At 72.0% G+C, this 57671-nt stretch carries 52 protein-coding genes (1 of these 52 running past the window's edge); 34 read left to right on the top strand and 18 right to left on the bottom strand.

Annotated elements, in window-relative coordinates; genetic code table 11:
- The 4 genes from Mam01_RS30385 to Mam01_RS30395 form a co-directional block, all read left to right on the top strand.
- The coding region (locus Mam01_RS30385) for an RHS repeat domain-containing protein (RefSeq protein ID WP_204288637.1) at nucleotides 1–3550 on the top strand (3550 nt) is incomplete at its 5' end.
- A gap of 136 nt (nucleotides 3551–3686) precedes the next feature.
- The gene (locus Mam01_RS37455) at nucleotides 3687–3821 is read left to right on the top strand and encodes a hypothetical protein (RefSeq protein ID WP_275409109.1); all 135 of its coding nucleotides are present in this window, start codon (nucleotides 3687–3689) and stop codon (nucleotides 3819–3821) included.
- Between the two features lie 96 nt (nucleotides 3822–3917).
- Nucleotides 3918–4436 (top strand): hypothetical protein, encoded by a 519-nt coding sequence (locus Mam01_RS30390; protein ID WP_204288638.1) that lies wholly within the window; start codon nucleotides 3918–3920, stop codon nucleotides 4434–4436.
- A gap of 81 nt (nucleotides 4437–4517) precedes the next feature.
- On the top strand, nucleotides 4518–5072 hold the full coding sequence (locus Mam01_RS30395) for a hypothetical protein (protein ID WP_204288639.1): 555 nt from the start codon (nucleotides 4518–4520) through the stop codon (nucleotides 5070–5072).
- Nucleotides 5073–5086: 14 nt separating this feature from the next.
- Here Mam01_RS30395 and Mam01_RS30400 read toward each other — a convergent pair whose 3' ends face one another.
- Genes Mam01_RS30400 through Mam01_RS30415 form a run of 4 tightly spaced genes read right to left on the bottom strand, consistent with a single transcriptional unit; the run spans nucleotide 5087 to nucleotide 9287 of the window.
- Nucleotides 5087–5782: a gamma-glutamyl-gamma-aminobutyrate hydrolase family protein gene (locus Mam01_RS30400; protein ID WP_204288640.1), complete on the bottom strand. Its 696-nt coding sequence runs from the start codon at nucleotides 5780–5782 to the stop codon at nucleotides 5087–5089.
- Between the two features lie 37 nt (nucleotides 5783–5819).
- The gene (locus tag Mam01_RS30405) at nucleotides 5820–6584 is read right to left on the bottom strand and encodes a 3-oxoacyl-ACP reductase (protein ID WP_204288641.1); all 765 of its coding nucleotides are present in this window, start codon (nucleotides 6582–6584) and stop codon (nucleotides 5820–5822) included.
- A 4-nt stretch (nucleotides 6585–6588) separates the two neighbouring features.
- Entirely contained in the window at nucleotides 6589–7974 is a 1386-nt protein-coding gene (locus Mam01_RS30410) for an aldehyde dehydrogenase family protein (RefSeq protein ID WP_425563132.1), read from the bottom strand.
- Nucleotides 7941–9287 (bottom strand): glutamine synthetase family protein, encoded by a 1347-nt coding sequence (locus tag Mam01_RS30415; protein WP_204288643.1) that lies wholly within the window; start codon nucleotides 9285–9287, stop codon nucleotides 7941–7943. Before Mam01_RS30415 ends, Mam01_RS30410 begins: the two co-directional genes overlap by 34 nt.
- Nucleotides 9288–9514: 227 nt before the next feature.
- Here Mam01_RS30415 and Mam01_RS30420 point away from each other — a divergent pair, with 227 nt between their 5' ends.
- The 6 genes from Mam01_RS30420 to Mam01_RS30445 all read left to right on the top strand — a co-directional run bounded on the left by Mam01_RS30420 (nucleotide 9515) and on the right by Mam01_RS30445 (nucleotide 15817).
- Entirely contained in the window at nucleotides 9515–10258 is a 744-nt protein-coding gene (locus Mam01_RS30420; protein WP_239101742.1) for a FadR/GntR family transcriptional regulator, read from the top strand.
- Between the two features lie 60 nt (nucleotides 10259–10318).
- On the top strand, nucleotides 10319–11200 hold the full coding sequence (locus tag Mam01_RS30425) for an efflux RND transporter permease subunit (RefSeq protein ID WP_239101743.1): 882 nt from the start codon (nucleotides 10319–10321) through the stop codon (nucleotides 11198–11200).
- Nucleotides 11201–11313: 113 nt separating this feature from the next.
- Nucleotides 11314–11475, top strand: a complete 162-nt coding sequence (locus Mam01_RS30430; RefSeq protein ID WP_204288644.1) for a hypothetical protein — start codon at nucleotides 11314–11316, stop codon at nucleotides 11473–11475.
- A 143-nt stretch (nucleotides 11476–11618) separates the two neighbouring features.
- On the top strand, nucleotides 11619–13415 hold the full coding sequence (locus Mam01_RS30435; RefSeq protein WP_239101744.1) for an ABC transporter ATP-binding protein: 1797 nt from the start codon (nucleotides 11619–11621) through the stop codon (nucleotides 13413–13415).
- A 307-nt stretch (nucleotides 13416–13722) separates the two neighbouring features.
- On the top strand, nucleotides 13723–14409 hold the full coding sequence (locus Mam01_RS30440) for an SDR family oxidoreductase (protein WP_204288645.1): 687 nt from the start codon (nucleotides 13723–13725) through the stop codon (nucleotides 14407–14409).
- Between the two features lie 64 nt (nucleotides 14410–14473).
- The gene (locus Mam01_RS30445; protein WP_204288646.1) at nucleotides 14474–15817 is read left to right on the top strand and encodes a formimidoylglutamate deiminase; all 1344 of its coding nucleotides are present in this window, start codon (nucleotides 14474–14476) and stop codon (nucleotides 15815–15817) included.
- 23 nt (nucleotides 15818–15840) lie between these two features.
- Here the strand turns inward: Mam01_RS30445 and Mam01_RS30450 are convergent, their stop codons facing one another.
- The 8 genes from Mam01_RS30450 to lanL form a co-directional block, all read right to left on the bottom strand.
- Nucleotides 15841–16878 (bottom strand): radical SAM protein, encoded by a 1038-nt coding sequence (locus Mam01_RS30450; RefSeq protein WP_204288647.1) that lies wholly within the window; start codon nucleotides 16876–16878, stop codon nucleotides 15841–15843.
- Nucleotides 16879–16948: 70 nt separating this feature from the next.
- Nucleotides 16949–18763, bottom strand: a complete 1815-nt coding sequence (locus Mam01_RS30455) for an ATP-binding cassette domain-containing protein (RefSeq protein WP_204288648.1) — start codon at nucleotides 18761–18763, stop codon at nucleotides 16949–16951.
- Complete coding sequence (locus Mam01_RS30460) at nucleotides 18751–20514, bottom strand: ABC transporter transmembrane domain-containing protein (protein ID WP_239101745.1); 1764 nt, start codon at nucleotides 20512–20514, stop codon at nucleotides 18751–18753. The genes Mam01_RS30455 and Mam01_RS30460 overlap by 13 nt, the downstream gene beginning before the upstream one ends.
- Nucleotides 20515–20758: 244 nt before the next feature.
- Nucleotides 20759–20887 carry an ALQxL family class IV lanthipeptide gene (locus Mam01_RS30465; RefSeq protein ID WP_204288649.1) on the bottom strand — a complete coding sequence of 43 codons (129 nt, stop codon included), beginning with the start codon at nucleotides 20885–20887 and terminating at the stop codon, nucleotides 20759–20761.
- Between the two features lie 62 nt (nucleotides 20888–20949).
- Entirely contained in the window at nucleotides 20950–21072 is a 123-nt protein-coding gene (locus tag Mam01_RS30470; protein WP_204288650.1) for an ALQxL family class IV lanthipeptide, read from the bottom strand.
- A 15-nt stretch (nucleotides 21073–21087) separates the two neighbouring features.
- The gene (locus Mam01_RS30475; RefSeq protein ID WP_191910429.1) at nucleotides 21088–21216 is read right to left on the bottom strand and encodes an ALQxL family class IV lanthipeptide; all 129 of its coding nucleotides are present in this window, start codon (nucleotides 21214–21216) and stop codon (nucleotides 21088–21090) included.
- 137 nt (nucleotides 21217–21353) lie between these two features.
- Nucleotides 21354–23150 carry a S9 family peptidase gene (locus tag Mam01_RS30480; RefSeq protein WP_204288651.1) on the bottom strand — a complete coding sequence of 599 codons (1797 nt, stop codon included), beginning with the start codon at nucleotides 23148–23150 and terminating at the stop codon, nucleotides 21354–21356.
- Complete coding sequence (gene lanL / locus Mam01_RS30485; protein WP_204288652.1) at nucleotides 23147–25930, bottom strand: class IV lanthionine synthetase LanL; 2784 nt, start codon at nucleotides 25928–25930, stop codon at nucleotides 23147–23149. The genes Mam01_RS30480 and lanL overlap by 4 nt, the downstream gene beginning before the upstream one ends.
- Before the next feature lie 238 nt (nucleotides 25931–26168).
- Between lanL and hutI the strand changes: the two genes are divergently transcribed.
- From hutI to ffh, 14 genes are all read left to right on the top strand, one after another.
- Nucleotides 26169–27332 (top strand): imidazolonepropionase, encoded by a 1164-nt coding sequence (hutI, locus tag Mam01_RS30490; RefSeq protein WP_204288653.1) that lies wholly within the window; start codon nucleotides 26169–26171, stop codon nucleotides 27330–27332.
- Between the two features lie 225 nt (nucleotides 27333–27557).
- Entirely contained in the window at nucleotides 27558–28490 is a 933-nt protein-coding gene (locus Mam01_RS30495; protein ID WP_150939312.1) for a sigma-70 family RNA polymerase sigma factor, read from the top strand.
- Between the two features lie 288 nt (nucleotides 28491–28778).
- Complete coding sequence (locus Mam01_RS30500) at nucleotides 28779–30068, top strand: ammonium transporter (protein WP_204288654.1); 1290 nt, start codon at nucleotides 28779–28781, stop codon at nucleotides 30066–30068.
- Nucleotides 30065–30403: a P-II family nitrogen regulator gene (locus tag Mam01_RS30505; protein WP_111699519.1), complete on the top strand. Its 339-nt coding sequence runs from the start codon at nucleotides 30065–30067 to the stop codon at nucleotides 30401–30403. Before Mam01_RS30500 ends, Mam01_RS30505 begins: the two co-directional genes overlap by 4 nt.
- A 4-nt stretch (nucleotides 30404–30407) precedes the next feature.
- The gene (locus Mam01_RS30510; protein WP_239101746.1) at nucleotides 30408–32714 is read left to right on the top strand and encodes a [protein-PII] uridylyltransferase; all 2307 of its coding nucleotides are present in this window, start codon (nucleotides 30408–30410) and stop codon (nucleotides 32712–32714) included.
- A gap of 272 nt (nucleotides 32715–32986) precedes the next feature.
- Nucleotides 32987–36421, top strand: coding sequence for a sensor histidine kinase (locus Mam01_RS30515; RefSeq protein WP_204288655.1), 3435 nt, complete (start codon nucleotides 32987–32989; stop codon nucleotides 36419–36421).
- Nucleotides 36418–36837 (top strand): roadblock/LC7 domain-containing protein, encoded by a 420-nt coding sequence (locus Mam01_RS30520; protein ID WP_150939306.1) that lies wholly within the window; start codon nucleotides 36418–36420, stop codon nucleotides 36835–36837. The genes Mam01_RS30515 and Mam01_RS30520 overlap by 4 nt, the downstream gene beginning before the upstream one ends.
- Before the next feature lie 15 nt (nucleotides 36838–36852).
- Nucleotides 36853–37212: a DUF742 domain-containing protein gene (locus Mam01_RS30525; protein ID WP_150939304.1), complete on the top strand. Its 360-nt coding sequence runs from the start codon at nucleotides 36853–36855 to the stop codon at nucleotides 37210–37212.
- A gap of 28 nt (nucleotides 37213–37240) precedes the next feature.
- Nucleotides 37241–37777, top strand: a complete 537-nt coding sequence (locus Mam01_RS30530; protein ID WP_204288656.1) for a GTP-binding protein — start codon at nucleotides 37241–37243, stop codon at nucleotides 37775–37777.
- Between the two features lie 378 nt (nucleotides 37778–38155).
- Nucleotides 38156–41485, top strand: coding sequence for a sensor histidine kinase (locus Mam01_RS30535; RefSeq protein WP_204288657.1), 3330 nt, complete (start codon nucleotides 38156–38158; stop codon nucleotides 41483–41485).
- A complete protein-coding gene (locus Mam01_RS30540) occupies nucleotides 41485–41907 on the top strand; it encodes a roadblock/LC7 domain-containing protein (protein ID WP_138462164.1) in 423 nt (140 codons plus the stop codon). The genes Mam01_RS30535 and Mam01_RS30540 overlap by 1 nt, the downstream gene beginning before the upstream one ends.
- A gap of 178 nt (nucleotides 41908–42085) precedes the next feature.
- Nucleotides 42086–42484 carry a DUF742 domain-containing protein gene (locus Mam01_RS30545; protein ID WP_204288710.1) on the top strand — a complete coding sequence of 133 codons (399 nt, stop codon included), beginning with the start codon at nucleotides 42086–42088 and terminating at the stop codon, nucleotides 42482–42484.
- A gap of 7 nt (nucleotides 42485–42491) precedes the next feature.
- On the top strand, nucleotides 42492–43043 hold the full coding sequence (locus Mam01_RS30550) for a GTP-binding protein (protein WP_204288709.1): 552 nt from the start codon (nucleotides 42492–42494) through the stop codon (nucleotides 43041–43043).
- 125 nt (nucleotides 43044–43168) lie between these two features.
- The gene (gene ffh, locus Mam01_RS30555; RefSeq protein ID WP_150940416.1) at nucleotides 43169–44725 is read left to right on the top strand and encodes a signal recognition particle protein; all 1557 of its coding nucleotides are present in this window, start codon (nucleotides 43169–43171) and stop codon (nucleotides 44723–44725) included.
- A 16-nt stretch (nucleotides 44726–44741) separates the two neighbouring features.
- On the opposite strand, the gene Mam01_RS30560 is transcribed toward ffh, so the two are convergent.
- A complete protein-coding gene (locus tag Mam01_RS30560; RefSeq protein ID WP_204288659.1) occupies nucleotides 44742–45422 on the bottom strand; it encodes a DUF4232 domain-containing protein in 681 nt (226 codons plus the stop codon).
- A 328-nt stretch (nucleotides 45423–45750) separates the two neighbouring features.
- On the opposite strand from Mam01_RS30560, the gene rpsP reads away from it, so the two are divergent.
- The 10 genes from rpsP (at nucleotide 45751) to Mam01_RS30610 (ending at nucleotide 52669) form a co-directional block, all read left to right on the top strand.
- Nucleotides 45751–46206, top strand: coding sequence for a 30S ribosomal protein S16 (rpsP, locus tag Mam01_RS30565; protein ID WP_204288660.1), 456 nt, complete (start codon nucleotides 45751–45753; stop codon nucleotides 46204–46206).
- A gap of 1 nt (nucleotide 46207) precedes the next feature.
- Nucleotides 46208–46450 carry an RNA-binding protein gene (locus Mam01_RS30570; RefSeq protein ID WP_117409795.1) on the top strand — a complete coding sequence of 81 codons (243 nt, stop codon included), beginning with the start codon at nucleotides 46208–46210 and terminating at the stop codon, nucleotides 46448–46450.
- A gap of 164 nt (nucleotides 46451–46614) precedes the next feature.
- Nucleotides 46615–47142 (top strand): ribosome maturation factor RimM, encoded by a 528-nt coding sequence (gene rimM / locus Mam01_RS30575; RefSeq protein ID WP_150940410.1) that lies wholly within the window; start codon nucleotides 46615–46617, stop codon nucleotides 47140–47142.
- Nucleotides 47143–47152: 10 nt separating this feature from the next.
- On the top strand, nucleotides 47153–48025 hold the full coding sequence (gene trmD / locus Mam01_RS30580) for a tRNA (guanosine(37)-N1)-methyltransferase TrmD (protein WP_204288661.1): 873 nt from the start codon (nucleotides 47153–47155) through the stop codon (nucleotides 48023–48025).
- A gap of 154 nt (nucleotides 48026–48179) precedes the next feature.
- Entirely contained in the window at nucleotides 48180–48545 is a 366-nt protein-coding gene (gene rplS / locus Mam01_RS30585) for a 50S ribosomal protein L19 (protein ID WP_117409798.1), read from the top strand.
- A 158-nt stretch (nucleotides 48546–48703) separates the two neighbouring features.
- Complete coding sequence (gene lepB / locus Mam01_RS30590; protein ID WP_204288662.1) at nucleotides 48704–49513, top strand: signal peptidase I; 810 nt, start codon at nucleotides 48704–48706, stop codon at nucleotides 49511–49513.
- A 39-nt stretch (nucleotides 49514–49552) separates the two neighbouring features.
- On the top strand, nucleotides 49553–50272 hold the full coding sequence (gene lepB, locus Mam01_RS30595; RefSeq protein ID WP_239101748.1) for a signal peptidase I: 720 nt from the start codon (nucleotides 49553–49555) through the stop codon (nucleotides 50270–50272).
- Nucleotides 50273–50350: 78 nt separating this feature from the next.
- A complete protein-coding gene (locus Mam01_RS30600; RefSeq protein ID WP_150940405.1) occupies nucleotides 50351–51076 on the top strand; it encodes a ribonuclease HII in 726 nt (241 codons plus the stop codon).
- Nucleotides 51077–51166: 90 nt separating this feature from the next.
- A complete protein-coding gene (locus tag Mam01_RS30605) occupies nucleotides 51167–51490 on the top strand; it encodes a DUF2469 domain-containing protein (protein WP_012888569.1) in 324 nt (107 codons plus the stop codon).
- A gap of 390 nt (nucleotides 51491–51880) precedes the next feature.
- Nucleotides 51881–52669: a murein hydrolase activator EnvC family protein gene (locus Mam01_RS30610; protein WP_239101749.1), complete on the top strand. Its 789-nt coding sequence runs from the start codon at nucleotides 51881–51883 to the stop codon at nucleotides 52667–52669.
- Between the two features lie 115 nt (nucleotides 52670–52784).
- On the opposite strand, the gene Mam01_RS30615 is transcribed toward Mam01_RS30610, so the two are convergent.
- The 5 genes from Mam01_RS30615 to hemC all read right to left on the bottom strand — a co-directional run.
- The gene (locus tag Mam01_RS30615; protein ID WP_204288663.1) at nucleotides 52785–53705 is read right to left on the bottom strand and encodes a tyrosine recombinase XerC; all 921 of its coding nucleotides are present in this window, start codon (nucleotides 53703–53705) and stop codon (nucleotides 52785–52787) included.
- A gap of 110 nt (nucleotides 53706–53815) precedes the next feature.
- Nucleotides 53816–54937 (bottom strand): DNA-processing protein DprA, encoded by a 1122-nt coding sequence (dprA, locus tag Mam01_RS30620; RefSeq protein WP_373868733.1) that lies wholly within the window; start codon nucleotides 54935–54937, stop codon nucleotides 53816–53818.
- Nucleotides 54938–55167: 230 nt separating this feature from the next.
- On the bottom strand, nucleotides 55168–56715 hold the full coding sequence (locus tag Mam01_RS30625) for a YifB family Mg chelatase-like AAA ATPase (protein ID WP_204288665.1): 1548 nt from the start codon (nucleotides 56713–56715) through the stop codon (nucleotides 55168–55170).
- A gap of 1 nt (nucleotide 56716) precedes the next feature.
- Nucleotides 56717–57070: a YraN family protein gene (locus Mam01_RS30630; protein WP_204288666.1), complete on the bottom strand. Its 354-nt coding sequence runs from the start codon at nucleotides 57068–57070 to the stop codon at nucleotides 56717–56719.
- 345 nt (nucleotides 57071–57415) lie between these two features.
- On the bottom strand, nucleotides 57416–57671 hold the 3' portion of the coding sequence (hemC, locus tag Mam01_RS30635; RefSeq protein ID WP_204288667.1) for a hydroxymethylbilane synthase. It continues 749 nt past the right edge of the window; 256 of the gene's 1005 nt are visible here — the last part of the coding sequence; the start codon falls outside the window, past its right edge — the gene reads right to left on this strand; it ends in the stop codon at nucleotides 57416–57418.

The following is a 57671-nucleotide window of genomic DNA, read 5'->3' on the forward strand; positions in this document are numbered from 1 at the left end:
CGTGCTGTTCACTGGCACCGACGGCTCAACCGAGACCTACACCGTCCAGCCGGACGGCACCTATCAGGGCATCTCCGACGCATCCGACGGGTCGAAGGTCGTCAAGGACTCGGCCACCCAGTTCACCCACACCGACACGGCGGGCACCAAGACCGTCTTCACCGCCACCGGCGGCGCATGGGCGGTCAGCTCGATCGACGAGGCGGGCGCCGAGAACACCACCACCTACACCTACGACGCCTCCGGACGGGTCAGCCGGATGCTCGCCCCCGTTCCCGCCGGGGTCACCTGCACCACTCTGGTCGCCGGCTGCAAGACACTCGACATCACCTACGCGGGAAGCACCACGGCGAGCGGCGTGTCCAGCGGCTGGGGCGACTACACCGGCCTGGTCAAGTCCATCTCCTACACCGCCTACGACCCCGCCACCTCGGCGATGAAGACCACCACCCTCGCCACCTACACTTACGACTCCACCGGCCACCTGCGCACGGCGACGGACCCCCGCACCACCCTGACCCTCACCTACTACTACAACGCCGCCGGCCGGATCTCGCAGATCACCCCACCGGGGCTCAACCCCTGGCGGGTGAACTACGACACCTCGGGCCGGGTCGCCGACGTCCAGCGCGAGGCAGGCGCCACCGACATCGTCCAGGCGGTCTCCTACGGAGTGCCGATCAACTCGCCCGTCGACGTCACCGGCGCCACCGCCGCGACCTGGTCGCAGACCACCGACCTGCCCCGCACCGGCACTGCGGTCTTCCCCGCCTGGCGCGTGCCCCCGCAGGCCGGCGACGGGTCCTACGCCCCGGTGGCGGCCGACTACCCGTACGCGGCGCTGACGTACATGGACGTCAACGGCCGCGCCGTGAACACGGCCACGTACGGCGCGGGCGCCTGGCAGGTCTCGGCGACTAGGTACGACGACAACGGCAATACCATCTGGGAGCTGTCCGCAGGCAACCGGATCGAGGCTCTGACGCCCACGTCCTCGACGGACGCGTACGTGGCCGGGCGCGCCAGCACCGCCGAGCGCGCTGACCTGCTGGCGGACGTCACGGTCTACAACGACGACGGGGACGTCGTCAGCAGTTACGGGCCCGCCCACCAGGCGATGCTCACGGACGGCACGCTTGTGTCCGCCCGCCAGCACACCGACTACACCTATGACGAGGGCAAGCCCGACCCGGACACCGACTACCACCTCGTGACCACGACGACGGTGAAGCCCCTGGTCGTCAATGGAGCAGGCGTGGTCGCGGCGGGCGACACCCACACCGAGAAGACCGGTTACGCCCCGATCGTCTCCGGCGACCCCTCCGGCTGGGACCTCTTCCAACCGACCAGCCAGAAGACCGTCGTCGCGGGCGGCACGGACATCATCCGGAAGGTCCGCTACGACGATGCAGGCCGGCAGGTTGAGCGGCGCATGCCGTCCTCCTCGGGCTCGGATGCGGGCACCGCGACCACGACCTACTACACCGCCGCCGCCAACTCCACGTACCCCTCGTGCGGTGGCAAACCCCAGTGGTCCGGGCTCGTGTGCCGCGAAGCCGCCGCCGCTGGCCCCTCCAGCGGCGGGACCCTGCCTGTCACCGCCACCACCTATGGCTACTGGGGTCAGACCGCTCAGACCGTGGAGACATCGGGTTCAGCGACGCGGACGTCGACGGTGACGGTCGACGCCGCGGGCCGCGCGAGCCAGACCAGCGTGACGGAGACCGGCGCCGGCAGCACCGCGCTGCCGGACCGGACCTATGCCTACGACAGTGCCACCGGTCTGCGGACCGGGGTCACCGCCGGCGGGGTCTCGGTTACGACCGCCTACGACGCCCTGGGCCGGGCCTACTCGACCACGGACGCGGATGGCAACACCGCCCTCACGACATTCGACACAGCGGGCCGGGTGGCCTCGGTCAACGACGGCAAGGGCACCTACACCTACACCTACGACGGCACCGACGCCGCGGGAAAGACCGAGCGGCGCGGTGTGCCGACGGGAATCGCGGTCTCCACGATCGGCTCCTTCACGGCTGCCTTCGACGCCGCCGGCAACCTCAGCAAGCAGGTGTACCCGAACGGTCTGACCGCCACCAGCACGTGGGATGGCGCCGGCAAACAAACCAGCCTGACCTACGCCAAGTCGGGCACGACCTGGCTGGCATTCACCGCGACTCCGGACGCCGACGGCCGGACGGCGGAGACGACCGGGCCGAACGGCAGCCGACAGCGCTACACCTACGACACCGCCGGACGCCTGACCAAGGTCGCCGACACCTACAACCTGTCGTGCGAGACCCGTACCTACGGGTTCGACGTGGACACCAACCGCACCTCCCAGGCGAGCTACCCCGCGGCCGACGACGGCTCCTGCTCCACCTCGACAACCCCGACGACCGCAACCCACACCTTCGACTCGGCCGACCGGATCACCGATTCGGGGTACTCCTATGACGCCTTCGGCCGTACGACCGCCGTCCCAGCCTCGTCCACGGCCAACGGCGCGGCGGTCACGGCCGGCTACTACGCGGGCGACATGGTCAGGACCCTCACCCAGGCGTCCACGACCAAGACCTTCACCCTCGACCCGCTCGGCCGCATCCGCCAGACCACGTCATCGGCCGGCACCCAGACCAACCACTACATCGGTGGCGGCGACTCGCCGGCCTGGATCGGCGAGGCCAACGGCAGCTGGACCCGCAACGTCACCGCGTTCACCGGCCTGGAAGCCACGCAGACCAGCGGCGGCACGCTCACGCTGCAACTCACCAACCTGCACGGCGACGTGATCGCGACCTGCGCCGACAGCAGCAGCGCCACCGGAGTGGACAACTACGCCGAACAGACCGAATACGGCCTTGACCGCGCGGTCAACACCAACGACCGCTACGAATGGCTGGGAGGCGCCCAACGCGCCAGCGACACCGTCGCCGACATCGTCCTCATGGGAGTCCGCCTCTACAATCCCGCGACCGGCCGATTCCTTCAGGTCGATCCGGTGGTCGGGGCGAGCGCCAATGCCTACGATTACTGCAATTCAGACCCGATAAACTGCAGGGACCTCGACGGGAGATGCCCCAACGGGTTGAGTTGGTCGAGCGCTGCCTGCAACATCGCCGTAGGAGCGGTCGACGGTATAGTCGAAACGGTTGTTCTCGCCGCCTGCGGCGGCGCCACGTCTGGCCTTGGAATCGCGCTCTGCCATGTCGTCGCGGTGGCAGCGGCGACAGGTATCAGTTACTGGGTGGAGACGCGTTGGGACGGCGGGTTCACCTGGGGAAACTTGGGGAGCAAGCTGATAGGTTCCGTCGTCAAGGCAGCTCTCGCTGTTCCTGGGGCGAGCAAGTTCCTCAGGACCAAGTGGGGAAAGTGGCTGATCGGAAAGATACGCTCGTTGGCCAACAAGCTTGGCTCGGCTCTTACCCGAGCAATTCGTTGGGCGCTCGGCACGAAGGCGGGCAGGCAGGTCTCCATCGTCATGTCGGCCGTGGTCGGCTATATCCTTTCGGGTATTTACAGTGTTCAGCACGCGAACAACAACAAGTAGCTGAATAGAACTCGGGGGTGGCCGCACCTGGTGTGGCCGCCCCCCTTCGTTCGCAGGAGGGTCGCTTATGGCTCGACGTAGGGTGACGGGGCGAGAAGTTGCCTTCGCAGTACTGTGCGGCACCGGGACGGTTCTGGTGATCACCGTCGTGGCTGTCCTCAACCAGGGGACGGTCGCCGGCGGTCTGGCGGCCGGAATCATTCCAGGTATCCTCATCGCAAGCGTGATGATCATAGCTGACATGTTTCGTGACCGGCCCTCGGAGAAGTGATGCCCACCGCGCGACCGGCGCCATCCACGCTCCCCGCCGCGGCACCCGCGAGGCCTGCCGTTCGACGTCCATTGAGTCTCTGCATACGGACAGCACTTGGATCCCTACGATCAGTTCGCGCAGTGGGTCTCGCTGCTGCGGGAGGACGAGGCGTTTGATGCCGAGGTGGATCGCCTCGGTGCGGAGGCCATCGCAGAGCTGCGGAGAATTCACGCCGAAGACGGCCTGCTCTTCGGGGACGACCTTAGAAGACGATTGCTCGCCCTGCGGTTCGCTCATGCCGAACGTGCTCTTCGGCTGGTGCTTTCGGACTTTCCCGCTGCCGTCGCCTGGGACATCGCCCCCACCGTCTCGATGGGTGAACCCGCTCGGGAGGGAGTGGTCGTGCACGGGTGGGAAGTGTTCGGGATCGGGTTTCAGGACACTCTGGTAGAGATCGCGGTGAACATTCAAGCGGACTACATCGACGAGTTTTTCCACGTCTGGCCACTGTGTCCTGGCCATCGACTCGGTTTGAAGCCGGACATGCGAAACGGCGTCGGTGTGTGGATGTGCGGTTCCGGACCTCATGAGGTCGCACGAATAGGCAAAACAGAAGGCAGCCGCAGGCGCTGAGAGCCCCGCCTCGGAGCTTGGTCTCCCCGGATGACTGCCATGCCGGCTCTCAATCGCGGTGCCGTTTCGGGAGGGGATTCGATGCGCGCGGTTCCGTGGACTGTCCGGGCGGTATGGATCGTGGTGCCGGTCGCGACCACGCTGTTGTCGATGGTGACCATGACGGCGGCGGCCACCCCCGGCGTCAGGTGGATGCTTCGTGAGCCGATCGCGCTCGGCTGGCTTCTGCTGTTCTGCACCTGGCTCACGGCGGTAGTGGTAACCAAGCGGCATCGTCCGGTCTTCACGGTCGCGCTGGCGCCGGTCATCGCGCTGGTCACACTGGTGGCGGCCGTCAGTGGAGCGTGCACGTGGGTGGGCTTCACGCTGTCCGAAGCAGCCCTGAACGACTACGCGCACGCGGTGGTTGCCGGGACCGCCGGTGAGGGACAAAAGAGGGTCGGTCTCTTCACGGTCACCTCTCCCCAGCGGCTGAAGGGGGACGGTGTCAGCTTCGCCATCGCCGGGTCGGGGTCGCTCCTGTCCCTGGAGCGGTACGGCATGGCCTACCTGCCCAAGGGGGCTGACGACGGAGGAGAACTCGACGAGTTGGATCGTCACCTCGGCGGAGACTGGTACCTCTGGATGACGGACTGACCGCCACACGAGGATCAGGAGCGGGTTCCGGCGGCCTCGACGAGAGCGCGGAAGAGGGGGCCGTCCTCGTCGGCCTCGGGGTGCCACTGGACGGCGAGGGCGAACGCCGCGCCGGTGACCTCGACGGCCTCGATGGTGCCGTCGTCCGAGCGGGCGGTGACCTCCAGGCCCTCGGCCAGGCGGTCGATCGCCTGGTGGTGGTAGTGCGCCGGGGCCAACTCCTCGTCCCCGTAGACCTTGGCCAGCGACGGCGACAGCCGTACGGGGAGGCGGCCGAAGACTCCAGGGGCGGGGGAGTGGCCCGTGTGGTCCACGACCGCGGGAAGGTGCTGGTGGAGGGTGCCGCCGAGCGCCACGTTGAGCACCTGCAGGCCGCGGCAGATGCCCAGGAACGGCAGCCCGGCCGCCAGCGCGGCGCCCATCAGCCCGAACTCGGCGTCATCACGAAATTTCCGGATGTAGCCGGTCTGCTCGGCGGGGGCGGCCCCGTACCGCGCGGGGTCGATGTCGCCCCCGCCCGCGATGATCAGCCCGTCGAGACGGCCGGCCAGCGCGGCGGGCTCCCCGGCGGGCGGCAGGATGACCGGCTGCCCGCCCGCCCGCACGACGTGGTCGACGTACATGTACGGCAGCAGCGCCGCCGGCATGTCCCACACGGTGAACCGCGCCGGCTCCACATAGCAGGTCACGCCGATGACCGGACGGGACATGCCCTGCCTCCCCCCTCGTCTGACAGGACGCTTCCGCCTACAGCGGGGTGACGTACGCGCCGGAGATGCCGCCGTCGACCAGGAACTCCGAGGCGGTGATGAACGACGCGTCGTCGGAGGCGAGGAACGCGACCGCCGCGGCGATCTCCTCGGCCCGGGCGAAGCGGCCGATCGGCACGTGGACCAGGCGGCGCTGCGCGCGCTCGGGGTCCTTGGCGAACAGTTCCCGCAGCAGCGGGGTGTCCACCGGTCCGGGGCACAGCGCGTTCACCCGGATGCCCTCGCGGGCGAACTGGACGCCCAGTTCCCGGCTCATCGCGAGCACCCCGCCCTTGGACGCGGTGTAGGAGATCTGCGAGGTGGCCGAGCCCATCACCGCGACGAACGACGCGGTGTTGATGATCGACCCCTTGCCCTGCCGCCGCATGTACGGAATGACGTGCTTGCAGCACAGGTACACGCTGGTGAGGTTGACCTCCTGCACCCGGCGCCACGCGTCGATCCCGGTCTCCAGGATCGAGTCGTCGTCGGGCGGGGAGATGCCCGCGTTGTTGAACGCGATGTCCACGCTGCCGAACTCCTCGGACGCGGTCCGGTACATCCGGGCCACGTCGTCCTCGTTCGCCACGTCCACGCGGACGAACAGGCCGCCCACCTCGTCGGCGGCCTTGGCCCCGGCCGTCTCGTCGAGGTCGGCGACCACGACCTTCGCGCCCTCCTCGGCGAACCGGCGGGCCGTGGCCAGCCCGATGCCGCTGCCCGCCCCGGTGATGACGGCGACGCGGTCCTGCAAACGCTGCATTGATCTACTCCGTGGAGATGAAGACGTTCTTGGTCTCGGTGAAGGCGGACAGTGCGTCGGGGCCGAGCTCACGGCCCAGGCCCGACTGCTTGAAGCCGCCGAAGGGGGTCCAGTAGCGGACGCTGGAGTGCGAGTTGACCGACAGGTTGCCCGCCTCGACGGCCCGTGCCACGCGCAGCGCCCGGCCGACGTCGCGGGTCCAGATCGACCCCGACAGGCCGTACGCCGTGTCGTTGGCGATCCGCACCGCGTCGGCCTCGTCCTCGAACGGCACGACGGCGACCACCGGCCCGAAGATCTCCTCGGTGAACGCCCTCCGAAAGGACTCCGAGGACGACCCGGCGAGCACCGTCGGCGGGAACCAGTAGCCCGGCCCGGTCGGGCACGACCCCCGCGCGTACACGTCCGCCTCGGTGACGAACGAGGCGACCCGCTCCCGGTGCTCGGCGCTGATCAGCGGGCCCATCTGCGACGCCGGGTCGTTCGGGTCCCCGACCTTCACCTCGCGTACGGCCTCGGTGAGCCGCGCGAGGAAGTCGTCGTGGACGGAACGCTCCACCAGGATGCGCGAGCGGGCGCAGCAGTCCTGGCCGGAGTTGTCGAAGACCGCCATCGGGGCCGAGGCGGCCGCCTTTTCCAGGTCGGAGTCGGCGAAGACGATGTTGGCGCTCTTGCCGCCCAGCTCCAGTGTGACCCGCTTGACCTGCTCGGCGGCCTTCGCGGCGATCAGCTTCCCGACCTCGGTCGAGCCGGTGAACACGATCTTCCGTACGTCCGGGTGCTCGACGAGGCGGGCTCCCGCGACCTCCCCCTCGCCGGGGACGACCTGGAGCACTCCCTCCGGCAGCCCGGCCTCCAGGGCGAGCTCGGCCAGCCGCAGCGCGGTCAGCGGCGTCCACTCGGCGGGCTTCACGATCACCGTGTTGCCGGCGGCCAGGGCCGGGGCGACCCCCCAGGTCATGATGACCATCGGGAAGTTCCACGGCACGATGATCCCGACCACGCCCAGCGGCTCGGCGAAGGTGACGTCCACCCCGCCCGCCACCGGGATCTGCCTGCCGTGGTCGCGCTCGGGCGCGCCCGCGTAGAAGTCGAGCACGTCGCGGACGTTGCCCGCCTCCCAGCGCGCGTTGCCCGCGGTGTGCCCGGCGCCGGTGATCTCCAGCCGCGCCAGCTCCTCCGCGTGCTCCTCCACGAGCCGCGCGAAGCGGCGCAGCAGCCGGGCCCGGTCGCCGGGCGCGACCGCCCGCCAGGCGGGGAAGGCCCGTACGGCCCGCTCGACGGCGCGGTCCACCTCGGCGGCGTCCGCCATCTCGACCTCGGCGATCACTTCCTCGGTCGCCGGATTGACTATCTTCACAGCCGTTCGAACCCCCGATAGAGCTCCCAGTCGGTGACCGCCGCGTCGAAGGCGGCCAGTTCGACCCTCGCGTTGTTGGCGTAGTGGTCGACCACGTCCTTGCCGAACGCCTCCTCGGCGATGCTCGATCCCTCCCACAGGGCCAGGGCGTCGCGGAGCGTGGCCGGCACCCGCTCGGCCGGGGAGTCGTAGGCGTTCCCGCCGAACGGCTCCTCCAGATCGAGCTCCGCGTCCACGCCGCGCAACCCGGCCGCGATCATGGCCGCGACCGCGAGGTACGGGTTCACGTCGCCGCCCGGCACCCGGTTCTCCACCCGCAACGAGGACCCGTGGCCGACCAGCCGCATCGAGCAGGTGCGGTTGTCCACCCCCCACTTCACGGCCGTGGGCGCGAAGCTGCCGGGCACGAAGCGCTTGTAGGAATTGATGTTGGGAGCGTAGGAGAGCGTGAGCTCGCGCAACCCCGCGAGCTGACCGGCCACGAACCGCCGCCCGGTCTCCGACAGCCCGTACGGCCCGTCGCCCGCCATGACCGGCCCGCCGTCGGCGTCCCGCAGCGAGAGGTGGATGTGGCAGGAGTTGCCCTCGCGCTGGTTCGGCTTGGCCATGAAGGTGATCGACCGGCCCTCCTGGGCGGCGATCTCCTTGGCGCCGTTCTTGTAGAACACGTGGTTGTCGCAGGTGGTCAGCGCATCGGCGTAACGGAAGGCGATCTCGTGCTGGCCCAGGTTGCACTCGCCCTTGGCGGACTCGACGTACAGCCCGGCGCCCTCCATGCCGAGCCTGATCTTCCGCAGCAGCGGCTCGATGCGCGAGGTGCCGAGCAGCGAGTAGTCGACGTTGTAGAGGTTGGCCGGGGTGAGATCGCGGTAGCCCCGCTGCCACGCCTGCTCGTAGCTGTCGTCGTAGACGACGAACTCCAGCTCGGTGCCGACCTGGGCGGTCCAGCCGCGCTCGGCGAGCCGGGCGAGCTGGCGGCGCAGGATCTGCCGGGGAGAGGCCACGACGTCCGAGCCGTCCTCCCACACCAGGTCGGCCAGCAGCAGCACGGTGCCCTCGTGCCAGGGCACCCGGCGCAGCGTCGACAGGTCGGGCCGCATCACGAAGTCGCCGTAACCGCGCTCCCAGGACGACATGGCGTAGCCGTTCACGGTGTTCATGTCGACGTCCACGGCGAGCAGGTAGTTGCAGCCCTCCGCGGCGTGGTCCAGCACCTCCTCCAGGAAGTACCGCGCCGACAGCCGCTTGCCCTGCAGCCGTCCCTGCATGTCGGTGACGGCGAGCAGGACCGTGTCGACCCGGCCCGCCTCGACATCGTCGCGAAGTCGTTCCACGCCGAGCACGACGCCTCCCGTCCAATTGTCTAGAATCAGACCATTGAAGGCATGCAAGCACCCTGCTCCCCTCGTCGTCAACAACACCCGGGACGAACCTCCATCGCGTAGCGGGGCGCCGCCGCGCGACGGACCCGGCGGCCCCGCCGCTGGTCACCTGGGACGTACGAGGGCGTGGCGGGACGTGCCGGCACACGCGGTGCTTGGGCTGCGAAGGGGCGGAGGGACGGCGAGGCATGGACAGCACCCCGGCGCGGGCGCCCGCTCCCGCGCCCATGTCGCTGCTGCGGCCGGTGCGGGCGGGCAACGCGTTCGAGGAGACGGTCGAGCGCCTGCTCCAGGCCGTCAAGCTGGGAGTCGTCGCGCACGGGGAGAAACTGCCGCCCGAGCGGGAGCTCGCGGCCCGGCTCGGCATCAGCCGGGTCACCCTGCGCGAGGCGATCCGCGCCCTGCAGGAAGCCGGCTACCTCGACGTACGGCGGGGCAGGTACGGCGGCGCGTTCGTCGTCTACCGCCCGCCGAGCCCGCGCAAGGGCGACCTGCGCAGAGCGCTCACCCGGATGGGTGAGGACGAGCTCGAAGACGCCCTGACGTTCCGGATGGCCGTGGAGTGCGGGGCGGCCCGGGTCCTCGCGACGACCGAGCTGACCCCGGGTCAGCGGGAGACGCTGAAGGCCCGGCTGGCCGAGGTGAACGACGCCGCCCCGGCCGACTACCGCCGCAGGGACATCGCCTTCCACCTCGCCATCGCGGAGCTGACCGGCTCACCGCTGCTGGCCGCCGCGTGCGCGGACGCCCGGCTGCGGGTCACCGACCTGCTCAACGCGATCCCGGTGCTGGGTCCCAACATCGAGCACGCGGCGGTGCAGCACGCCGCCATCGCCGCCGCGATCCTGGACGGCGACCCCGAGGCGGCGGGCCGGGCGGTGGCCGAGCACCTGGAGGGGACGGCCGCGCTGCTGCGCGGCTTCCTCGCATGACCGTTGCCTGACCACTCCGAGGTGAGCCGTAGCATCGGAGACCAGGGGACTGATATCTGTATGGCCGACTGGTTTCGCGAACGCGTCGTCGACGCGCACCGCCTGCCGTTGTTCTGCTTCTTCGTGGCGCTGATCACGGCGTTCCTCTGCACGCGGGTGAACGTGCGGCTGATCAGGGCCCGGACGCGGTGGTTCGGCAACGTCAGCGTCGGCGAGATGCACATCCACCACGTCGTCTTCGGGGTGGTGCTCACCCTGCTCGGCGGGGTGGCCGGGCTGGTCCTGTCGGGCGTCTCCCAGGGGTGGTACTCGTTCAGTTCGGCCGTCTTCGGCGTGGGCGCGGCCCTCGTGCTCGACGAGTTCGCGCTGATCCTGCACCTGCGCGACGTCTACTGGCAGGAGGAGGGCCGCACCTCGGTCGACGCGGTCTTCGTGGCGATCGCGGCCACCGGACTGCTCCTGTTCGGGCTGCACCCGCTCGGCTGGGACGGCGGCACCACCGCCGGCGACTGGACCGCCCCCGCCTTCCTCGTGGTCAACCTCGTCTTCGCCGTGATCACCCTGCTCAAGGGGAAGATCTGGAGCGGCCTGCTGGGACTGTTCGTGCCGCCGTCGCTGTACGTGGGAGCGGTGCGGGTGGCCCGCCCCGGCTCGCCGTGGGCCCGCTGGTTCTACTCGGAGCGGGCGCGGCGGCCCCGGCCCCGCCTCATGGCCAAGGCGGTCCATCGCGAGGAGCGCTGGCGCAGGCCGGTCATCCGGGTGAAGATCGCCGTGCAGGAGTTCGTCTCCGGCCGTCACGACCTGCCCGCGCCCGCGTCGCCCGCGTCGCCCGTACGGCGTCACCGGCGGCGGGCGATGGCCCCGCGTCCCCGGCGGGGCGCGGAGCGGGGCGCCGAGCGGGCCGGGCGGCACTGGCGGTCGGGACGCCCCCGCGCCCGCTGAGCCTTCGACGAAAAGAATTTCGCCCGATTATGTGGGTATTTCACCCTAGGTAAATGCTGTCGGGGGGCGGGAGGGTCGGCATGGAGTCTCGCGGGCGATTCGTGTTCCGGAAAATGGCGGCGCAACTCAAACAGGAGGCGGCGTTCCTCACCGGCGACCGCCTGATGGCGGCCGAGGCGCGCACCGAGGAGGCCGAGGCCTCCCTGTGCCTCACGTGGTACGAGATCATGGACACCATCAGGGACCTCCGGCTGCTGTACGGCGTACGAGGCTGAGGGGTCGCCCGCCGCTGTCGCCCGAGGTCGCCGGCCGGTCGGAGCCGTCGCCCAGAGGGGCGAAATCCCCGCGCGCACCGGCTTTTCCGCTGCGTTAGGGTCCACAGAAGATCGCAGAGTGGGCTCTCGCGGAGGGGGTTGCGGTGGCGACGGACGGCGACGACCCCGGCGACGGTTCACCCGCCCGGCAGCGCAAGGCGTCCCTGGGGGACCGGGCCGCCTGGCGGGTGCTGCTCGACCAGGTCCGTCCTCATCGGCGGACGCTTCTGCTGGGCGGCCTGCTCAGCCTCGCCGGCAGCCTCGCCGGGCTCGCGATGCCGCTGATGGCCAAGCAGGTGATCGACGCGTTCGGCGCGGGCGGCACGACGACCGGGCCGGTGCTCGGCCTCTCGGCCGCGGTCATGGCCGGCGCGCTGGTCGCGGCGGCGGGGCGCTTCCTGCTCGAACGCATGGGCGAGACCATCGTGCTCGCCTCGCGCCGGACGCTGGTGGACCGCATCCTGCGGCTCAGGGTCCCCGAGGTGGACCGGCTCAGCCCCGGCGACCTGCTGTCCCGCGTCGGCTCCGACACCACCCTGCTGCGGGCCGTCTGCACGGACGCGCTGGCGTCGCTGGTCGGAGGCGCGTTCACGTTCCTCGGAGCGGCCGTGATGATGGCGGTCATGGACGGCCTGCTGCTCGGGGTCACCCTGGCCGTCGTCGCCCTGGTCGCGGTCATGGGCGTGGTGATCGCCCCGCGCATCCGGCGGGCCTCGCTGCGGGCCCAGGAGGCGCTGGGCGAGATGGGCTCGATGCTCGACCGGGCGCTTCAGGCGTTCCGTACGGTCAAGGCCAGCGGCGCGGAGATCCGCGAGACCGCGGTGGTGACCGCCGCGGCCACCGAGGCGCGCGACCGCGGGGTGGCCGCCGCCGGATGGACGTCGCTGGCCGGGGTCGGCGCGTGGACGTCGATCCAGCTCGCGTTCCTCGCTGTGCTGGGGGTCGGCGGCGCGCGGGTCGCGTCGGGGGAGATGGAGATCTCCGCCCTGATCGCGTTCCTCATGTACCTGTTCTACCTGGTCTCCCCGATCGGGCAGGTCATCCAGAGCCTCACCCAGATGCAGAACGGCCTGGCCGCGGTCACCCGCATCCAGGAGATCGCCCTGCTGCCCGCCGAACCGGTCGCCGCGCCCGCGCCCATGCCCACCCAGGCGGGCGGCGACCCCGTCGGGGTGACGTTCACCGACGTCGTCTTCCGGTACGACGAGGACCGGCCGATCGTGCACCACGGCGTGACCTTCGAGGTGCCCGCGGGCGGCATGACCGCGCTGGTCGGCCCTTCCGGCGCGGGCAAGTCGACGGTGTTCGGCCTGATCGAGCGGTTCTACGAGGCGGACGAGGGCGCCATCGCGATCGGCGGGCGCGACATCCGCGACTGGCCGCTCGGCGAGCTGCGGTCCATGCTCGGGTACGTCGAGCAGGACGCCCCCGTGCTCGCCGGGACGCTGCGGGAGAACCTGGTCTTCGGCGCGCCGGAGGCGACCGGCGAGGAGATCGCCCGCGCACTGGCCCGCACCCGCCTCGACGACCTGGTCGAGCGGCTGCCCGAAGGGTTGGAGACGCCGGTCGGGCACCGCGGCGTCCTGCTGTCGGGAGGGGAGCGGCAGCGGGTGGCCATCGCCAGGGCGCTGCTGCGCCGGCCGAGGCTGCTGCTGCTCGACGAGGCGACGTCCCAGCTCGACGCCGTCAACGAGCTGCGCCTGCGGGAGGTCGTGGCGGAGGTGGCGCGGGAGACGACGGTCCTGGTGATCGCCCACCGCCTGTCCACCGTGACCGGGGCCGACCGGATCGTGGTGATGGAGGCCGGGCGCGTGCGGGCCTGGGGCACCCACGACGAGCTCGTCGCGGCCGACGCGCTCTACCGGGAGCTCGCCGCCACGCAGTTCCTCGTCGCGACCTGACCGGACGACCGGAGGGCGGGCGAGTCGGGTCGGCGATGGGGAACCGTGAGCAGCCCTTACACCTGACCACAGCTTCTTTCGACCGGGAGCCGGGAAGGCAGGAGGTGCGTTACCTCTCCTTCACCACCGACCCGGACGCCGGGGGCAACGCGCGTGCGGGCGCGCCCGGTGGCCGGGCCGGAGGCGGGGCGCTCCGGTCAGTGGGCCGGGGCGCCCCGCCGCGTTCCAGCGCCGTCCACACAGACGCCGGCCGGCGTGCGCGGGGCGGGACGGCGGTGACTGACGTGGCGACCTAAGGTAGTGCTCCATGCGACCCACGGCTTTGATCACCGGCGCCTCGCGCGGTATCGGCGCGGCGATCGCCCGCGCCCTCGCCCCCACGCACGACCTGCTGCTCGGCGGCCGGGACGGCACGGCGCTCGACGCGCTCTGCCACGAGCTGCCCGGGTCCCGTCCCTGGGCGGTGGAGCTCACCGACCTGACCCCCGCCGAGGTGGAGGGGATCGAACGGCTCGACCTGCTGGTGCACAGCGCGGGGATCGCCAGGCTCGGCCACCTCGCCGACACCCCGGCCGAGGTGTGGCGCCGGACGCTGGACGTCAACGTCGTCGCGGTCGCCGAGCTGACCCGGCTGCTGCTGCCCGCCCTCCGGGCGGCCCGGGGGCACGTCGTGCTGATCAACTCCGGCGCGGGGCAGCGGGCCAACCCCAACTGGGGCTCCTACGCCGCCAGCAAGTTCGCCCTCCGCGCCTACGGCGACGTGCTGCGCGAGGAGGAGCAGCCGAACGGCGTACGGGTCACCTCGATCTTCCCCGGGCGGGTGGGCACGGACATGCAAAGGGACGTGCGCGAGCAGGAGGGTGAGCCGTACGAGCCGGGAAGGTATCTGGAGGCGGAGTCGGTGGCGCGCGCCGTGCTGGCCGCCGTGACGGCGACCCCGGACGCGCACGTCACCGAGATCACCGTGCGGCCGGCGGCGGGGCCCACCCGCTGACGGCCCGTCGGACCGGCCGTGGCGCCCGCCACGCCACCCGTCTTGCCGCCCACCTGGAGGACCGGTGCACGTGACTTACTGGTGCGAGATGGCGTGGCTGCCGCCCGGCGAGGTCGTGGAGAGCGTCGCGGTGGCGATCGAGGGCTCCCGCATCGGGGACGTCCGGCCGGGCGTGCCGCCTCCGCCGGGAGCCGAGCGGCTGGCCGGGCTGACCCTGCCCGGCCTGGCCAACTGCCACTCGCACGCCTTCCACCGCGCGCTGCGCGGCCACACCCAGACGGGCCGGGGCGACTTCTGGAGCTGGCGGGAGCGGATGTACGCGGTCGCCGAGACGCTCGACCCGGACCGCTACCTCGCGCTGGCCACCGCGACGTACGCGGAGATGGCGCTCGCCGGGATCACCGCCGTGGCCGAGTTCCACTACCTGCACCACGGGCCCGGGGGCACGCCGTACGCGGACCCGAACGCGATGGGCGAGGCGCTGGTCGAGGCGGCCAGGCGGGCCGGGCTGCGCATCGCCCTGCTGGACACCTGCTACCTGACCGGCGGCATCGGCGACGCCCTCGCCGGCCCCCAGGTGCGGTTCGGCGACGGGGACGCCGAGCGCTGGGCGGCCAGGGCCGACGCGCTGGCGCGGGCCCACGAGGGCGCGCGGGACGTGGAGATCGGCGCGGCCATCCACTCCGTGCGAGCGGTGCCCCCCGAGCAGATGCACGTCGTCGTCGACTTCGCCCACCGGCACACCGGCCCGCTGCACGCCCACGTGTCCGAGCAGCGGGCCGAGAACGAGGCGTGCGTGGAGGCGTACGCCGCGACGCCCGTGCAGGTGCTGCACGACCACGGCGCGCTCGGGCCGCGCTCGACGGCGGTGCACGCCACCCACCTGTCCGACGTGGACGTGGCGCTGCTGGGCGGGTCGACCAGCCACGTGTGCATGTGTCCCACCACCGAGCGGGACCTCGCCGACGGCGTCGGCCCCGCCCGCCGGCTCCTGGACGCCGGCTCGCCCGTCACGCTGGGCAGCGACAGCCAGGCGGTCATCGACCTGTTCGAGGAGGCCCGGGCGGTCGAGCTGGACGAGCGGCTGGTCACGGGGGAGCGCGGCCACTGGCCGGCCGCCGACCTCCTGCACGCCGCCACCGCCGCCGGGCAGGCGTCCCTGGGCTTCCCCGACGCGGGGTGCCTGGTGCCGGGCGCGTGGGCCGACCTCGTCTCCGTACGGCTCGACTCGGTCCGGACGGCGGGGGCGACGCGGGCGTCGGCGGTCGCCTCGGTGATCTTCGCCGCGACGGCCGCCGACGTGCACTCGGTGGTGTCCGGCGGGCGGCGCGTCGTGACGGACGGACGGCACGTCCTCGGCGACGCGGGCGCGCTGCTCCGAGAGGCGCTCGCCCCGCTGATCCCCTGATCCGGCGGTACGGCCGGCGGACGTCAGACGGGCGTGGCCTGGTAGTCGGGCCGCCGGTCGATGCGCCGCCTGACCGCGTCGGATCCGAAGCGGTAGTCGATGCGGCGGGTCGCCTCCGCCCAGTCCGCCCAGGTGCGCACCGCGGAAAGGGTCTCGACGACGAAGGGGTCGCTCCACCGCGCGACCGCGCGTGCCCACAGCACCGCCGGATCCTCGCTCAGCAGGCTGCCGACGGTGCCCTCGTAGATGGGCATGGCGCGCACCTCTCCGTCGGGCTCGATCTGCAGCAGGGGGAACCCGTAGCGCTCCACGAGTTCGGGCCGCATCAGCAGCATCGCGTTGTCGTTGGTGTTCACCACGACCGAGGAGGGAACCCGGGCCCGCAGCGTGTCGTGGTGCTCGGGGCTGGTGAGCGTCCGGACCTGCTCGCCGGTGAGGAGCTCCAGGTCGCCGAAGCCGGGCCTGCTGGCCAGCCCCGACGGTATCGCGGCCCCGAACGTGAGGAACCGGATCCGCTCGAACCGGGAGGTGACGGTCGTGCAGAGGTCGCCCATCTGGTCGAAGTTGCCGCGCATCACCGCGCAGTCGACTCCGAACATCACGGGGGCGTCGCCGCGGGCCGTCCGGCGGCGCGAGACGTCGTCGAGGAGGGCCAGCGCGTTCATCGCGCGGTCGAAGGAGCCGGCCCTGCCCCTGATCCGGTCGTGGGTGGCGGCGTCGGCTCCGTCGACGCTCACCGTGATCCTCGTGAACACCCGGGCCGCCTCCTCGGCCGCCGCCGGTGTCAGCGTCCACCCGCTGGTGTAGAGATTGACCTCGACACCGGCCCGGGAGATGCGCTCGGCCACCTCGTGAACGTCCCTGACGAGCAGGGGCTCGCCACCCGCGAACTCGACCGCCCGCGGGCCCAGGGAGACGATCGCGTCGGCCACCCTGAGCATGTCCTCGTGGCCCAACTGCCGGGCGGGCCGCCTGCCCGACTCCGAATAGCAGTGGGTGCAGCGCAGGGGGCACGCGTACGTGATGTCCCAGATGATGTCGGTAGGTCCGGGGTGTCGCATGTGCAGGTCCTTCCGTGCTGTCCTGAGGGGTCGCCGTGCTGTCCTGAGGGGCGCGAAGATCGCTCCGGGATCACTCCGGCAGCCGGTCCCGTCCCGGGGCGTCGTGGTTCCAGTGACCGACCAGGTCGGCGTAGAGAGGCGAGCGCGTCACGAGGTCCCGGTGCGTGCCGGTGATCGCGCGTGCGCCGTCCAGGAGCAGGACGCGGTCGGCCCGGGCGGCCGAGCTGACGCGGTGGGCGATGACGATGAGCGTCCCCTGCCTGGCCGCGAAGGCGGCCTCGGCCCGTGCCTCGCCGGCGGGGTCGAGGTGGCAGGTGGCCTCGTCGAGGATCACGATCCGCGCCCGGGAGGCGTACGCGCGCGCGAGGGTGACGAGCTGCCGTTCCCCCGCGGACAGGGTGGACGGTTCGTCGATCGCGCCGTCGAGCCCGCCCAGCCGCGTGAGCAGCGGCCCGGCGCCGACGGCGTCCGCCGCCGCGAGGAGCCGCTCGTCGGCGGTCGCCTCCCCGGCGGGGCGGAGATAGCCCAGGTTCTCGCGGACCGTCCCGGCGAAGACGTACGCCTCCTGGGGCACCAGCGCCACGACCTCGTGCAGGTGCCGCCGGGGCACCGCGTCCAGCGCGAGCCCGCCGAGCCGGACCACGCCCTCGGTGGGCCGGCGGAGCCCGGACAGCAGCATGGCCAGGGTGGACTTGCCGATGCCGCTGGGGCCGACCACGACCAGGTGCTCGCCTTCGCCGACCGTGAGGTCGAGTTCCCGTACGACCGGCTCCGCCCGGGGCGAGTAGGCGAAGGTCAGGCGGTCCGTCCGGAGGTCGTGGCCGACCGGCGTCTCCGGGACGCACGCGGGCTCGTCCCGCGGCGGGAGTGGCGTCACGACGTCGCCGAGCCGCTGGGCGGTCACCGCCAGGGTGATCCCCCAGGAGCCGACGGTGCCGAGGAGGGTGCGCACGGCGGGCTCGAGACCGGTGGACAGATAGGTCAGTGCCCCCACGATCTCCCCGGCGGTCAGCCGGCCGCTCGCCGTCAGCGGCCCGGCCGCGAGCAGCAGCGCGACCATGGGCACGTGCGCGCCGATCGTGACGACCAGCCGTCGCCTGGCGCCCGCCCACGCGAGCGCGCGCATCGCCGCGGCCTGCGCGGCCACGAGCGACCGGACCGACTCCCTCGCCTGGTCCCTCGCCCCGCAGGCCGCGATGTCCCGCAGCCCCCCGAGGGCGGGAGTGACCTCGGCCGTCAGCCTCTCCCCGGCGAGGAGGAGGTCGCGCTGACGCGCGGCGAGCAGGCGCAGCAGCCGGACGAACGCGAACGCGGCGACCAGCACGGGCCCGGCGACGACGGCCGCGGCGAGCGGAGACAGCAGCAGGAGCCCCGCGACGGCGGCGACCACGGCGACCCCGACCTGCCGGGTGTTTCTCAGCACCGCCGACAACAGGGCGCGGACCGTCTCGATCTGCTCGGTGAGGCGGTTGACGGCGGCACCGTCGGGCGCCTGCTCCCCGGCCGACGCGTGGGTCACGGTCGCCTCGACCACGGCGCGTACCAGGTCGTCGCGGAGAGGCTCGACCACCGCGGCGAGGTGCGGGAACATCAGCCGGGTCGCGATCGCTCCCACCAGCATCGCCGCGGCCAGCAGGCCGAGCAGGACGAGGCCCAGCCCGGGGCGCCCGGCGCGGAAGCCGCGGTCGACCGCCGTCGCGACCAGCAGGCCGGACAGCAGAGCCGGAGCCGCCTCGACGATCGACCAGGCCATGACCAGGGCGAGGGGGCGCGGGCGCCGGCGCAGCAGGGCCGCCAGCAGCCGCCACGGCCCCTGAGCGCGATCGCCGGCGGGCGGAGGAGAGGCCGGCGGGGACTGCCGCCGGGCGGTGGTCACCGCGGACACGACGCCTCCTGCCGCGAGGCGACCCCGGCGGGCTCGCCGCCGTGCGGTTCCCCGCGGGAATCCGGCGCATCCGGGGCGAAGAGGTCTCGGTAGTCCCGGTGCCGCCACAGCTCCCGGTGGGTGCCGCGGCCGCGTACCCGCCCCGCCTCCAGCCAGATCACCAGGTCCGCCCTGGCCGCCGTGGCCGGACGGTGGGCGACGACCAGGCGCGTCCTGCCGCGCATCCCCTCCACGAGGGTGCGGGTCACCTGCGCCTCGGTCACGGTGTCGAGGCCGCTGGTGGCGTCGTCGAGGATGGTCAGGCGGGCCCGCCGCAGCAACGCGCGGGCGAGCCCGAGCCGCTGGATCTCGCCGCCGGACAGCGGTGCCCCGGCCGACGGGGTGTCGTACCCGAGGGGGAGACGGGAGACCACGTCGTCGACCTCCGCGGCCCTCGCCGCCGCGCGGACGGCCTCGCGCGTCGTCCCGGCCGTGCCGTACGCGATGGCCGAGGCGATGTCCCCGCCGAGGAGGGCGGGTCGTTCGAACGCGTAGGCCACGGCGTCGCGCAGGCACCCCGGCTCGAGGTCGCTCAGGCTCAGCCCGTCGAGCAGCACCCGGCCACGATCGGGCTCCGTCAGCCGCCCGGCGAGCATGGCGAGAGTGGTCTTGCCGGCGCCGGAGCGGCCGACGACCGCGGTCAGCGCCCCGGCGGGAATCTCCAGGTCGACGTCGTCGAGCACCCGGGCGTCTCCCCGCGTGACGGTCACGCCGCGGAAGGACAGCGCCCCCGGGCCGTCCGGCAACCGGCGGCGGCCCGCGGGCAGGACCGGCAGCGCGAGCACCTCCAGCACCCGGACGGCCGCGGACCGGCCGTAGGCCAGGCCCAGCAGCGGGTCGATCTGCTCGACGAAGGTCAGGCCGAGCGCGGCGTATCCGGCCACGGCCACGAGTGCGCCCGGAGTGAGCCTGCCCTCGGCGACGCCGAGCCCGGCGACCGCCAGCACGAGGATCTCCACGAGCGGCATCAGCAGCATGATCTGCCACACGGTGCGCGACTGCGCCCTCCAGAGGGCGTGCCCGGTGGAGGAGAGGTCCGCCAGCGGCCGGAGCACACGGTCGATCTCCCGGCTCGCGGTGCCCGCGGCCCTGACCGTGCGGATGCCGGCCAGGGTCTCGGTGAGGCGGGCGGCCAGGCGGCCCTGCGCGCTCTGGTACTCGTCGTACAGCCCCGACACACGGGAGACGAACACGCGCAGCACGACGACCAGGACGGGCGTCCCGGCGAGGAAGGCGAGGCCCGCGCGCGGGTCGACGGCGAACAGCGCGACGACGGCGCCGGCGGAGGCGGCCACGCCCGTGAGCGTCCCCAGCAGGGTCACCGGCGCGGACCCGGCCGTCGCCGTGTTGCTCACGAGACGGTTGACGAGCTCACCGGTGGAGAAGCGGGTGGCGCCGGAGACGTCGGCCGACAGGAGGTGACCGGCGACACGCAGGCGCAGCGTACCGATCGCCGAGGCTGTCGCGGTGGTGCTCGTGATTCCGGTGGCGACCTCGGCCAGCGCGGCGCCGGCGAGCAGGAGCGCGAGGTACGCGGTCGCCGTCAGCGCCCCCCGGCCGGTGACGACGGCGTTCACGGCGGCGGCGAGCGCCGCGGGCAGGGCAAGCGCGACGGCGGTCGTGGCGATCGAGCCGGTCGCGGTCGCGGCCAGCGGCATCCAGGAGTCCCGGCTAAGGGCGGCGATGAGACGGTCGCCGTGCCCGTGGCTCACCTGCTCTTCGGATGATCTCGGGGCGGGGCCGGGCATCGTCTCACTCTCTTTCCGGTCGGCCGCCGCGAACACCGTCGGGCGCGGCGGGGCGAGCTGGGAGGGATGTCGCGCCCAGGGACGACCGGCCGAGGACGGCCGTCCCTGGGCGCTCGCGGCGGCTCCGTCACGTGGACGGCTCCGTCACGCCGCGGGTCCTGCCGAGGCAGGTGAGCGGACAGGAGCGGAGCGCCTGCTCAGCAGGTGCTCAGATCTGGGTGATGCCACAGGTGCCGGTGGCCCCGTAGCAGGACCTGCCGCAGGTGACGGTGCACGCCATCAGCCGGCTCTCCTCGGGGGCGGGAAGCATGTCCAGTGCGTTGATGTCGAGTTCCACGGTTCCTCCTTGATTCGTTTTCTCGCGCTTCGCGGTGTTGTGTGTCCGGTGCCCCTGACCGATCAGGGCTGGTCCGTAAGGCTCGCGGCGCCGCAGGTCCAGCGGGTGCAGGTGAACTGGCACGGGTACAGCTCGCTCTCCTCGGGGACGGGGAGCATGTCCAGGGCGTTGATGTCCAGTTCCACGGTTCCTCTGGCGCGTCAGTAGTCGGTGCTCCAGCAGGTCCAGCCGCCGCAGGTCCTGCCTCCGGCGCAGGTGATCTGGCACGGGTACAGCTCGCTCTCCTCGGAGGCGGGGAGCATGTCCAGGGCCTTGACGTCGAGTTCCATGCGGTTCTCCTTTCGTACCGGGCCACCGCTCTGTCATGCGGCGGCTCCTGGTGCCGCAGGCTCGCCGCGGATGCGAAGGGCGAGCCTGCGGGGCCTCGGGGCCGTACGCGGCCTGGCGTACGGCGGTGCTCCGGGCGTCAGCTCCACCGAGCGGAGCCGGTGCCCAGGAAGTGGACGAGGCGGTCACGGACGAGATGGGCGTCGCGGCCGGTCAACGGGTCGTGCCCCGCGCCGGTGACCTCCAGGTAGGTGAGTTCGGCGCCCGGCGGGGCGATCTCGGCGAGCCGGTCGCGCAGCCGCCGGGAGTGGCTCACGGGAATCACGTCGTCGTGTTCTCCGTGGACCACGAGAAGCGGCAGCCGCAGACGGCCGGCCAGCCGCAGCAGGTCACGGGGGCCGAGTTCGTCGTCCGTGATCTCCTCCAGGCCGCCCAGGCGGTCGAGCATCGCCCGGACCGTGGCCGGGCCGTCGGTGTAGAGCTCCCGCCCCGACAGGAACGGCGCGACCACTGCGGCCCGCGACCACAGGTGCGGGTCCGCGGCGACCGCCAGGAGCGCGAGGTACGCCCCGTAGCTGGCGCCGTACAGCATCGGGCGGCTGGCGCCGAGCCCGCGTCCGGCGCCGACGACGCGGCCCAGGTGAAGGATGTCCGCCAGGTCGGGCCCGCCCCACGCCCCGCGGATCGCGTCGCGGTGCGCCGCCCCGTAGCCGGTGCTTCCGCGCTGGTTGGGCGCGACGACGGCGATGCCCCGCGCGGCCATCTGCTGGAAGAGGGGATCGAAGGAGAGCTGCCAGGCGGCCTCCGGCCCTCCGTGCAGCGCCAGCACCACCTGCCGGCTCCGGGCCGGGTCGCCGTAGACCACGGCCTCGATGCGGCCGCCGGGACCGTCGTAGCTCCGCGCCCGGGCGGCCGCCCGCTCACCGCCTCGCCGGGTGGCGGGCGCACCGGACGCGTTCAGCACGGTCAGCGGGGCGTAGGGACGGTCCGGCGTCGTGTGGATCACGTGCAGGCCGGCCGTGCTCCAGTGGGCACTCGGATACAGCGCCCCGGCCGGAAGGGCGGCCTCCCGGATCTCCTCCGTCGTCAGGTCGTACACGAGCAGGTGGGAGCGGACCCCGCGGGTGACCAGGAGCGCCAGCCGCCTTCCCTCCGGATCGAAGGCCAGCGGTGTGACCGCGCCGTCGATCTCGTTCAACGGGCGGGGAAAGACGGTGGGGCCGTCGTCGTCCGTGCCGCGCACGCCCAGGCGATAGGCGCCCTCGTGGCGGAGCGTCGTGAGCAGCACACCGCCCCGCGGGGCCGCGAGCAGGAGGTGCTCGCCGCCGGCCAGGCCCTGCAGCGGCGACAGCGAGCCGTCCGCCAGATCCAGCACCACGGTGCCCGGCTCGTCCCCGTGGCGGGACAGGGCCAGGCGCCGGCCGAACGCGTCGAGCCAGACGCCCCCTCCGAGGACGGCCGGGACGGTGGCGACCGCTTCCAGGGGACCGGGCTCCGCGGGCACGCGCCACACCGTCGTCCGGCCCTCCCCGGCGCCGTGGAAGGCCAGGGCGGCGGCTCCCTCCGGCCCGCCGGCCACCAGCCGGAATCCGCCGCCGTGGAAGGTGGTCGGCATCGGCGCCGGCGCCTCGCCGGGGGTGATGAGGAGCAGGCGGTGCACGCCTCCCGCCTGGGCGCGGCCCAGCAGGATCCTGCCGCCGTCGGTCGGGACGACCGTGCTCCAGGAGCTCTCGCCGGCCGGCTGGCCCAGCGTCATGGGCACCGGAGTCCCGCCGCCGAGATCCCACAGCTCCGGGACGAGGGGACCACGACCACGGGCGGACAGGCAGGCGGCGTACCGCCCGCGCCGGGAGAACCGGAAGTTGATCCGCCGCGTCTCGGAGGAGCGGTGCGCGGTCTCCTCGCCGGCCGTGCCGGTGATGACGGGGGCGGTCATCGGGCCGCCCCGTCGCCGGCGTCGGCCATCCAGGAGCGGGGCCCGCCGTGGCGCAGCCGGTGGAGGAAGTCCAGCACCCCTGCCAGGCCGGTGTTCCAGCCGGCGCTCAGCTCGAACCCGTTCTCGTCGGGCACCAGCAGCAACCCGTCGCGCGACACCGCCCGCGCCCACAGGTACGCGGCCAGTTCCCCGGCCTGGTCGTGGTAGGCCGGTTCGCCGAGCAGGTCGGCCATGTCGAGCAGGAACTGCCCGTCACCGGCCAGGCCGTGACACTGGGAGCTTCCCGAGGAGACCCGGCTCAGGTGGACGGTGCGCGCCGCCCCCCTGGCGGCGTCGAGGAACCGCCGGTCGCCGGTGGCGCGGTGCAGCCGGATCAGGAAGGTGCCGACGCCCGAGGAGCCGTTGCACCAGTGCGGCATCCTGGCGCCGCCGGCCGGACCCTGGTCCCACCACGCGGCGCCGTCCATGATCTCGGCCGCCTCCACCAGCGTGCGCCCACCGGCCGCGGCCGTCTCCAGGCAGTCGTCGCGGCCGAGAGCCAGGCCGGCGGCGAGCAGGAAGGCCCCCACGCCGGCGACGCCGTGGGCGAAGCCGTAGTGCACGACTCCGGCCAGCGAGGACGCGAAGGTCGCGGGGATCGGCCACAGCACCGTCCCGGCTGTGCGCTCGGCCGCGGCGAGCAGACTGTCGGCGCAACGGCCGGCCTTGTCGCGGAAGCGGCCGTCCCCGGTGGCCCGCCAGAAGTGCAGCAGCGTCAGCCCCGTCCCCGACAGGCCGTGGCACACGTCGGGGTTCGGCCAGCTGTCCGGCAGTCCGGACGCCAGTTCGACGCCCGCGGCGCACATGTCGTCGTCACCGAGCACCCGGCCCGCCTCGTGCAGTCCCCAGGCGATGCCCGCCCGCCCGAAGTAGAGCCCGGGGGAGGGCCGTGGCTCGCGGTCGAGGCGCCGCAGCGTCCACCCCGCCGCGTCCGCGAGCGTGCCGGTGACATCGGTCCGCCACGTCGCCGGAAGACCGGGGTCGCGGGCGAAAGGACCGTCGAGCAGGGACGCCAGCACCGTCAGGACCCCCGCCGAGCCGTACTGCACCGCGCAGGGGTCCGCGTCGGCCCCGAACCCGGTGACGGGCCACAGGCGCAGCGGGTCCGGCCCGCCGGGCGCCGGCCGGGCCATGGTCCTTACGAGGTGGGCGACCCCGTCCCGCAGCAGGCGGTCCCCTTCGTCCGCACCGAGACGGCGCACCGGCCGCACGGAGACGAACGGCAGGGGCTCGGCGTCCAGTTTGGCGAGGAACTCCTCGACGCGCCGCAGATCCCAGCGTTCCGACCGTTCCTCGCGCATCAGTCCCGAGATCATCGGAGCGAACGCCTCGGCCACCGGATCGCCCGCCGTCGCCACGCTCACGAGCGTCCGCACCCGGTCGCCCCAGGACCGTTCCTCGTCCGGCCCGTCGTCCGCCAGCATGGGCGGGCAGCCCGTGGTCAGGAAGAACACGGTGGCCCCGAGCGCGTACAGGTCGGCCTCGACGCCGGGAGCCGGAGCGTGCCTGGGCGCGTTCATCTGCTCGGGCGGTGCGAAGCCCGGAGTGAAGGCTCTCGCCACGGGCGTGCCGGGGATGGCGGCCATCTCCAGGTCGACGAGGCGGCAGCCGCCGCCGGCGGTGACGAGGACGTTGTTGGGCGTGAGGTCCCGCAGCACGTAGCCCTGCTCGTGCACGGCCGCGACCAGGGCGGTCAGCCCGCGCACCACAGTGAGCACCTCGTCGTGCCCCCGCCGGTCCGGGCCGGTTCGCTCGCCGGCCCAGACGGTGAGCATGGTCCCGTCGAGATGCTCCTGTACGAGGAACAGGTTGTCGCTCTGCTCGAACAGGTCCACCTTGCGCGCCGTGATCCCCGGCGGGCCGAACAGGTCGAGCATGGCGGCCTCGTGACGGAGCTGGTCGCACTCGTCACGGCCCTGCAGGGTGGAACCGAGGTGCGGGCGCGCCTGCTTGACGACGACCCTGGCCCCCGAGAGCCGGTCCTCGGCGAGGAACACGCCGCCTTTCGCGCTGTGCCGGATCGCCTGCCGCACCACGAACCGGTCCGCCAGCAGCACCGCCTCGGGCGCGGTGGTGCGCGCCGGCGCCCGCCCCGAAGGGAACGGGCTGACCGCCCAGGCCGGCGGCGAGTACCAGGCGTTGCGGCTGTCCTTCACGGTCGTGCCGTCGGGGGCGACCAGAAGGGAGGCGTAGGTCCCGTCGTTGTCGAGCACGCTCGTGGCCGAGAACACGCCGTAGCGGTAGTGGACCGGGCTCCCGGGCCGATAGGGCCGGTCGGACAGGATCGGCGGGCCGGGCAGGCCGTAGGTGGCGGAGTGCAGCTCCTCGGCGATCGACACGGCCGCGGCGTCGTCGGGCGGATACACCGTGATGAACTTGCCGAGCGTTCCGCGGTCGACGTCCCTCGACAGCAGGCCGCTCAGCTCCTCGAACGTCGCGGCGAACTTGAAGGGCACCCGGCGCCGCACCAGCACTTCGGCCGTCCGCGCCAGCACGACCGCGGCCGACAGCTGCGTCGCCGAGACGTGCAGTTTCCACCCCTGCGCCGGCATCGCGCACCCGGCCGGCGTCACGTACGTCCACGGCGTGCCGGAGTGGATCTCCCAGTCCCGGCCGTTCCGCGTCTCCTCACCCGCCGAGCGGGACTCCGTCCCCCGGCGCACGGCGGCCATGACGATGTCCGCGAGCAGGTGAGAGTCCGCGCCGGTGCCTTCGGCCACGCCCGCGCTGCCTGTGTTCACGCCGCCGTCACTCCTGTCGTCTCGTCCACGAGGCTCGGTGTCGGATACCGTCCGGTCGTCCCGTCCGGCGCCGCGCTCCGCCTGAACGCAGAGTCGGCAACGGCCCTTGTCGGCGGCTAGTGACGACTTGTCTGCCGCGGTCTGAGAACGACTTAGTGGCACTGGTCGGCCCCTAAAGGGGATCCCAGGTGGGCCCGGCGGGTTTGCGCGGCGCGGGGCCTGGCGAGGATCAGGAGACGTGTGGCCGAGCGACGCGAATTCCACGGTTTTCACCGAGATCGGACTGCTGTTCACGGCGGACCCCGAACGGGAGGAGATCCGGGACGCCGCGCTGGTCGCGGAGAACGGGGTGGTCCGCTGGATCGGGCCCTCGGGCGACGCCCCGGCCGCCGACGAGCGGGTCGGCGTCGAGGGACGCGCCGTCATCCCGGGGTTTGTCGACAGCCACGCCCATCTCGTGTTCGCGGGCGACCGCACCGAGGAGTTCGCCGCGCGGATGGCCGGCCGGCCCTACACGGCGGGCGGCATCCGCGCGACCGTCGCCGCGACCCGGGCGGCGACCATCCCCGAGCTCGTCTCCACGACCGCGCTGCTGGTCGCGGAGATGACGACGCAGGGCACCACGACCTTCGAGATCAAGAGCGGGTACGGCCTCACCGTCGAGCACGAGCGCCGCAGCCTGGAGATCGCGCGGCAGTTCACCGAGGAGACCACCTTCCTGGGCGCGCACGTCGTCCCGCCGGAGACCACCCCCGACGCGTACGTCGAGCTGGTGACCGGCCCGATGCTGGAGGCGTGCGCGCCGTTCGCCCGATGGGTGGACGTGTTCTGCGAGCGCGGCGCGTTCGGCGAGGAGCACGCGAGGCGGGTGCTCGCGGCGGGCCGCGCGGCCGGGCTCCAGGTCAGGGTGCACGCGAACCAGCTGGAGGAGGGGCCGGGCGTACGGCTGGCCTGCGAGATGGGGGCGGCGTCGGCCGACCACTGCACCTATCTCGCCGACGCCGACGTGGACGCGCTCGCGTCCTCCGGGGTGGTCGCCACGCTGCTGCCGGGGGCCGAGTTCTCCACCAGGTCGCCGTACCCCGACGCGCGGCGGCTGCTCGACGCCGGGGTCGCCGTGGCCCTCGCCACCGACTGCAACCCGGGGTCGTCGTTCACCACGTCGATGCCGTTCTGCGTCGCCCTGGCCGTACGGGAGATGGGCATGACGCCGCTGGAGGCCGTACGCGCGGCCACCCGTGGCGGCGCGCGGGCGCTGCGGCGCACCGACGTCGGCGCCCTGTGTGTCGGCTCCCGCGCGGACCTCGTCATCCTGGAGGCGCCGTCGTACGTCCACCTGGCGTACCGGCCCGGCGTGCCACTGGTGGCACAGGTGTGGCGCGGGGGACGCCGCCTTGTTTAGACCCGCGAGATCTGGGTAATCGGCTTTTTTCCCGGCCCCGCATCCTCCTTGGGGAGGAACTGTAAACCATTCCCCGGTCGTATTCATTTGGGGAATCTTTGCCATGGACCGGCCGTTGACCGGGTCAGGAGCAGGAAGCCGGAGGCCACGCCGAGCGGGGCGGACGTGTCCGGTTCGCCGGCTCACTTATTGCATATCGCGGGCGGCGGAACGAGGTGCCATCGTATGGCGACGGGGAATCGGACGCATGAGCAGCAGGTCTCTGACCGGGATCTGCTGGGGACGTATCTGGCCGAGATCGGCCGCGTTCCGTTGCTGACCGCGGATCAGGAGGTCGAGCTCGCCAAGCGGATCGAGGCGGGGTTGTTCGCCGAGCAGTTGCTCGACAGCGGGCGGGCGGAGCCCAAGGCCGCGGATGCGACCGACGAGGAGCTTGAGCGCATCGCCGTTTCGGGGCGGCGGGCGAAGGACGAGTTCATCCAGGCCAACCTGCGTCTCGTGGTCGCCGTGGCGAGGAAGTACTCGGGGCGGGGGATGCCCCTGATCGACCTTGTGCAGGAGGGCAACCTCGGGCTGGTCCGGGCGGTGGAGAAGTTCGACTACCGCCGGGGATACAAGTTCTCGACCTACGCCACCTGGTGGATCCGGCAGTCGGTCGGCCGCTCGATCCACGAGCAGGCGCGGCCGGTGCGGCTGCCCACCCACGCGGGAGAGCAGATGACCCGGCTCATGCGGGTCCGCCGGGACATGCTGGCCGAGTTCGACGCCGAGCCGACCGACGCCGACCTCGCCGCGGTGCTCGACCTGCCGATCGAGCGTGTGCAGGAGCTGCGTCGCTGGGCGTCCGACCCCGTCTCGCTCCAGCTCGGGGTGGGCGACGAGGACGAGACCGAGCTGGGCGACATGATCGCCGACGAGACGTGGGCGGACCCGGAGCAGCAGGCCATGGCCACGCTGGAGAAGGAGCGCCTGGAGCAGTGGCTGACCGGCCTGGAGGGCCAGATCCGCGACATGCTCCGCTGGCGGTACGGCCTGGTGGACGGCCGGGAGCACACCCTCACCGAGGTGGGCGAGCGTTACGGCATCGGCCGTGACCGCGCCCGGCGGATCGAGCGCGACGCGCTGACGCGGCTGCGGAAGATGGCCAGCGCCGCCTGACGGCCGGCCGTACCGGTATCACGACGACGCGCACCCTCCCAGGGGTGCGCGTTTTGTCGTTCCCAGCACGTCCGAAACCTGGCCGAAACACGGCATCGGCGAGTTTCACACCAGTGAAACACGCATGGTCATGAGCTGAAACGGCGGAAGAACACGCTTTCGCCAACGTCAGTGAGCCAGCCGGCCGAGGAAGCCCGGGACGACGCCACTGAGGGAGTGATAACCGGCCACACGCCAAATGTAAGGAGGGCCGCGTCGGTGAAGATCGATACCGGTACCACCGCCTGGATGATCACAGCGACCGCGCTGGTGCTGTTGATGACGCCCGGGCTCGCGTTCTTCTACGGGGGCATGACCAGGGCCAAGAGCGTCCTGAACATGATGATGATGTCGTTCGTCAGCATCATCACCGTTACCCTCACCTGGGTTCTGTACGGCCACTCGCTGGCCTTTGACGCCTTCGGTGACGGGGACAACTTCATCAACAAGCTCATCGGCGGCGGCGACGCCATGGGTCTCCAGAGCCTCATCGACACGGCCACCAAGGACGACGGCACCGGCATGCCGAACCTGGTGTTCTCCGCTTTCCAGCTCACCTTCGCGATCATCACCGTCGCCCTCATCAGCGGCGCCATCGCCGACCGCGCCAAGTTCGGCGCCTGGGTGGTCTTCGGCATCGCCTGGGCGACGCTGGTCTACTTCCCGGTCGCGCACTGGGTCTGGGGCGGCGGCTGGCTGGCCAATCTCGGTATCGAGGACTTCGCCGGCGGCACGGTCGTCCACGTGAACGCCGGAGCAGCGGGCCTCGCGCTCGCGTTCGTGCTCGGCAAGCGGACCGGCTGGCGCAAGGACCCCATGCGCCCGCACAACCTCACCCTGGTCCTGCTCGGCGTGGGCCTGCTGTGGTTCGGCTGGTTCGGCTTCAACGCGGGCTCCGAGCTCGCCGTCGACGGCACCGCCGGTCTCGCGTTCATGAACACCCAGGTCGCCACGGCCGCCGCCGCCGGCGCCTGGATCCTCGTGGAGAAGCTGCGCGACGGCCACTCCACCACCCTCGGCGTCGCCTCCGGCGCCGTGGCCGGTCTGGTCGCCATCACCCCCGCCTGTGGTTTCGTCGACCCGTGGGCGGCGCTCGTGCTCGGCCTCGTGGCCGGCGCGGTCTGCGCCTACGCCGTGGGCCTGAAGTACCGCTTCGGCTTCGACGACTCGCTCGACGTGGTCGGCGTCCACCTGGTCGGCGGCGCGATCGGCGCGGTCTCCCTCGGTCTCATCGCCCGCTACCCCTTCGCCGACGGCCAGAACGAGGGCCTCATCTACGGCGGCCCGATCTCGCAGCTCGGCGTCCAGGCGCTCGGCCCTGTCGCGGTGGGCCTCTACTCCTTCATCATGGCCTACGTGATCGGGAAGATCATCGACAAGACGATGGGCTTCCGGATCGAGCAGGAGGACGAGGTCACCGGCATCGACATCACCACCCACGCCGAGACCGGGTACGACCTCGGCACCGTTCACTCCTCGGGAGTGACCTCCGTCAACGGGCCCGTTTCCGCGGCACAGACGAAGAAGGTCGACGCATGAAACTCATCACCGCAGTCATCAAGCCGTTCAAACTGGACGACGTGAAGGCCGCCCTGGAGCAGTTCGGCATCAAGGGCATGACGGTCTCGGAGGCCAGCGGCTACGGCCGTCAGCGCGGCCACACCGAGGTCTACCGGGGCGCCGAGTACCAGGTCGACCTGGTGCCCAAGGTCCGGGTCGAGGTCCTGGCCGAGGAGGACGACGCCGAGGACGTCATCGACGTCATCGTCAAGGCGGCGCAGACAGGCAAGATCGGCGACGGCAAGGTCTGGTCGGTTCCCGTGGACACGGTCATCCGGGTCCGCACCGGGGAGCGCGGACCGGAGGCGCTGTAACCGGATGATGAGAGGGGAGGCGCGCTCGTTCGCCGCGACCCGCAAGGACCGGGCCGCGGACATCGACAGATGGCTCACCGATCTGTTCCGCACGGCGGCCACCCGGCCGTACGCGCGGGAGGAGGGATCGGGAGGGAAGGGCGGCCTCCCCGACGAGCGAGGCCCCGCCGCTCCCATCGGGATCAGCGGCGTGGCCCTGGTCGCGGTCGGCAGCCTGGGCCGGGGCGAACTCGCCCCCGGCAGTGACCTGGACCTCGTCCTGCTCCACAACGGGCGCGAGGACGTGGCGAGGATCGCCGATCGCATCTGGTACCCCATCTGGGACTCCGGGATCGGTCTCGACCACTCCGTCCGCACCGTGGACGAGGCGGTGAAGGTCGCCAGGGAGGACCTCAAGGCCGTGCTCGGGCTCATCCAGGCGCGGCACGTGGTGGGCGATCCCGAACTGACCCGGTCCGCCCGGGAGGCGGTGCTCGTGGAGTGGCGGGCCGACTCCCGGCGCCGGCTGGCCGAGCTGCGGGCGTCGGCGGACAAACGCGCCGAGACCGGCGGCGAGCTGGCCTTCCTCCTCGAACCCGACCTCAAGGACGCCAGGGGCGGCCTGCGCGACGTGCAGGCGATGCAGGCCGTGGCCGCCGCCTGGGTGGCCTCGGCCCCCGGCCCCCGGGTCCGCGAGGCGTACGAACTACTGCTGGACATCAGGCACGGGCTGCACCTGGTCACCGCCCGGGGAACCGACCGCCTGGTCCTCCAGGAGCAGGACGCGGTCGCCGGGACGCTCGGCATGCTCGACGCCGAGGCGCTGATGCGCCGCCTGGCGGAGGCCGGCCGCACCATCTCCCACGCCTTCGACGCCACCTGGCGCACCGTCGACCGGCTGCTGACCGGTCCCGCGCCGCGCGGACGGCGGCCGCTCGCGGACGGCGTCGTCGAACACGGCGGCGAGGTCGTGCTGGCCCGCGGCGTCACCCCGCGCTCCGACCCCACGCTCGTGCTGCGGGCGGCGGCGGCCGCCGCCGAGGCGGGGCTGCCGCTGGCGCCGGCGACGGTCAGCGCGCTCGCCGCCCAGTCGCCTCCGCTGCCCGTGCCGTGGCCCCCGGAGGCCCGCGGCGCGCTGGTGGCGCTGCTCGGCGCGGGCCGCGCCGCCGTACCGGTCTGGGAGGAGCTCGACCAGGCCGGCGTGCTGGTCAAGCTGATCCCCGACTGGGAGCGCGTGCGGCACCGTCCCCAGCGCAACCCGGTCCACCGGTACACCGTGGACCGGCACCTCATCGAGACCGCGGCCGGCGCCGCCGCCTTCACCCGCGAGGTGTCCCGCCCGGATTTGCTGCTCATCTCGGCGCTCCTGCACGACATCGGCAAGGGCTGGCCGGGCGACCACTCGACCACCGGTGAGATCGTCGCCCGGGACATCGGCGCCCGGATGGGCCTGCCGCAGGCGGACGTGGAGATCCTCGCCACGGTGGTGCGGCATCACCTGCTGCTGCCCGAGACCGCCACCCGGCGGGACCTCGACGACCCGGTGACCATCTCCCGGGTGGCCGAGGCGATCGGCTCCCGGGAGGTCCTCGAACTGCTGGCCGCGCTCGCCGTGGCCGACGGCTCCGCGACCGGCCCGGCCGCGTGGAACTCCTGGAAGGCGTCCCTGGTCTCCGACCTGGTCCGGCGGGTGAGGTCGGTGCTGTCCGGCGCGCCGCCGGCGCCCGCGCCCGCGTTGTCGCCCGAGCAGGCGGCGCTCGCCCGGCACGGCGGCGGAGCGGTGCGGGTGAACGGCAGCGCGGTCACCGTGGTCGCGCCGGACCGGCCGGGCCTGTTGTGGCGGGCGGCCGGGGTGCTCGCGGCGCACCGGATGGCGGTGCGCGCCGCCTCCGCCGCGTCCGCCGGGTCGACCGCCGTCATCGAGTTCGTCGTCGTCCCCGAGTACGGCTCGCCGCCGGATCCGGCGACGCTGGAGGCCGACCTGCGCCTCGTCCTGGCCGGACGGCTCGACATCGAGCAGCGCCTGGCCCGGCGGGCGAGGTCCATGCGCCCTTCCCGGGTGCCGGTGGCGCCGCCGCGCGTCACCCTGCTCGACGACGCGTCCAACACGGCGAGTGTGGTGGAGGTGAGAGCGCACGACAGACCCGGTCTGCTGTGGCGGATCGGCCGTGCCTTCGGCGAGTGCGGACTTGACGTACGGGCCGCGCGTGTGGAGACTCTGGGCGCAGAAGCGGTGGATGTCTTCTATGTGGCGGATCGTACGGGCCGCCCCATTGTGGACGAACAGCAGCGGATCCAGGTACGGGAGCACGTCCTCGCGGCCCTCAGGTGATAAGGGTCACGATCCTCACCTCTTGGTAACAATTGGGGTGCTGCGGCAGGGGTAGGGCCGCTCACCTTGATGACCTTGTGGTCGAATTGTCCCCGCTTATAGAGCTATGTCACTTCATGCTGTCCAGACGCGTGAAGGCAGGCCGAACGATGGCGGGGCCGGTGAGCATGGAGCAGTCGAATACCGATAACCGCAGGCGGAGGAGCCCGTTCTCACCGCGCAACTGGAGGGTTCCCACACGCCTGACGGCGCTGATCCTCGCCCCGACGCTCGTGGCCGTGCTCCTCGCCGGTCTCCGCGTCGTCAGCTCGATGGACAGCCTGACCGGCTACCAGCGGACCAGGTCGGCGGCGGAGTACTCGGTGCACCTGCGGGACCTGGCCGAGCAGCTCGCCCTCGAACGCGACCTGTTCGTCTGGGGAGGCAACACCAGGCGCAAGTTCGACATCGACGGCCAGACCGAGCTCACCCGAGCCCAGCAGCGCGCGGTGGTCGACCCTCTGGTGCAGCAGGTGAGGGCCGACCTCAAGAACGTCGACGCGGACTACGGCGCGCGGGCGGGGGAGCAGGCCCAGCAGCTCACCAGCCGTTTCGCCAGCCTCGCCGGCATCCGCGCCAACGGCGCGCCGGAGGACTACAGCGCGCTGATCGCCAACATCCTGCGCCTGCACGACGAACTGGGCGCCAGCGACAGCGCCACCGAGATCGTGGGCAACGTCCGCGCGCTGGGCGGTCTCGCCCACGCCAAGGAGGAGGTGGCCCTGCAGCGGGCCGCCCTCACCCGCGAGTTCATGGAGCGCAACCAGACCTTCACCACCTTCGAGCTGCAGGACTTCCTGGCCGCCCAGTCGCGCCAGGCGAGCTACCTCGCGACGTTCTACTCGGAGGCCCCGCAGGCCGAGGCGGCCCGCCTGGTGACCCTCTTCGCCGACCCGAGCGTCGTGAACGGCGAGCTGACCAAGTCGTGGGCGCTCAGGCTGGGCCTGCAGAACCAGTCCCTCAGCCGTTACCGCAGCAGGGACACCACGGCCCAGCGGTGGTTCCAGGACAGCACCAAGACCATCGAGCAGATGTCGGCCGTCGAGGGCCGCGTGTCGTCGCTGGTGCAGGACCGGACCCGTGACCTGCAGTCGGCCGAACAGCGCAACGCCCTCATCGCCGGGGCGCTGATCCTCGCCCTCCTGGTGCTCGTGCTGGCCACCACCGCGCTCATCGCGCGGTCGATGGTCCGGCCGCTGCGCCGCCTGCGGGTGGAGGCGCTCGACATCGCCGGACGCCGGCTGCCCGAGATCGTGCGGCGGATGCGCGAGTCGGACGACCCCGACCGGGAGTCGCAGGTGCAGCCGATCGCGGTCGGCAGCACCGACGAGATCGGCGAGGTCGCCCAGGCCTTCGACGAGGTCCACCTGCAGGCCGTACGGCTGGCCGCCGAGGAGTCGCGCCTGCGCGCCAACGTCAACTCGATGTTCGTGAACCTGTCGCGCCGCACCCAGACGCTGGTGGAGCGGCAGATCTCGCTGATCGACGGCCTGGAGCGGGGCGAGGAGGACGGCCGGCGCCTCGCCGACCTGTTCAAGCTGGACCACCTCGCCACCCGCATGCGCCGCAACAGTGAGAACCTCCTGGTGCTCGCCGGGCACGAGCCGCCGCGCAAGCGCAGCCAGCCCGCCCGGCTGGTCGACGTGGTCCGCGCCTCGCTGTCGGAGGTCGAGGACTACGAACGGGTCGTCGTCCGGATCCCGCGCAGCATCGCCCTGGCCGGGCACGCCGCCAACGACGTCGTCCACCTCCTGGCCGAGCTCGTCGAGAACGCCATCGCCTTCTCGCCGCGCAACACCAAGGTCGTGGTCTCCAGCAGCCCGGTCGAGGGCGGGGCCGTGATGCTCGGGGTCACCGACGCCGGGATCGGCATGTCCGCCGAGGAACTGGCGGAGATCAACCGCCGCCTCGCCGAGCCGCCCACGATCGACGTGTCGGTCTCCCGCCGGATGGGCCTGTTCGTGGTCGGCCGCCTCGCGCTGCGCCACGGCATCCGGGTGCAGCTGCGCCGGGGCGACGGCGCGGGCATCATCGCGATGGTGCTGTTCCCCGCGCAACTCATCTCCAACGCCGACCAGCCCCTCATGCCGCGTCCGTCCGTCCCGGTCGGGCAGACCGCGGCCGGCCTGCCGGCCCGGCAGGCGTTCGCCGAGCCCAACCCGGCCGGTCAGGCGCCGGGAGCGGGTCCGTTCGAGCCGTGGAACCCCGGCAACGGCGCGGCCGGCGGCGTGGGATCGCGCCGGCCCCCGGCGCCGAGCGGCGCCGGGTCCGGCGGGAACGGCTCGGGCGGCTTCTCCGCCTTCGGCGCTCCGGTCAGGGAGGCGCCGCCCGCGCCGGCCGAGCACCCGTACGGCCCGCCGGGTCCCGCCGAGGCGCCGCCGGCCGAAAGCGCGTATACAGGAAACACGTACACGGGAAACTCGGGACCGCAGCCGATGCCCGGAGCACCCGGAGGGTCTCCGGACGCGGATCTCCCCCGCCCGGCCTTCGGCGAGCAGCCGGGCGCGTCGTGGCCGCCGGCGTTCGGCACGCCGATGGGTGAGGAGCCCGCGCCAAGCCGGTCCGAATCCTCCTGGCCGTCGCTGCCCACCGGGCCGACCCCGCTCCCGCGCCGGGACACGGCCACGCCGGCCGGCACGACCGGGCCGAACGCCTTCCCGCCGTCGGCGCAGGGCACCGGGCCGAACGCCTTCCCGCCGTCGGCGCAGAGCACGGGTGAGCACGCGTTCACCCCCTCCGTTCACGGCACTGGGCCGAACGCGTTCCCGTCGTCCTCGCAGGGCACGGGTCCGAACGCCTTCCCGCCGCCGCAGAGCGCGGGTTCCCCGGGAAGCACGGGGCCGACCGCGTTCCCGTCGTCCCCGCACAGCGCGGGTTCCCCGGCGAGCACCGGTCCGAACGCGTTCCCGCCGTCTCCTCAGAGCACGGGACCCAGCGCGTTCACCCCGGCGCGGGGAGACACGGGACCGAACGTCTTCGCTCCGGCGCCGGGGAGCGCGGGGTCGCCGGGAAACACGGGGCCGACCGCCTTCCCGCCGCCCCCCGCGATGGGGCGAGCCGACGGCTCCGGTGACCTCGCGTCGGCGACCGGTCCGCTTCCCGCGGTGGAGGACTCGCCGCTGGAGCGCGGCGACGAGTTCCTGCCGATCTTCGCCTCGGTCGAGTCGGCCTGGTTCCGCCGTCCTTCCGACACCGGTCCCACCGCGGTTCCGCGTACGGACGGGGAGAGCGCCGCGGAGAGCACCGGGGAGATCGCGAGAACCCCCAGGGCCGCCGCGGCCCCCGCACCGGCGAACGGACCGGCAAATGGACCGGGGGACGGGCGGGGGGACGCGCCGGCGGACAGGCGGGAGACCCCCGCGGAGCAGTCCGGCGACACCGGCGTGTGGCGGTCGCGGGCCGACAGCGGTTTCCAGGCCGCGGCGAGCGTGCGGGACCCGTCGCTCGGCGGCGTCACCGCGGCCGGACTGCCCAAGCGCATGCCGAAGGCCAACCTGGTGCCCGGCTCGGTCGGTGCGGAGAGCGCCGCGGCGCCCCCGCGTCCGCCGGTCTCGGCCGAGGCGGTCCGCAACCGCCTCTCCAGCTTCCAGCAGGGTGTGCGGCGGGGCCGGGCCCAAGCGGCCGGCGGCCTCACCGAAGGGTCGGGTAAAGAGGAGGAGGGCTCGTGACTGAGCTGAGCGTGGAAGCACGCAGGTTCGACTGGCTGATCACCGACTTCGTCGGCACCACCCCCGGGGTGGCGCACGCTGTGGTGGTCTCGTCGGACGGCCTGCGGCTGGCCCAATCGGACGGCTTCCCCCATGACCGGGCCGACCAGCTCGCGGCGGTCGCCGCCGGCCTGCTCAGCCTCACCGTCGGCGCCTCGCGAGTGTTCGAGGGAGGCTCGGTCACCCAGACCGTGGTCGAGATGCAGCGCGGCCTGCTGCTGGTCATGGCGATCAGCGACGGCTCCTGCCTGGCCGTGCTGGCCTCCCCGGACTGCGACATGGGTCTGGTGGCCTACCAGATGACCCTGCTCGTGGAACGGGCCGGACAGGTGCTCACCCCGGCGCTGCGCGCCGAGCTGCAGACATCGCGGCGATGATCATGGGAGTGGGGCATGCGGGATCGTGACGGGACAGAGGACGAGCCTCTGTTCCGTCCGTACGCCGTCACCGGCGGGCGAGCCGAGCCGCGCTATCACCTGGCGATGGAAACGCTCGTATCATCGGTGGCCTTGAAGAGCAATGACTATTCCCTGCTCAGTCCGGAGCAGGAATCGATCATGATGCTGTGTCGTACCGTACGATCGGTCGCGGAGATCTCGGCGCTGCTCCGGGTCCCGCTCGGCGTGGCCCGTGTGCTCATCGCCGACATGGCCGACGAGGGTCTGGTCCGCCTGCACATGCCGCAGCTCAACCAGGGACAGCCAGACCTCAACCTGCTCGAAAGGGTGCTCAGTGGACTACGCAGGCTCTAGTCGTGGTCTTACCTCGACGAAGATCGTCGTGGCGGGTGGGTTCGGCGTCGGGAAGACGACCTTCGTCGGTGCCGTCTCCGAGATCCTTCCGCTGACGACCGAGGCCGTGATGACCGACGCCAGCGCCGGCATCGACGACCTGGGGCTCACGCCGAACAAGACGACCACGACGGTCGCGATGGACTTCGGCCGGCTGTCGCTCGACCAGGACCTCATCCTCTACCTGTTCGGGACGCCGGGCCAGCACCGCTTCTGGTTCATGTGGGACGACCTCGTCCGCGGAGCCATCGGGGCGGTCGTGCTGGTGGACAGCCGCAGGCTCGCCGACTGTTTCCCGGCCATCGACTACTTCGAGGAGGCCCAGCTTCCGTTCCTCGTCGCGATGAACGGCTGGGAGGGACAGTTCCTCCACTCGGAGGAGGAGGTCCGCGAGGCGCTGTCGCTGCCCCCGCACGTTCCGGTCGTCCGTACGGACGCCAGGTCGCGGGACGCCGTCAAGTCCACGCTCATCAGCCTGGTCGAGTACGTGCTCACGGTCCGCGCCGCGTACGGCAGGACCTACTGAGCGCTGTCCCGTGAGCCCTCGGCGAGAGGGCGGCGAGGGCGGTACCCCCGGGGTGCCGCCCTTCGTGGCGTCCGGGCGCGGGCGCGCCCCTCCGGGCTGCCCGCTTCACCGGATTCCGAGCCTTCTGCCTGTGGTTTCGTGAGATGGTGACCTAGCCGGAAGGGCAGAATCCGGTAATGAAGACGACCCGATATTTAATCAAATAACATCATCTCCGTGCCTGTATAGGTTGTTTGTGCACGGGTGTTCGGTTGGCCTCCCTGGTGTCGGTGTGCTGCAATTACCCTCGCCTGCAGGACGTCTCCCGTGTCACGCCAACCACATCCGTGACGAGACATTCCCCCCTGTGCGCACATACGGCGAGAGGTTGCGAAGCCTGTGAGGACACTAGACCCCCGGACCGACGAGAGCCCCGGGACCGGGGTTCCGGCTGAGCAGGAGCCCGACGAGGGAAGCCGTTTCCTCCTGCGTAACTGGCGGGTGCGTTCACGGCTGGTGGCCCTGATCCTCATCCCGACGCTGGCCGCCCTGGTGCTCGGTGGGTTCCGCATCGTCAGCTCGGTGACCACCGCGTCGCAGTACCAGCAGACGAGCGACCTGGCCCGGCTGGTGGACCGCGTCGCGAACCTCACCCACGAGTTGCAGAACGAGCGGGACCGGTCCGCGTGGAGCGCCACGATCGGCCGCCCGCCCAAGGCGGCCGCCGCCGTCAAGGCGCAGACCATCCTCACGAACAAGGCGGCCACGGCCGTACGCAACCTGGCGAACGAGGTCAGGACGGGCGTGGGCGACCGGGGCTCGGCCGAGATCGAGCACATCCTCGGCAAGCTCGACGGGGTGGAGTCGCTGCGCGGTCAGACCGCGGAGGGGAACCTGCAGCCGCGAGCCGTGCTCGACCAGTACACCCTCGTCATCGGCAACCTGCTGGCTCTGCAGGACGAACTGTCCAAGGGCACGGTCGACGACCGGCTCGGCGCGATGTCGGTCACCCTGGCCGCCCTCGCCCGCGCGAAGGAGAACGCCTCTCTGCAGCGCGGCCTGCTGTCCACGGTGCTGACCTCCGGCCGGTTCGAGCAGGCGCAGCTCCAGAGCTTCCTCGGCGCGATGTCCGCCCAGGAGAGCGAGCTGCGCGCGTTCCGCAAGAGCGCCACGCCGGAGGAACGGACCGACTACGACAACACGGTGTCCGGCGGCCGGGTCGACGAGGCGGAGTTCCTCCGGACGCTCGTGCTCGACCGGGCCAACTCGGGCTTCGACCTGAGAGGCCTCGACCAGTCCGTACGCGACGACACCCGCCTGTGGTTCGACGCGATCTCGCAGCCGATCAACCGGATGCGCACCGTCGAGGCCAAGCTGACGTCGGCGATCGTGGTGCGCGCCCAGTCGCTCAAGGACGACGAGCAGCAGCGGGCCGTCGTCATCGCCGTCGCGGTGGTCCTCCTGCTGATCGCGGTGCTGCTCGTCACCACCGGCGTCGCCCGCTCGCTCGTACGCCCGCTGCGGCGACTGCGCAGTGAGGCGCTGGAGGTCGCCGGGCACCGTCTGCCCGACACGGTCCAGAAGCTGCGGGAGGCCGGAGACGCCGCCCAGGTGCCGGCCATCGCCCCCATCGGCGTGGTCGGCCGTGACGAGATCGGCGAGGTGGCGCGGGCCTTCGACGAGGTCCACCGTGAGGCCATCCGCCTCGCGGGTGACGAGGCGCGCCTGCGCAGCAACGTCAACGCGATGTTCGTGAACCTGTCGCGGCGTACGCAGACCCTGGTGGAGCGCCAGCTCTCCCTGATCGAGGGCCTGGAGCAGGGCGAGCAGGACGAAGACCGGCTGGGCAACCTGTTCAAGCTCGACCACCTGGCCACCCGCATGCGCCGCAACAGTGAGAACCTGCTGGTCCTCGCCGGGCAGGAGGCCGCGCGCCGGTGGGGCCAGCCGGTGCCCATCGTCGACATCGTCCGCGCCTCCCTGTCGGAGGTCGAGAGCTACGAGCGCGTCGACATCCAGGTGCAGCCCGGCGCGTCGATCGTCGGCCAGGCCGTCAACGACGTCGTCCACCTGGTGGCCGAGCTGGTCGAGAACGCCATCTCCTTCTCGCCCCGCGACACCAAGGTCACGGTGTCGAGCAACCGCATCGACGGCGGCGGCCTGATCATCTCCGTGAGCGACCTCGGCATCGGCATGACGCCCGAGGAACTGGCCGAGACGAACCACCGCCTGGCGAACCCGCCGGTGGTGGACGTGTCGGTGTCCCGCCGGATGGGCCTGTTCGTGGTCGGCCGCCTAGCGCTGCGCCACGGCATCCGGGTGCAGTTGCGCCAGCAGGACACCGGCGGCCTGACGGCCATGGTGCTGCTGCCCGAGTCGCTGCTGGCCCACGCCGGCCCGGCCTTCCCGGGGGTGCCGGGCATGCCCCAGCCGGAGCTGACCAGCCCGATGCCGGCCGTCGGGACCGGGCCGCAGTTCGGCGCTCCCGCGTTCGGGGAGCCCGCGTTCGGCGCGCCCGCTCTCGCCAGCCCGACCCCGTTCGAGAACCCGCCGCGCACCCCCGTGTTCGGGGCGGACGCGCCGGGGGTCGGCACCCCGGCCGCCGCCTCCTTCGAGCGCGGGCCGTTCGAGACCTTCCCGCGCGAGACGACCGGCTTCGATCCCGACCCGTTCTCGCGCAATCCGTTCGAGCCGCCGCAGCGGAACACGGGCAACGACCCCTTCGCCCGCAACCCCTTCGAATCGGGCGGCTTCGAGCGCCCCGCGGAGCCGGACCCCTTCGCCCGCAACCCGTTCGACAGCGGCGCGTTCGGCCAGCCCGATCCGTTCGCCCGCAGTCCGTTCGAGTCCGGCCCCTTCGACCGGGCGGCCTTCGACAAGACGCCCCTCGACAAGGAGTCCGTCGACAGGGACTTCGCCGGCAGGACGCCGTTCGAGAAGACGCCGGCCGAGCGGGACCCGTTCGAGACCACGACCTTCGACTCCGGGCCCTTCGACTCGCGTCCGTTCGAAACGGGCGGGTTCGATTCGGGCGCGTTCGAGTCCAGTCCGTTCGACACCAATCCCTTCAGCCGCGGCCGCGTGGGTGAGGCGCCCGTCGACACGCCCTGGCCCGGCCACCTGCCGCCGCCGGGGAGCACCTCCTGGCCGGCAGGGCAGGAGGACGGCGGCGGGGGCTGGCCCGGGTGGGCCGGACGCGGTCCCTTCGAAGGCGAGGACAACACCGGCCCGCTTCCGGTGGTGCGAAGCTCGCCGCTGGAGTCGGAGGAGGAGTACCTCCCCATCTTCGCCGCGGTCGAGTCGGACTGGTTCAAGAAGGCCGACGGCCCGGAGGAGAAGAGCGACTCCGACGAGGACGGCGCGGAGAGCAGGGCCTGGTCGTCCCCGGCCGACGTCGGCTGGCAGGCGGCCCAGGCGGCCAGCGAACCGGCCCTTGGCGGGGTCACCTCGTCGGGTCTGCCCAAGCGGGTGCCCAAGGCCAACCTCGTGCCGGGTTCGGCCACCGCTCCGGCGCCCTCCGCGGAACCCGCCCCCGCGGCGGCGGTCACCCCGCCGCCACCCCCGCCCGTGCTCTCGCCCGAGCGGGTGCGCAGCAGGCTCTCCAGCTTCCAGCAGGGCGTACGGCAGGGCCGTGCGGTCGCGCGCGGGGAGGCCGGAGAGGACCAGGGATACCCCGGGGCGGCGTCCCTGGGCATGCCTGATGCCCAGGACAGTGAGAAGGAGGACTGATGAGGGAGATGAGTCAGGCCGCACGCGGCATCAACTGGTTGATCACGGACTTCGTGAACAACGTGCCCGGTGTGGCGCACACTGTGGTGGTGTCGGCCGACGGGTTGCCTCTGGCGTTCTCGGACGGATTTCCCAAGGATCGGGCGGATCAGCTGGCGGCGGTGGCCGCGGGGTTGATCAGTCTGACGCAGGGGGCGTCCCGGGTGTTCGAGGGAGGTCCCGTCACGCAGACCGTGGTGGAGATGCAGCGGGGGTTGTTGCTGATCATGTCGATCAGTGACGGGTCGTGTCTGGCGGTTCTGGCGGCGGCCGACTCCGATCTCGGTCTGGTGGCCTATCAGATGACGTTGCTGGTGGAGCGTGCGGGGCAGGTGCTGACCCCCGCGGTCCGGGCCGAGCTGCAGTCCTCCCACCCGAGGTGACCCGCCGTTCCGCGAGGTGAGACCCGCGGGACGACAGGTCGGGAGACGCGCCCGGGAGCGGGCGCACCGGGTGGCCACCGGGATTCCGGAGCGCGGCCACCAGGCGTCCGAGCGATAACAAGAACGTCAGGAGGACGTTGTGGCAGGCGGCGGCTGGAACAACGAGCCCTACTCGCCGGTGGCCGACGCCCACCGGCAGTACGGCGGTGCGACCCCCAACCCGAGGCCGGCGCAGACGGAGCAGAGCTCCCTCGTACGCCCCTACGCGGTGACGGGAGGACGCACGGCGCCACGCGTCCAGCTGGCGATGGAAGCGCTCGTGTCCTCCGCCACCTCGGTGCAGCAGGACCTTTCCACGTTCACCCCGGAGCGCCAGGCGATCAGCACGCTGTGCCGTCAGGTGCGGTCGGTGGCGGAGGTGTCGGCGTTGCTGCGGATTCCGCTGGGTGTGGTCCGTGTGGTTATCGCGGACATGGCGGCGGAGGGGTTGGTGCATGTGCATCAGCCGCAGTTGGAGGCGGGTAAGCCGGATCTGAACTTGCTGGAAAGGGTGCTCAGTGGACTTCGCAGGCTCTAGCCGGGGGCTGACCTCGACGAAGATCGTGGTCGCGGGGGGTTTCGGTGTGGGCAAGACGACTTTCGTGGGGGCGGTGTCGGAGATTGTGCCGCTGACGACGGAGGCGGTGATGACCGACGCGTCGGCGGGTGTGGATGATGTGGGGCTGGTGCCGCACAAGACGACCACGACGGTGGCGATGGACTTCGGGCGGGTGTCGCTGGATCGGGATCTGATCTTGTATCTGTTCGGTACGCCGGGTCAGCATCGGTTCTGGTTCATGTGGGATGACCTGGTGCGGGGGGCGATCGGTGCGGTGGTGCTGGTCGACACCCGGCGGTTGGCCGACAGTTTTCCCGCGGTGGACTACTTCGAGGAGGCGCGGCTGCCGTTCGTCGTCGGCGTCAACGGCTTCGACGGGCAGTACACCCACTCGGAGGACGAACTGCGGGAGGCGCTCACGATCTCACCCGGGGTCCCGATCGTCCGTACGGACGCCCGGGACCGGGGATCGGTGAAGAGCACCCTGATCACGCTCGTCGAGCACGCCCTGACATCGCACGTCGGCGCGTTCCGGTGACGCCCCCGGTCCGCCGCCCGGCGATCTCACCACGGCGGCGCGGGCGTGAACGCCGTACGGGCGGATAGTCTGGGGAGACTGATGGTTCACCGACCCGTCCACTCGCTTCGAGGCTGGCCAAACACGTGTTCGAGACGCTTTCCGACCGGCTGACTTCGGTCTTCTCCTCCCTTCGGTCCAAAGGCAGGCTTTCCGACGCCGACATCGACGCGACCTGCCGCGAGATCCGCATCGCGCTTCTTGAGGCGGACGTCGCGCTGCCGGTCGTGAAGGACTTCGTGGCCCGGATCAAGGAGCGGGCCCGCGGCGCCGAGGTCTCTCAGGCGCTGAACCCCGCCCAGCAGGTCGTGAAGATCGTCAACGACGAGCTCATCGAGGTGCTGGGCGGTGAGACGCGGCGGCTGCGCTACGCCAAGAACCCGCCGACCGTGATCATGCTGGCCGGTCTCCAGGGCTCGGGCAAGACGACCCTCGCCGGCAAGCTCGCGAGGTGGCTGAGCGAGCAGGGGCACGCCCCGCTGCTCGTGGCCTGTGACCTCCAGCGCCCCAACGCCGTGCAGCAGCTCGCCGTCATGGCCGAGCGGGCCGGAGTGGCGGTGTACGCCCCCGAGCCCGGCAACGGCGTGGGCGACCCGGTCGCGGTGGCGCGGCAGTCGGTGGACCACGCGCGGCGCCAGCAGCACGACGTGGTCATCGTCGACACCGCCGGCCGCCTCGGCATCGACCAGGAGCTGATGAAGCAGGCCGCCGACATCCGCGACGCGGTCACGCCGGACGAGGTCCTGTTCGTGCTCGACGCGATGATCGGCCAGGACGCGGTGAGCACCGCCCGCGCCTTCATGGACGGCGTCGGCTTCGACGGCGTCGTGCTGACCAAGCTCGACGGCGACGCCCGCGGCGGCGCGGCCCTGTCGGTGCGGCACGTCACCGGCCGGCCGATCATGTTCGCCAGCACCGGCGAGAAGCTCGAGGACTTCGACGCCTTCCACCCCGACCGGATGGCGGGCCGCATCCTCGACATGGGTGACATCCTCACCCTGATCGAGCAGGCGCAGAAGACGTTCGACGAGCAGGAGGCCGCCAAGATGGCGGGCAAGCTCGTCTCCGGCGACGGCTTCACCCTCGACGACTTCCTCGAGCAGATGATGATGGTCCGCCGCATGGGGCCCATCAAGAACCTCCTCGGCATGATGCCGGGCATGGGCCAGATGCGCGAGCAGCTCAACCAGGTCGACGACCGCGACCTGGACCGCGTCGCCGCCATCATCCGCTCGATGACCCCCGGCGAGCGGCAGGACCCGAAGATCATCAACGGCTCCCGCCGGGCGCGCATCGCCAAGGGCTCCGGAGTGACGGTCACCGAGGTGAACAACCTGGTCGTCCGGTTCTTCGAGGCCCAGAAGATGATGAAGCGGATGACCCAGGGCATGGGCATCCCGGGCATGCCCGGCGGGCGCAAGCAGAAGGCGCAGAAGCCCAAGAAGGGCCGCCGCGTCAGCGGCGACCCCCGCAAGGCCGCGCTGGGCAAGGCCGGGGCGAACGCGGCCTCGGACGGCTCGGACGAGCCGAAGCTGCCCAAGGGCCTGCTCGGCAACCTCGGGAACGGCGGTCAGCTGCCCCCCGGCCTGGAGCTTCCGCCCGGCTTCGACCCCTCCAAGCTCAAGCTGCCGGGCCAGAAGTAACGGCCGGCCGGCGGGGTCAGAGGCCGGCGCCGGGGGCCATCGGCCTGGCGTCGATCCTGCCGTCGTCGCAGACCGTGGCGCTGAACGGGACCTCCAGGTGCGCCACCTCGTCCGGTGGAATGATCATCAGCCGGGCCGAGGCGGGGCACCGGGTCTCGTGGTCGGTCGGCACCACCGTCCAGTGCAGTCGCGCGTGCGCGCTCGCGCCGGGCCGCAGCGTGACCCGGTGCGGCGTCACGCTCTCCCGGCGGGTACGGGTGCGCAGCACGTCGCCTCGGCCGTCGATCAGGACGAGCCCGACGAAGCCGTAGACCCAGCAGGTCCGGCCCGAGGTGTTGGTCAGCACGAGCGGCGCGTAGCGGTTCCCCGCTCCCGGGTCCTGCCGTCCGACGCGGGCCCGCAGTCCCGTCGTACGGCACCGCGCGGGCGCCTTGGCGGAGAAGCCGGTGGAGGTGGTGGAGACGGAGGCGGCGCGGATCGTGTCGTGCGCCGCCGGTGCCGACGAGGCGGCCGGTGCCGGAGCGGCGGAGACCGCGCCGGCGGCCCTGCCCGTACCCTCGCCGGAACCTCCGCCCGGGCCCGCGGCCGATGCTCCGGACGCCGGACGCGCGGCGTCGACGGCGGACAGGGCGTAGCCGGTGGACAGCAGGATGGCCGCCGCCGCCGCGACGCCGGCTGTGCTCGTGATTACTCGCATGCCTGTTGGACGGCTGATCCCGCCGGTCAGTTCGCCTGATCGGGCGCCCTTTCCACGAGGGCGCGTGTCTCCCCGTCACCGGCGGAGCCTCTTCGGGTCCATTCCGGGTGCCCCTTTTCCCGGGAGGGGGGAAAACCGGGAGCGGCGGCGGGGCCGTCGTTGCCCGAGCATGCGCAATCATCTGGCAGAATGTCAGGCTGGAACATCGTGACCAGGCGGATGCCCTCTCACCTCTGCCGGTCGCGTCTGTCCCTCGAGCGGGCTCCCGTCGTGCCCCACTCGACGAGACACCGCTCACCCACGCTCTAATGCAGGAGAGACCACACCCGTGGCAGTCAAGATCAAGCTCAAGCGGCTCGGAATGATCCGCAACCCGCAGTACCGCATCGTCATCGCCGACGCCCGGAGCAAGCGGGACGGCCGGGCGATCGAGGAGATCGGCCTCTACCACCCGAAGGAGAACCCCTCGCGCATCGAGGTGAACTCCGAGCGGGCGCAGTACTGGCTGAGCGTCGGCGCGCAGCCGACCGACCCGGTCCTCAAGATCTTCAAGCTGACCGGCGACTGGCAGAAGTTCAAGGGCGAGCCGGCCCCCGCCACTCCGCTCCTGGTCGCCGAGCCCAAGCCCGACCGGCACGCGGCGTACGAGGCCGCGGCCCGGGAGTCGCTGTCGAGCGACTCCGGCGCCGCCGCCACCACGCCGAAGAAGGCCAGGAAGCCTGCGAAGGCCGAAGAGACCGCCGAGGTCCCGGCCGCGGAGGAGAAGCCGGAAGGCGAGGCCTGAGGTGCTCGAGGAAGCCCTCGAACACCTGGTCAAGGGCATCGTCGAGCATCCGGACGACGTCCGGGTCCGCGCCCGGCGCATTCGCACCGGGCGCGTTCTCGAGGTCCGGGTTCACCCCGACGACCTCGGCAAGGTGATCGGCCGTGGCGGCCGTACGGCCAGGGCGTTGCGCACCGTCGTCAACGCCCTGTCGGACGGCAAGTACGTGCGGATCGACCTGGTCGACCTTGAAGAGGCGCGCTGAGCCCGCTCCAGCGGCGACGCTCGCGCCCGGGGGACCCCGCACCGGGGTCCCCCGGTGTGTTTTCCGGGACTTTCCGCGAGTGGTCGCGAGGCGGTCGCAGGGATGCGGCGGCGCCTCGGGACGAAAAGTGACGAAGAAGGATTGTTGGCGGAGGTAGGCGGCACGTGCAGCTAGTCGTGGGCAGGATCGGCCGTCCGCACGGCGTGCGGGGCGAGGTCACGGTCGAGGTGCGCACCGACGACCCCGACTCGCGGTTCGCCCCGGGTACGACGCTGGTCACCGACCCGGCCTCGGCCGGCCCGGTGACCGTCGAGCGGTCCCGGTGGCACAAGGACATCCTGCTGCTGACCATCGAGGGCGTGGCGAACCGCGACGCCGCCGAGGCGCTGCGCGGCACCCTGCTCGTCGTGGACTCCGCCGACCTGCCGCCGCTGGAGGACCCCGACGAGTTCCACGACCACGAACTCATCGGCCTGACGGTCGTGACGACCGAGGGAGAACGGGTCGGCGAGGTGGGCGACGTCCTCCACCACGGCCAGGACCTGCTGGTGGTGACCCGGCCGGCCCTCGACGACGCGTACATCCCGTTCGTCAAGGCGCTCGTGCCCGAGATCGACCTCGGGAAGGGGATCCTGGTCGTCGACCCTCCGCCCGGACTGCTCGACACCGAGCTCGACACCGGGGCGGAGTAGGAGCGGCCGCATGCGCGTCGACATCATCTCGATCTTCCCGGAGTACTTCGCCCCGCTCGACGTCTCCTTGATGGGCAAGGCGCGCGAGCGCGGCATCCTGGACATCCACCTGCACCAGCTCCGCGACTGGACCCACGACGTCCACAAGACGGTGGACGACACGCCGTACGGCGGCGGGCCCGGCATGGTGATGAAGCCGGAGATCTGGGGTGCGGCCGTCGACGCCGTGATCGGGGAGGGACGCGCCGCCTCCGGCGAGGACACGCTGCCCCGGATGATCGTGCCCACGCCGAGCGGACGGCCGTTCACCCAGGAAGTGGCGCTGGAGTACGCCAAGGAGCCGTGGCTGCTGTTCGCGCCCGCGCGCTACGAGGGCATCGACTCCCGGGTCGTGGCCGAGTACGGCGCCCGCCTGCGGGCCGACGAGGTGAGCATCGGCGACTACGTCCTGGCCGGGGGAGAGGCCGCCGTCCTGGTGATGGTCGAGGCCGTGGGCAGGCTGCTGCCCGGGGTCCTCGGCAACGCGCGGTCGGTGGCCGACGACTCCTTCGCCCCGGGTGCCATGGCCAACCTGCTGGAAGGCCCCGTCTACACGAAACCGCCCGTGTGGCGGGGGCACGAGGTGCCCGAGGTCCTCCTGTCGGGTCATCACGGCAGGATCGCCCGGTGGCGGCGGGATGAGGCGCTGCGCCGCACGCTGGAGCGCAGGCCGGAACTGGCCGCCAGACTCGACCGGGAGAGCTTCGACAAGCACGACCGGCGGGTCGTCGAGGAGTTCGAGGAACGCCGGTCCGCCGCAGTGTCGGTCGGCGGGTCGGTCGGCGGGTCGGTCGGCGGGTCGGGCGGCGAGTTTCGCGCAGCGCCGGAAGATGTGGCAGACTGAGTCGCTGCTGCCTACTTCCGCATGTCCGGGTGAGCCCCGGTCGAGGGGTGGCAGACAAGACGTATCAAGCCAAGCGCGCGTGTCCCCCTCGATGCCGAGCCGCGGCCCGGCCGGGTGGACCTCCGCGTGCTCATGTCAATGAGGAACCGCCGCCATGCACACGCAGATCCAGGAGCTCGAGAAGGCTGCCCTGCGCAGCGACGTACCGGACTTCCGCCCGGGTGACACGCTGGAGGTTCACGTCCGCGTCGTCGAGGGCAACCGGTCCCGTATCCAGGTGTTCAAGGGGTTCGTCCTGCGCCGTCAGGGCGGCGGCATCCGTGAGACGTTCACGGTCCGCAAGGTCAGCTACGGCGTCGGCGTCGAGCGCACCTTCCCGGTCCACAGCCCGGTGATCGAGAAGATCACGCTGGTCACCCGCGGCGACGTCCGCAGGGCCAAGCTGTACTACATGCGTGACCTGCGCGGAAAGGCCGCCCGCATCCGCGAGAAGCGCGAGGCGCTGCCGGCCGCCAAGTAGGGCCTTGGGGATCGTGGTCCGTGCCTCAGGTGCGGGCCACTTTCTTTTTGGCCGGGGATGCGGTGTCCTCGACGCTCGCCGTCCTGGACATCATCTAGGCTCAGCAGCGTTGGCTAGCGAGGACAGGGGCCGGGCACGAGTCGCCTGTCGAGGACGGGGTGGACGTGGTCGCCGAAGACGTCAAGCAGAACGCCGAGGACGGCAAGAAGAAAGGCTCGTTCTGGCGTGAGTTGCCCGTTCTGATCGTGGTCGCTCTCGCTCTGGCCCTGCTGATCAAGTCTTTCGTGGTCCAGGCGTTCTACATCCCGTCGGGGTCGATGGAGAACACGCTCCTCATCAACGACCGGGTCCTGGTCAACAAGCTCGTCTACCGCGTACGCGACATCGCGCGCGGCGACGTCGTCGTGTTCTCCGGAGTGGACTCCTGGGATCCCGAGGTGCAGATAGAGGAGCCGTCGAACCCCGTCGTCGGGGCCATGCGCTGGATCGGCACGGCCTTCGGAATGGTCCCGGGGGAGAAGGACTACATCAAGCGGGTCATCGGCGTGCCCGGAGACAAGGTCAAGTGCTGCGACGCCCAGGGCCGCGTCACCGTGAACGGCGTGCCGCTCGAAGAGAAGTCGTATTTGTACCCGGGCAACGCGCCGTCGGACCGGCCGTTCGAGGTCACCGTGCCGCCGGGCCGCCTGTGGGTCATGGGCGACCACCGCTCGCTCTCCTGGGACTCCCGCCTGCACACCGGTGACCCGGGCGGCGGTACGATCCCCGCCGACAAGGTGATCGGGCGCGCGTTCGTCATCGTCTGGCCGTTCGACCGGGCCAAGATCCTGCCGATCCCGGACACGTTCGGGCAGCCGGGCTTCCAGGCCGCCGCCGGAGCGGCGCCGTTCGCGGCCGGCTTCGCCGGGGCCGTGCCGCTGGTCGCCGTGGGGCGCCGGATGGGGCGCAGGCTCAGGCGGCGGCGGTAGGGCGGACGTGCGCGAGCCCGGAGGAGAGAGCGAGAGCAAGTGAGCGAGGCCGACGAGAGCCGCTTAGGCGCGGGCGGCGGGCCCGTGCGTCCCGTGGACGAGAGCCCGGCCGGGGCCGGACCTCCGGAGACGGTGCCTCCGGAGACGGTGCCGACGGAGACCGGGCCCGGGAAGCAGGAGAAGGACGCCGCCAAGAAGGGCTCAGGCCTGCGGGACACCCTCCTGTACATGGTCGGCGGGGTGGTCGCCGCGCTGCTGATCCACACGTTCCTCCTGCAGTCGTTCTACATTCCGTCGGAGTCGATGCAGAACACGCTGCTGATCAACGACTACGTCGTGGTCAACAAGCTCGCGTACAAGCTGGGGTCCGTGGAGCGCGGCGACATCGTGGTCTTCAAGGGCTGGGACGGCGAGGACACGATCAAGCGGGTGATCGGCGTCGGCGGCGACCATGTGAAGTGCTGCGACGACAAGCGCCGCATCACCGTGAACGGGACGCCTCTGGACGAGGAGGGCAAGTACCTCTACCCCGGGGTCTACCCCTCCGGCCGGGACTTCGACGTGAAGGTCCCCAAGGGACGGGTGTGGCTGATGGGCGACCACCGGAACAACTCCGCGGACTCGCGCTTCTACCTGGACGATGGACACCAGGGCACGATCTCGGAGGACGACATCATCGGGCGCGCGTTCCTGCGCTACTGGCCGCTGAACCGGATCTCGCTCCTGTCCCGCCCCGACACTTTCTCGGTCGTTCGCTGATCTCACCTGCGGCTTTGCCGCCGAAGGCGGTTTCGGCCGTATCGCGGGTCGCGAATGGGGCGTAATCTGCTTCTCGTCATGACAGCTGCCTATCGTCCGCGCCCGAGTGTCGTACGGCGGGACTCCGGACTCTACGGCTACGAGCGGGCCCTGGCCCGGCGGGGTTTCACGCCGGTCGCCGGGGTGGACGAGGCCGGGCGCGGCGCCTGCGCCGGACCGCTGGTGGTCGCCGCGGTCGTGCTGGGGCGGGAGATCGACGGGCTGGGCGACTCCAAGCTGCTGACCGAGGCCGTCCGCGAGCGTCTTCACGAGCGGATCATGGCGACCGCGCGGGCCGTGAGCGTGGTCGTCATCCCGCCCCGGGAGATCGACGAGCGCGGCCTGCACAAGTGCAACATCTCCGGCATGCGGCGGGCCGTCGCCGGGCTGGGACTCGTCCCCGGTTACGTGCTCGTGGACGGCTTCCCGGTGGCCGGGTTGCCCGCGCCGTCGCTGGCCGTCTGGAAGGGCGACCAAGTCGCGGCATGCGTGGCGGCGGCCTCGATCGTGGCGAAGGTGACCAGGGACCGGCTGATGCACGGTCTCGACGAGACCTACCCGCAGTACGGCTTCGCCCTGCACAAGGGGTACGTGACACCGGGCCACAGACGGGCGCTGGCCCGCCACGGGCCGTGTGCCCAGCACCGGTTCTCGTTCGTGACGGTGGCCAGGGTGACTCATGGGACACCGGTCCCGGCGGGGGGACTGTGGACGGGGCAGGATGGGGACATGCGCGAGAATGAGGTCGGGGCCGGTGTCCTCTGAAGAGGACCGGTCTCAACCGGCGATCTTGATGGGGACCTCGACGGGAGTCTCGGCAGGGATCTCGACGGGGAGCGGAAGAGGAGGACCGGGATGAGCGCCGAAGATCTCGAAAAGTACGAGACCGAGATGGAGTTGCAGCTCTACCGGGAGTACCGCGATGTGGTCGGACTGTTCACCTACGTGGTCGAGACCGAGCGGCGCTTCTATCTCACCAACTCCGTCGATCTCGACGTGCGCACCGCCGAGAACGGCGACGTCTTCTTCGACGTCAAGATGCAGGACGCCTGGGTCTGGGACATGTACCGCCCGGCCCGCTTCGTGAAGAACGTGCGGGTCGTGACCTTCAAGGACGTCAACGTCGAGGAACTGGCCAAGCCGGACCTCGAGATGCCGAAGGAAGGCTTCTCCAACTGACCGCGTCCGACCTCGGCCGACCCGGTACGGCGGCCCATCCGGTGGGCCGCCGACAGAGCATGAGGCGGCCTGCTCCAGCGTGGCTGATCGATGACGAGCCCTCATCCGATACGAGGGCGGCTGACGCGGCACAGCGGCTGATTGTGTGCGGCGGCTGATCGAGTAGGAGCCCTGCTCCGGCACGAGGCCGGCTCAACTGGCACGGTGGCCGCTCAGGCGCGGCGGCTGATCGAGGACGAGTCCTGTTTCCGGCACGAGAGTGGCTGCCTGATTACGGCAGTGACCGTCACGGCGGCTGATCGTGTGCGACGGCTGTCCTCCGTGGAGTGCCTGTCCACAGAACGGCGCTCGGTCGCCTGGCGCGGGACTGTACGGCACATCCTGGCCCGCATGCGTCTCGTCACGTATCCGCTCGTCCTCGTCCTGCTGATCGCGGCTCTGGCCTCTCCCTCGGACGCCGCCCGCTTCACCGGCGCCGTTCTTCTCCCGAATCCTCCTCCGAAGCCGTCCCCGGCACCCGCGTCCTCGAAGGCGCCCCACCCTTCCGCCGCGCCGATGCGGGCGGCCAGACCCACTGAGGCCCTTCCGCCCGGGACGGAGCACTCCGCGGCGGCGGGCCATCCGCCCGAGGTGGAGCGGGCCCTGGCGGCGGGCCATCCGCGCGAGGCGGCTTCGTCCAGCCCGTCCCGGGCGGAGGGGATGCGGCTCCCCGGAGGAGCGTCCAGGTGGACGTGGCCGCTTTCTAAGCACGCACGGCCGCTCAGGCGCTTCGATCCGCCCGCACAGCGCTGGCTCGCCGGGCATCGAGGAGTGGACCTCGCGGCGGAGCCCGGCGAGGAGGTCAGGGCCGCGGGGCCGGGAAGAGCCGGTGTGGCGGGGCGGATCGCCGGGCGGGGAGTCGTGACGGTCGTGCACGCCGGAGGGTTGCGCACCACCTACCTGCCGGTGCGTGCCCTGGTACGCCCCGGTGAGGTCGTCGCGGCCGGACAGGTCATCGGCGTCGTCGAGGACGGCGCCGAGCACTGCCCGGTGTCCTGCCTGCACTGGGGTCTGTTGAGCGACGGGGGCGTGATGAGTGACCGGGGCCGGTCGAGTGGCCGGCTCTACCTCGATCCGCTCCTCCTCTTCGGGCAGGGACAGGTCCGTCTCCTGCCCCGCTGGCCCGCCGGCGGCCCCTGACAGCCGCGACGAGGCGTCAGACCGGGCGGGCTTCCATGCGGATGGCCCAGGCCTGGCCCGGCCGTGCGCTGGTGGAGGGCAGGGTTGGCCGGCTGAGGATCGGGACGAGGAGTCGTCAGGCCCGGGGGTGGGCCTGACGGTAGGCCGCCCGGAGCCGTTCTATCGACACATGGGTGTAGATCTGCGTGGTGGCCAACGAGGCGTGTCCGAGCAGTTCCTGGACGGACCGGAGGTCGGCCCCGCCTTCGAGCAGGTGGGTGGCGGCGGTGTGGCGGAGCCCGTGCGGACCCATGTCGGGCGCCCCCTCGACCTGCGCCAGCCGGGCGTGGACGACTCGCCGGACGGTGCCCTGGTCGACGCGCCCTCCCCGGACGCCGAGGAAGAGCGCCGGACCGCTTCCTTCGCGGACCCAAAGAGGCCTGCCGCGCACACACCACGCGTCGAGGGCCCGGAGCGCGGGCAGGCCGAACGGGACGGTCCGCTCCCTGCGCCCCTTTCCCATCACCCGGACCGTGTTGCGGTCCCGGTCCACGTCGTCGACGTCCAGGCCGCACAACTCGCTCACCCGCATGCCTGTGGCGTACAACAGTTCGAGCATGGCCCGGTCGCGCAGGTCCTTGGGTTCGTCCGGTGCGGGCGCGTCGAGAACGGCCCCGGCCTCGGTCTGATCCAGCACCTTGGGCAGCCGGCGCTCCGCCTTGGCGGTGCCGAGAAGCAGACCCGGGTCGTTCGCCAGCCAGCCCCGGCGGTGGCAGAAGGCGGTGAAGACCCGGGCACACGCCGTCCGGCGGGCCAGCGTCGCCCGGGAGCGGCCGGCCTGGTGCTGGTCGCCCAGCCAGTCACGCAGGGCGGTGATGTCCAGGCCGGACAGGTCCGTCTGCCCGGCGGTGGTCAGGTGAGTGATCAGTGCGGTGACGTCACCCCGGTAGGCCCGCACCGTGTGGGGCGACAGGTCCCGTTCGAGACGCAGATGCCGTTCGAACTGCTCCAGCACGACATCGAACCGCCCGTGATCCCGCCTTTCGCCCGCTGTCATGCCGGCCCTTCCCTTCGCGCTCCCTGCCACCTCGACGGGCCGCGCCGGCGGCCCGCACTGGTGAACCTACGCGCGTTCGGGGCGGCGCGGGGGAGTGCCGGGTTGACGTGTCAGCCCCGGGCGGTGGGCCGCAGCCGCCATCCCCGGTCGGCGTTCTCGACGAAGCCGGCGGCGGCCAGGCCGCCGAGGCAGGACAGCGCCGTCCCGATGTCGACGCCGGCGGTGACGGCGATCGCGGCGGGACCCGCGGCGCCCCGCGCCGGGATGGCCTCCAGGACGCGCCTGGTCTCGTCGTTCAGCCCGTCACGAGGCCAGACGGGGCCGCGTCGCTCCGGGGCGAGGTCGTCCCCGATGGCGCCGACCACTTCGACGATCTCCTCGGCGGAGGTCACGCAGACGGCCTTGCCCTGCCGGATCAGGATGTGGCAGCCCGCGGAGACGTCGGTGGTGATGGGACCGGGCACGGCCATCAGATGCCTGGTGAGACCTGAGGCGTGGGAGGCCGTGTTGAGCGCTCCGCTGCGGGCGGCGGCCTGGACGACGACCGTTCCCCGGGACAGGGCGGCGATCACTCGGTTGCGGACGAGGAAGCGGAGCCGGGTGGGGTGGGCCCCCGGCGGCCATTCGCTGACGATCACCCCCTGCTCCCGCACGGCGCGGAACAGGTCCTCGTGGGCGCTGGGATAACAGACGTCCGTTCCGCAGGCCAGCACGACGATCGTCGGTGTGCCGGAGGCCAGGGCACCCCGATGCGCGGCGCCGTCGATCCCGTACGCGCCGCCGCTGATCACGGTCCAGCCTCGCCCACCGAGACTCATGGCGAACTCGGCCGCCACGGTCGTGCCGTACGCGGTGGCGGCTCTGGCCCCGACGACCGACACCGAACGCAGGCAGGAGAAGCGCAGGTTCGCCCGTCCGTCCACCCAGAGCCCGAAAGGCCTGACATCTCCCAGGTCGTCAAGCTGGGTGGGCCACTCGGCGTCGCCCGGGACGACGAGCCGCGCCCCCTGCCGGCGACCCTCAGCGAGGTCGGCGGCAGGATCTCTGTAGCGGGCCGCCCAGGCGGCCGCGTGCCGATCGAGGTCCCCATTACGGGTCGATGGACCGCCTCGGTCGCTCTCCTCGCGTACGAAGCCGGGGTCGAGCGCTCCCCGCCTCGCCTGCTCCATGGCGGACACCGGGCCGCAGCGGGCGATCAGGCGGCCCATCACCGCGTCACCCGCCTCCGCCATGCGCATGAGAGCCACCCGCGCCAGCCGCACCGCCTCATCCGGCCGCGCCCGCTGTTCCGCTCCGTCCGGCTGTTCAGCCTCGCCCGGCCGCTCCGCTCTGTCCGACTGTCCCGCCTGGTCCGGTTGCCCCGCTCCGCCTGGCCGTTCCGCCTCGCCGGGGAGTCGCGCTCCATCCGGCCATCCGGGCTCCCCGGGCCGTTCGGTTTCCTTCGAGGAGTCGGTCACTCGCATCAGTCCACTCCGAGCCATAGTGCGAGGGCCGCCGATGTCTCGGTGCGGCCCGGACGGTCTTCGCCCGCGAGGTCCGCGAGCGTCCAGGAGATCCGGAGCACGCGGTCGAGGCCGCGTGCGCTGAGCGTGCCCACGTCGAGCCCCCGGTGCAGCGGGGCCATCACGCTGTCGGGCAGGCGGAACCGGCGATGCAGCGCGGACGAGGACACCTCGGCGTTGGTGTGCCACGGAGTGCCGGCGAGCCTCCGGGCGGCCCGCTCCCGGGCCTGCCTGACCCGCTCGGCCACGGTCGCGCTGTTCTCCACGAAGTGCCGGTCCGCGAGCAACTCGGCCCGGGTGGCCCGGCCGACCCGCACCTTGACGTCGACGCGGTCCAGCAGCGGCCCCGAGAGCCGGTCGAGGTAGCGGCGCCGGCCCGCCGGGGTGCATCTGCAGGGATGCCCCGCGGTGCCCTGAAGCCCGCAGGGGCAGGGATTCGCCGCCAGCACCAACATGAACCGGGCGGGGAACGTGACCGTGCCGACGGCCCGGGCGATTGTGACCGCCCCCGACTCGAGCGGCTGGCGCAGGGAGTCGAGCACGGTGGCCGCGAACTCGGGCGCCTCGTCGAGGAAGAGCACGCCACGGTGCGCGAGCGAGACCGCCCCGGGCCGCACCACGCCGCCGCTCCCGCCCCCGACGACGGCCGCCATCGTCGCGCTGTGATGCGGGGCCATGAAAGGCGGCCGGGTGAGCAGTGGGCGTCCCGCCGGCAGCGTGCCCGCCACCGAGTGGATGGCCGACACCTCCAGGGCCTTGTCCTGGTCCAGGGGAGGCAGCAGGGTCGGCAGGCGCTCGGCGAGCATGGTCTTGCCGCTCCCCGGGGGACCAAGCATCCACAGGTTGTGCCCTCCGGCGGCACACACCTCCAGCGCCTTGCGGCCCATCGGCTGCCCGGCGACGTCGCACAGGTCGGGCCCGGGGGCGTCCTCCGTGCGGTCGTCGTCCCGCGACAGGGACGCGGCGTCCGCCACCACCGGGAGCCGGCGCAGGTCGCCCGCTCGCAGCCACCCCACGAGCTCGCCGAGGCCGGCGACCGGAACGACGGTGAGGCCGGGCACCAGCGCGGCCTCGGTGGCGTTGAACGCGGGCACCACGATGGTGCCCACGCCCGCCTGGGCCGCGGCGAGCGCGGCGGGCAACACACCCCTGACGGGCCGAACCCGGCCGTCGAGACCGAGCTCGCCCAGGAACGCCGGCGTCGCGATCCGCTGTGCGGGCACCGCGCCGGCCGCGGCGAGGATCGCGACCGCGATGGCCAGATCGAAGATCGATCCTCGTTTGGGCAGGGTGGCGGGGAACAGGCTCACGGTGATCCGCGCGTCGGGCCAGGCGAACCCGCTGTTGATCAGCGCGGACCGCACGCGGCCACGGGCCTCGCTGATCGCGGTGTCGAGGAGCCCGATGAAGTGCGTTCCCGCGACGCCGCGGCCGACGTCGGCCTCGACCTCCACGAGGCGTCCGGCGACGCCCACGATGCCGGCGCAGTGGGTCCGGGCGACGGGCACCTCAGACCACCCCGCGTTCGTGCCTGAGCGAGAAGTCGCCGGCGAACCTCTCCAGCGCGATCACGTCGACCCGGATCGTGTCGAACCGCTCGGTGTGCGCGGCCAGCCACCGGCCGGCCAGGGCGCGCAGGCGCAGCAGCTTCTCACCGGTCACCGCCTCGAACGCGGTGCCGTGGCTGCGCCCGGAGCGGGTCTTCACCTCCACGACCACCAGCGCGTTCCCGTCACGGGCGACGATGTCGATCTCGCCGTCGGCGCAGCGCCAGTTCCGGTCGAGGACGCGCATGCCTCGCGCCGTCAGATAGGTCACGGCCAGCTGCTCGCCGTGCCTGCCCAGTTGATCCTTCGCGGCCATGGGACCACCTCCGGCCCCCGACACTCGCCGAGCCCGCCTCGGCCGCGTCCTGCCGAACGCCTTTCTGTGGACAGGCGCAGCGATCCACAGGCGCGGAACCGAGAGCGCTTCCTTGTCCACAGCTCGGTCCGCCGCCGGAGATCGGGAGGGGTGGCCGCGGCAGGCTGGGCACGAGCGTGGCTATCTACCCCAGCCCACGGCCCGGTCCGCGCCGGTCCGCGCCGGTCCATGCCTCGGCCCAGGCGGGCGGGTCGGCGGAGCGCCGCCCTCTCCCTCATCGATCACGAGGTGACGGGCCTGGCCGCACACCCCTGCGGTTCGGAACGGGCAGGGTGACATCCGTGGTCACTCGCGGGTGGCGCTGATCAGGCGGTGCGCCCCCTGGTGGAGCAGGTCGGCGGCCACGCGGGAGCCGAGGGCGGCCGCGTCGTCCAGGTCGCCCCAGGCGTGGGAGCGGACGAGCTCGCTTCCGTCGCGGTTGAACACCATGCCGAACAGCGACAGCCTGCCGTCGGCGGTCCGCGCGGCGTATCCGGCGATCGGGCTGTTGCAGTGGCCACGCAGCATGTGCAGCATGGTCCGCTCGGCCAGGATGTACCGG

The sequence above is a fragment of the Microbispora amethystogenes genome (assembly GCF_016863015.1).
Lineage (GTDB): Bacteria > Actinomycetota > Actinomycetes > Streptosporangiales > Streptosporangiaceae > Microbispora > Microbispora amethystogenes.

Bases quoted from the DNA above. Each gene is read 5' to 3' on its own strand.
- Mam01_RS30510 (WP_239101746.1), top strand. From the start codon at position 30,408: ATGATGAGAGGGGAGGCGCGCTCGTTCGCCGCGACCCGCAAGGACCGG.
- Mam01_RS30500 (WP_204288654.1), top strand. From the start codon at position 28,779: ATGATCACAGCGACCGCGCTGGTGCTGTTGATGACGCCCGGGCTCGCG.
- Mam01_RS30505 (WP_111699519.1), top strand. From the start codon at position 30,065: ATGAAACTCATCACCGCAGTCATCAAGCCGTTCAAACTGGACGACGTG.
- Mam01_RS30400 (WP_204288640.1), bottom strand. From the start codon at position 5,782: ATGTCCCGTCCGGTCATCGGCGTGACCTGCTATGTGGAGCCGGCGCGG.
- Mam01_RS30560 (WP_204288659.1), bottom strand. From the start codon at position 45,422: ATGCGAGTAATCACGAGCACAGCCGGCGTCGCGGCGGCGGCGGCCATC.
- Mam01_RS30615 (WP_204288663.1), bottom strand. From the start codon at position 53,705: ATGACAGCGGGCGAAAGGCGGGATCACGGGCGGTTCGATGTCGTGCTG.
- Mam01_RS30525 (WP_150939304.1), top strand. From the start codon at position 36,853: ATGCGGGATCGTGACGGGACAGAGGACGAGCCTCTGTTCCGTCCGTAC.
- Mam01_RS30495 (WP_150939312.1), top strand. From the start codon at position 27,558: ATGGCGACGGGGAATCGGACGCATGAGCAGCAGGTCTCTGACCGGGAT.
- rplS (WP_117409798.1), top strand. From the start codon at position 48,180: ATGCACACGCAGATCCAGGAGCTCGAGAAGGCTGCCCTGCGCAGCGAC.
- Mam01_RS30540 (WP_138462164.1), top strand. From the start codon at position 41,485: ATGAGGGAGATGAGTCAGGCCGCACGCGGCATCAACTGGTTGATCACG.
- Mam01_RS30440 (WP_204288645.1), top strand. From the start codon at position 13,723: ATGCGACCCACGGCTTTGATCACCGGCGCCTCGCGCGGTATCGGCGCG.
- Mam01_RS30610 (WP_239101749.1), top strand. From the start codon at position 51,881: ATGCGTCTCGTCACGTATCCGCTCGTCCTCGTCCTGCTGATCGCGGCT.
- Mam01_RS30605 (WP_012888569.1), top strand. From the start codon at position 51,167: ATGAGCGCCGAAGATCTCGAAAAGTACGAGACCGAGATGGAGTTGCAG.
- Mam01_RS30600 (WP_150940405.1), top strand. From the start codon at position 50,351: ATGACAGCTGCCTATCGTCCGCGCCCGAGTGTCGTACGGCGGGACTCC.
- Mam01_RS30395 (WP_204288639.1), top strand. From the start codon at position 4,518: ATGCGCGCGGTTCCGTGGACTGTCCGGGCGGTATGGATCGTGGTGCCG.
- Mam01_RS30450 (WP_204288647.1), bottom strand. From the start codon at position 16,878: ATGCGACACCCCGGACCTACCGACATCATCTGGGACATCACGTACGCG.
- Mam01_RS30425 (WP_239101743.1), top strand. From the start codon at position 10,319: ATGGCCGACTGGTTTCGCGAACGCGTCGTCGACGCGCACCGCCTGCCG.
- Mam01_RS30475 (WP_191910429.1), bottom strand. From the start codon at position 21,216: ATGGAACTCGACGTCAAGGCCCTGGACATGCTCCCCGCCTCCGAGGAG.
- Mam01_RS30630 (WP_204288666.1), bottom strand. From the start codon at position 57,070: ATGGCCGCGAAGGATCAACTGGGCAGGCACGGCGAGCAGCTGGCCGTG.
- trmD (WP_204288661.1), top strand. From the start codon at position 47,153: ATGCGCGTCGACATCATCTCGATCTTCCCGGAGTACTTCGCCCCGCTC.
- Mam01_RS30405 (WP_204288641.1), bottom strand. From the start codon at position 6,584: ATGCAGCGTTTGCAGGACCGCGTCGCCGTCATCACCGGGGCGGGCAGC.
- Mam01_RS30420 (WP_239101742.1), top strand. From the start codon at position 9,515: ATGGACAGCACCCCGGCGCGGGCGCCCGCTCCCGCGCCCATGTCGCTG.
- Mam01_RS30430 (WP_204288644.1), top strand. From the start codon at position 11,314: ATGGCGGCGCAACTCAAACAGGAGGCGGCGTTCCTCACCGGCGACCGC.
- dprA (WP_373868733.1), bottom strand. From the start codon at position 54,937: ATGGCGGAGGCGGGTGACGCGGTGATGGGCCGCCTGATCGCCCGCTGC.
- Mam01_RS30480 (WP_204288651.1), bottom strand. From the start codon at position 23,150: ATGACCGCCCCCGTCATCACCGGCACGGCCGGCGAGGAGACCGCGCAC.